General features: G+C 74.1%; 52 protein-coding genes and 1 riboswitch (2 of these 53 only partly in view). Of the genes, 37 read left to right on the plus strand and 15 right to left on the minus strand.

The features are described 5' to 3' along the window. The 5 genes in view from O7604_RS22305 to O7604_RS22325 are tightly spaced (each overlapping or abutting the next) and all read left to right on the plus strand, a layout consistent with a single transcriptional unit that may run on beyond the window. On the plus strand, positions 1-842 hold the 3' portion of the coding sequence (locus tag O7604_RS22305; RefSeq protein WP_281577652.1) for an acetyl-CoA carboxylase biotin carboxylase subunit. The gene continues 676 nt to the left of window position 1, outside the view; 842 of the gene's 1,518 nt are visible here — the last part of the coding sequence; its start codon lies beyond the left edge, outside the window; the stop codon is at positions 840-842. Then, positions 839-1,546 carry an SRPBCC family protein gene (locus tag O7604_RS22310; RefSeq protein ID WP_269705710.1) on the plus strand — a complete coding sequence of 236 codons (708 nt, stop codon included), beginning with the start codon at positions 839-841 and terminating at the stop codon, positions 1,544-1,546. Before O7604_RS22305 ends, O7604_RS22310 begins: the two co-directional genes overlap by 4 nt. Next, positions 1,543-1,953: a cupin domain-containing protein gene (locus tag O7604_RS22315; RefSeq protein WP_018784080.1), complete on the plus strand. Its 411-nt coding sequence runs from the start codon at positions 1,543-1,545 to the stop codon at positions 1,951-1,953. The genes O7604_RS22310 and O7604_RS22315 overlap by 4 nt, the downstream gene beginning before the upstream one ends. Next, positions 1,950-3,221, plus strand: coding sequence for a beta-ketoacyl-[acyl-carrier-protein] synthase family protein (locus O7604_RS22320; RefSeq protein ID WP_281577653.1), 1,272 nt, complete (start codon positions 1,950-1,952; stop codon positions 3,219-3,221). The genes O7604_RS22315 and O7604_RS22320 overlap by 4 nt, the downstream gene beginning before the upstream one ends. Then, entirely contained in the window at positions 3,218-4,462 is a 1,245-nt protein-coding gene (locus O7604_RS22325; RefSeq protein WP_281577654.1) for a beta-ketoacyl synthase N-terminal-like domain-containing protein, read from the plus strand. Before O7604_RS22320 ends, O7604_RS22325 begins: the two co-directional genes overlap by 4 nt. Positions 4,463-4,465: 3 nt before the next feature. Here O7604_RS22325 and O7604_RS22330 read toward each other — a convergent pair whose 3' ends face one another. Further along, positions 4,466-4,903 carry a GNAT family N-acetyltransferase gene (locus O7604_RS22330; protein ID WP_269705713.1) on the minus strand — a complete coding sequence of 146 codons (438 nt, stop codon included), beginning with the start codon at positions 4,901-4,903 and terminating at the stop codon, positions 4,466-4,468. A gap of 307 nt (positions 4,904-5,210) precedes the next feature. On the opposite strand from O7604_RS22330, the gene O7604_RS22335 reads away from it, so the two are divergent. The 13 genes from O7604_RS22335 (at position 5,211) to O7604_RS22395 (ending at position 17,993) form a co-directional block, all read left to right on the plus strand. Next, the gene (locus O7604_RS22335; protein WP_281577655.1) at positions 5,211-6,557 is read left to right on the plus strand and encodes a fatty acid--CoA ligase family protein; all 1,347 of its coding nucleotides are present in this window, start codon (positions 5,211-5,213) and stop codon (positions 6,555-6,557) included. A gap of 180 nt (positions 6,558-6,737) precedes the next feature. Beyond that, entirely contained in the window at positions 6,738-7,001 is a 264-nt protein-coding gene (locus tag O7604_RS22340; protein ID WP_104115204.1) for an acyl carrier protein, read from the plus strand. Continuing rightward, positions 7,001-7,246 (plus strand): acyl carrier protein, encoded by a 246-nt coding sequence (locus O7604_RS22345; RefSeq protein ID WP_281577656.1) that lies wholly within the window; start codon positions 7,001-7,003, stop codon positions 7,244-7,246. Before O7604_RS22340 ends, O7604_RS22345 begins: the two co-directional genes overlap by 1 nt. After that, positions 7,239-8,369: a beta-ketoacyl synthase N-terminal-like domain-containing protein gene (locus O7604_RS22350; protein WP_281577657.1), complete on the plus strand. Its 1,131-nt coding sequence runs from the start codon at positions 7,239-7,241 to the stop codon at positions 8,367-8,369. The genes O7604_RS22345 and O7604_RS22350 overlap by 8 nt, the downstream gene beginning before the upstream one ends. Positions 8,370-8,473: 104 nt before the next feature. Then, positions 8,474-8,974, plus strand: a complete 501-nt coding sequence (locus O7604_RS22355) for a beta-ketoacyl synthase chain length factor (RefSeq protein ID WP_281577658.1) — start codon at positions 8,474-8,476, stop codon at positions 8,972-8,974. Beyond that, positions 8,971-10,590 (plus strand): class I adenylate-forming enzyme family protein, encoded by a 1,620-nt coding sequence (locus O7604_RS22360; protein ID WP_281577659.1) that lies wholly within the window; start codon positions 8,971-8,973, stop codon positions 10,588-10,590. The genes O7604_RS22355 and O7604_RS22360 overlap by 4 nt, the downstream gene beginning before the upstream one ends. Beyond that, positions 10,587-11,849, plus strand: a complete 1,263-nt coding sequence (locus O7604_RS22365; protein WP_281577660.1) for a beta-ketoacyl-[acyl-carrier-protein] synthase family protein — start codon at positions 10,587-10,589, stop codon at positions 11,847-11,849. The genes O7604_RS22360 and O7604_RS22365 overlap by 4 nt, the downstream gene beginning before the upstream one ends. Before the next feature lie 60 nt (positions 11,850-11,909). After that, entirely contained in the window at positions 11,910-12,986 is a 1,077-nt protein-coding gene (gene hppD / locus O7604_RS22370) for a 4-hydroxyphenylpyruvate dioxygenase (RefSeq protein ID WP_281577661.1), read from the plus strand. After that, positions 12,983-13,906, plus strand: a complete 924-nt coding sequence (locus O7604_RS22375) for a phytanoyl-CoA dioxygenase family protein (protein ID WP_269707076.1) — start codon at positions 12,983-12,985, stop codon at positions 13,904-13,906. The genes hppD and O7604_RS22375 overlap by 4 nt, the downstream gene beginning before the upstream one ends. A gap of 2 nt (positions 13,907-13,908) precedes the next feature. Next, positions 13,909-14,706: a DUF3050 domain-containing protein gene (locus O7604_RS22380; protein WP_281577662.1), complete on the plus strand. Its 798-nt coding sequence runs from the start codon at positions 13,909-13,911 to the stop codon at positions 14,704-14,706. After that, positions 14,703-15,674 carry a thiamine pyrophosphate-dependent dehydrogenase E1 component subunit alpha gene (locus tag O7604_RS22385; protein ID WP_281577663.1) on the plus strand — a complete coding sequence of 324 codons (972 nt, stop codon included), beginning with the start codon at positions 14,703-14,705 and terminating at the stop codon, positions 15,672-15,674. The genes O7604_RS22380 and O7604_RS22385 overlap by 4 nt, the downstream gene beginning before the upstream one ends. Then, entirely contained in the window at positions 15,675-16,640 is a 966-nt protein-coding gene (locus tag O7604_RS22390; RefSeq protein WP_281577664.1) for a transketolase C-terminal domain-containing protein, read from the plus strand. A gap of 3 nt (positions 16,641-16,643) precedes the next feature. Next, complete coding sequence (locus O7604_RS22395; RefSeq protein WP_281577665.1) at positions 16,644-17,993, plus strand: hypothetical protein; 1,350 nt, start codon at positions 16,644-16,646, stop codon at positions 17,991-17,993. A 270-nt stretch (positions 17,994-18,263) separates the two neighbouring features. Here O7604_RS22395 and O7604_RS22400 read toward each other — a convergent pair whose 3' ends face one another. Genes O7604_RS22400 through O7604_RS22420 form a run of 5 tightly spaced genes read right to left on the minus strand, consistent with a single transcriptional unit; the run spans position 18,264 to position 22,838 of the window. After that, complete coding sequence (locus O7604_RS22400) at positions 18,264-18,944, minus strand: SGNH/GDSL hydrolase family protein (protein ID WP_281577666.1); 681 nt, start codon at positions 18,942-18,944, stop codon at positions 18,264-18,266. Positions 18,945-18,986: 42 nt separating this feature from the next. After that, complete coding sequence (locus O7604_RS22405; protein WP_281577667.1) at positions 18,987-19,619, minus strand: HAD family hydrolase; 633 nt, start codon at positions 19,617-19,619, stop codon at positions 18,987-18,989. Further along, positions 19,616-20,008, minus strand: a complete 393-nt coding sequence (locus O7604_RS22410) for an MmcQ/YjbR family DNA-binding protein (protein ID WP_269705726.1) — start codon at positions 20,006-20,008, stop codon at positions 19,616-19,618. The genes O7604_RS22405 and O7604_RS22410 overlap by 4 nt, the downstream gene beginning before the upstream one ends. A gap of 50 nt (positions 20,009-20,058) precedes the next feature. Continuing rightward, positions 20,059-21,279, minus strand: coding sequence for an MFS transporter (locus O7604_RS22415; protein WP_281577668.1), 1,221 nt, complete (start codon positions 21,277-21,279; stop codon positions 20,059-20,061). Further along, positions 21,276-22,838 carry an AMP-binding protein gene (locus O7604_RS22420; protein WP_281577669.1) on the minus strand — a complete coding sequence of 521 codons (1,563 nt, stop codon included), beginning with the start codon at positions 22,836-22,838 and terminating at the stop codon, positions 21,276-21,278. The genes O7604_RS22415 and O7604_RS22420 overlap by 4 nt, the downstream gene beginning before the upstream one ends. A gap of 312 nt (positions 22,839-23,150) precedes the next feature. Between O7604_RS22420 and O7604_RS22425 the strand changes: the two genes are divergently transcribed. The 6 genes from O7604_RS22425 to O7604_RS22450 all read left to right on the plus strand — a co-directional run bounded on the left by O7604_RS22425 (position 23,151) and on the right by O7604_RS22450 (position 29,416). Next, the gene (locus O7604_RS22425; protein WP_269707077.1) at positions 23,151-24,434 is read left to right on the plus strand and encodes an SGNH/GDSL hydrolase family protein; all 1,284 of its coding nucleotides are present in this window, start codon (positions 23,151-23,153) and stop codon (positions 24,432-24,434) included. Positions 24,435-24,501: 67 nt separating this feature from the next. Then, complete coding sequence (locus O7604_RS22430; protein WP_281577670.1) at positions 24,502-25,725, plus strand: cytochrome P450; 1,224 nt, start codon at positions 24,502-24,504, stop codon at positions 25,723-25,725. After that, positions 25,722-26,696, plus strand: a complete 975-nt coding sequence (locus O7604_RS22435) for an alpha/beta hydrolase (RefSeq protein WP_281577671.1) — start codon at positions 25,722-25,724, stop codon at positions 26,694-26,696. Before O7604_RS22430 ends, O7604_RS22435 begins: the two co-directional genes overlap by 4 nt. After that, positions 26,689-27,792 (plus strand): alpha-hydroxy acid oxidase, encoded by a 1,104-nt coding sequence (locus O7604_RS22440; RefSeq protein ID WP_281577672.1) that lies wholly within the window; start codon positions 26,689-26,691, stop codon positions 27,790-27,792. The genes O7604_RS22435 and O7604_RS22440 overlap by 8 nt, the downstream gene beginning before the upstream one ends. A 1-nt stretch (position 27,793) precedes the next feature. Continuing rightward, positions 27,794-29,137 (plus strand): PLP-dependent aminotransferase family protein, encoded by a 1,344-nt coding sequence (locus O7604_RS22445; RefSeq protein ID WP_281577673.1) that lies wholly within the window; start codon positions 27,794-27,796, stop codon positions 29,135-29,137. A gap of 27 nt (positions 29,138-29,164) precedes the next feature. Next, positions 29,165-29,416 carry a hypothetical protein gene (locus O7604_RS22450; RefSeq protein WP_269705733.1) on the plus strand — a complete coding sequence of 84 codons (252 nt, stop codon included), beginning with the start codon at positions 29,165-29,167 and terminating at the stop codon, positions 29,414-29,416. 67 nt (positions 29,417-29,483) lie between these two features. Here the strand turns inward: O7604_RS22450 and O7604_RS22455 are convergent, their stop codons facing one another. Continuing rightward, entirely contained in the window at positions 29,484-30,920 is a 1,437-nt protein-coding gene (locus O7604_RS22455) for a glycine hydroxymethyltransferase (RefSeq protein WP_116506178.1), read from the minus strand. An 18-nt stretch (positions 30,921-30,938) separates the two neighbouring features. Beyond that, positions 30,939-31,028: riboswitch (ZMP/ZTP riboswitch) on the minus strand. A 105-nt stretch (positions 31,029-31,133) separates the two neighbouring features. On the opposite strand from O7604_RS22455, the gene O7604_RS22460 reads away from it, so the two are divergent. Further along, on the plus strand, positions 31,134-31,940 hold the full coding sequence (locus O7604_RS22460) for an SDR family NAD(P)-dependent oxidoreductase (protein ID WP_281577674.1): 807 nt from the start codon (positions 31,134-31,136) through the stop codon (positions 31,938-31,940). Between the two features lie 65 nt (positions 31,941-32,005). Here the strand turns inward: O7604_RS22460 and O7604_RS22465 are convergent, their stop codons facing one another. The 4 genes from O7604_RS22465 to O7604_RS22480 form a co-directional block, all read right to left on the minus strand. Further along, complete coding sequence (locus O7604_RS22465; protein WP_269705735.1) at positions 32,006-32,506, minus strand: hemerythrin domain-containing protein; 501 nt, start codon at positions 32,504-32,506, stop codon at positions 32,006-32,008. 106 nt (positions 32,507-32,612) lie between these two features. Next, positions 32,613-34,097 carry a S8 family serine peptidase gene (locus tag O7604_RS22470; RefSeq protein WP_281577675.1) on the minus strand — a complete coding sequence of 495 codons (1,485 nt, stop codon included), beginning with the start codon at positions 34,095-34,097 and terminating at the stop codon, positions 32,613-32,615. 148 nt (positions 34,098-34,245) lie between these two features. Next, the gene (locus O7604_RS22475) at positions 34,246-35,109 is read right to left on the minus strand and encodes an NAD(P)H-hydrate dehydratase (protein ID WP_269705737.1); all 864 of its coding nucleotides are present in this window, start codon (positions 35,107-35,109) and stop codon (positions 34,246-34,248) included. Further along, positions 35,093-35,824: a histidine phosphatase family protein gene (locus tag O7604_RS22480; protein WP_269705738.1), complete on the minus strand. Its 732-nt coding sequence runs from the start codon at positions 35,822-35,824 to the stop codon at positions 35,093-35,095. The genes O7604_RS22475 and O7604_RS22480 overlap by 17 nt, the downstream gene beginning before the upstream one ends. A gap of 138 nt (positions 35,825-35,962) precedes the next feature. Between O7604_RS22480 and O7604_RS22485 the strand changes: the two genes are divergently transcribed. The 6 genes from O7604_RS22485 to O7604_RS22510 are packed head-to-tail and all read left to right on the plus strand — an operon-like array spanning position 35,963 to position 47,186. Then, complete coding sequence (locus O7604_RS22485; protein ID WP_281577676.1) at positions 35,963-39,637, plus strand: DUF4132 domain-containing protein; 3,675 nt, start codon at positions 35,963-35,965, stop codon at positions 39,635-39,637. Then, complete coding sequence (locus O7604_RS22490) at positions 39,634-40,737, plus strand: AAA family ATPase (RefSeq protein WP_281577677.1); 1,104 nt, start codon at positions 39,634-39,636, stop codon at positions 40,735-40,737. The genes O7604_RS22485 and O7604_RS22490 overlap by 4 nt, the downstream gene beginning before the upstream one ends. Beyond that, complete coding sequence (locus O7604_RS22495) at positions 40,734-43,034, plus strand: DUF5682 family protein (RefSeq protein WP_281577678.1); 2,301 nt, start codon at positions 40,734-40,736, stop codon at positions 43,032-43,034. The genes O7604_RS22490 and O7604_RS22495 overlap by 4 nt, the downstream gene beginning before the upstream one ends. Continuing rightward, complete coding sequence (locus O7604_RS22500; protein ID WP_269705743.1) at positions 43,031-44,143, plus strand: VWA domain-containing protein; 1,113 nt, start codon at positions 43,031-43,033, stop codon at positions 44,141-44,143. Before O7604_RS22495 ends, O7604_RS22500 begins: the two co-directional genes overlap by 4 nt. Positions 44,144-44,153: 10 nt before the next feature. After that, positions 44,154-46,172 (plus strand): hypothetical protein, encoded by a 2,019-nt coding sequence (locus tag O7604_RS22505; RefSeq protein ID WP_281577679.1) that lies wholly within the window; start codon positions 44,154-44,156, stop codon positions 46,170-46,172. A 33-nt stretch (positions 46,173-46,205) separates the two neighbouring features. After that, positions 46,206-47,186 (plus strand): DNA primase small subunit domain-containing protein, encoded by a 981-nt coding sequence (locus tag O7604_RS22510; RefSeq protein ID WP_281577680.1) that lies wholly within the window; start codon positions 46,206-46,208, stop codon positions 47,184-47,186. A 4-nt stretch (positions 47,187-47,190) separates the two neighbouring features. Here the strand turns inward: O7604_RS22510 and O7604_RS22515 are convergent, their stop codons facing one another. Further along, complete coding sequence (locus O7604_RS22515; RefSeq protein ID WP_030499924.1) at positions 47,191-47,697, minus strand: Lrp/AsnC family transcriptional regulator; 507 nt, start codon at positions 47,695-47,697, stop codon at positions 47,191-47,193. Between the two features lie 72 nt (positions 47,698-47,769). Between O7604_RS22515 and pdhA the strand changes: the two genes are divergently transcribed. The 4 genes from pdhA (at position 47,770) to O7604_RS22535 (ending at position 53,420) form a co-directional block, all read left to right on the plus strand. Beyond that, the gene (gene pdhA, locus O7604_RS22520; protein ID WP_269707078.1) at positions 47,770-48,969 is read left to right on the plus strand and encodes a pyruvate dehydrogenase (acetyl-transferring) E1 component subunit alpha; all 1,200 of its coding nucleotides are present in this window, start codon (positions 47,770-47,772) and stop codon (positions 48,967-48,969) included. After that, entirely contained in the window at positions 48,969-49,973 is a 1,005-nt protein-coding gene (locus O7604_RS22525) for an alpha-ketoacid dehydrogenase subunit beta (protein ID WP_269705746.1), read from the plus strand. Before pdhA ends, O7604_RS22525 begins: the two co-directional genes overlap by 1 nt. A gap of 53 nt (positions 49,974-50,026) precedes the next feature. Beyond that, on the plus strand, positions 50,027-51,535 hold the full coding sequence (locus O7604_RS22530; protein ID WP_281579994.1) for a dihydrolipoamide acetyltransferase family protein: 1,509 nt from the start codon (positions 50,027-50,029) through the stop codon (positions 51,533-51,535). A 613-nt stretch (positions 51,536-52,148) separates the two neighbouring features. Then, the gene (locus tag O7604_RS22535; protein ID WP_281577681.1) at positions 52,149-53,420 is read left to right on the plus strand and encodes an Ig-like domain-containing protein; all 1,272 of its coding nucleotides are present in this window, start codon (positions 52,149-52,151) and stop codon (positions 53,418-53,420) included. Between the two features lie 61 nt (positions 53,421-53,481). On the opposite strand, the gene O7604_RS22540 is transcribed toward O7604_RS22535, so the two are convergent. Continuing rightward, the gene (locus tag O7604_RS22540) at positions 53,482-54,501 is read right to left on the minus strand and encodes an SMP-30/gluconolactonase/LRE family protein (RefSeq protein WP_269705748.1); all 1,020 of its coding nucleotides are present in this window, start codon (positions 54,499-54,501) and stop codon (positions 53,482-53,484) included. Between the two features lie 175 nt (positions 54,502-54,676). Here O7604_RS22540 and O7604_RS22545 point away from each other — a divergent pair, with 175 nt between their 5' ends. After that, entirely contained in the window at positions 54,677-55,033 is a 357-nt protein-coding gene (locus O7604_RS22545) for an STAS domain-containing protein (protein ID WP_269705749.1), read from the plus strand. 104 nt (positions 55,034-55,137) lie between these two features. On the opposite strand, the gene O7604_RS22550 is transcribed toward O7604_RS22545, so the two are convergent. Both O7604_RS22550 and O7604_RS22555 read right to left on the minus strand, forming a co-directional pair. Beyond that, positions 55,138-55,506 (minus strand): FKBP-type peptidyl-prolyl cis-trans isomerase, encoded by a 369-nt coding sequence (locus O7604_RS22550; protein ID WP_018784126.1) that lies wholly within the window; start codon positions 55,504-55,506, stop codon positions 55,138-55,140. 152 nt (positions 55,507-55,658) lie between these two features. Further along, complete coding sequence (locus O7604_RS22555; protein WP_269705750.1) at positions 55,659-56,231, minus strand: DoxX family membrane protein; 573 nt, start codon at positions 56,229-56,231, stop codon at positions 55,659-55,661. A 226-nt stretch (positions 56,232-56,457) separates the two neighbouring features. Here O7604_RS22555 and O7604_RS22560 point away from each other — a divergent pair, with 226 nt between their 5' ends. Continuing rightward, positions 56,458-57,095, plus strand: partial view of a CBS domain-containing protein gene (locus O7604_RS22560; protein ID WP_269705751.1) — the 5' portion only. Its footprint extends 61 nt past the window's final position; only the first 638 of its 699 coding nucleotides appear in the window; the start codon lies at positions 56,458-56,460; the stop codon falls past the right edge of the window.

Consider the following 57,095-nt stretch of genomic DNA (forward strand, 5'->3'; position numbering starts at 1 on the left):
CCCGGGACTGCTCGGTGCAGCGCCGGCACCAGAAGCTGATCGAGGAGGCGCCCGCGCCCGCGCTGCGGCAGGCCACCCTGGACACCGTCGCCGAGGTGGCGCTGCGCGGCGCGCTGTCGGTCGGCTTCACCGGCGCCGGAACCGTGGAGTTCCTGGTCGACGAGGCCGAGCGCTGCCACTTCCTGGAGATCAACTGCCGGATCCAGGTGGAACACCCGGTCACCGAGATGATCTCCGGCATCGACCTCGTGCAGGAACAGCTGCACGTGGCGTTCGGCACGCCGCTGCGGCTGCGCCAGTCCGACGTACGCCTGGACGGCGTGGCGATCGAGTGCCGGGTCAACGTGGAGGACCCGGACCGCGACTTCGCGCCCGCACCGGGCCGGCTGGACCGGTTCCGGCCGCCGGGTGGCCCGTTCACCCGGGTCGACACCCACGGCCACGTCGGCTACCTGGTCAGCCCGCACTACGACTCGCTGCTGGCGAAGGTGGCCGTGTGGGCGCCGGACCGGGACGCCGCGCTGGACCGGCTCGACCGGGCGCTGGCCGAGTTCGACGTGGCCGGTCCCGGTGTGCGTACCACCATCCCGTTCGCCCGGCGGGTGCTGCGCGATCCCGCCTTCCGCGCCGCCCGGCACACCACCGCCCTGGTGGAACGCCTGCTCGCCCCGCCCGCCGACGACACCCCGCCGACCAGTGACGCCCTGCCGACCGGCGACGCCCCACCGGCCGAGGCGGCGCGGGCCGTCGTGCCCGATCCGCGCGCCGCTGCCGAGCCGGACAGCCGTACCCCCGTCAGCGCCGTGCCCGCCGCCGGCCCGACCACCTGGAGGAACCGATGACCGTCGCCCCCGACCGCCCGCTCGCCCGCGAGATCACCGACATCCTGGTCACGCACTGCGGCCTGGACCCGGACGCCGCCGCCGGCGCACCCGCCGCGAGCCTGGAGGAACTGGGCATGGACTCGCTGGCGCTGCTCGAGCTGTCCGCGGTGGTCGCCGACAGGTGGCGGGTGAAGATCCCCGAACAGGCCGGGCAGCTCAGCATCGCCGGCGTCGCCGACCTGGTGGCCCGCAAGGCGGACCCGCCCGGGCACACCGAGAACGCCGTGGAGATCGCCGCGCCGCTGCCGCTGGTCTGGGAGATCACCAACGACGTGGCCCGGTGGCCGGAGCTGTTCACCGAGTACGCGGTGGCGGAGATCCTGCACCGCGACGGCGACACGGTGCGTTTCCGGCTCACCATGCATCCCGACGAGAACGGCGTGTCGTGGAGCTGGGTCAGCGAACGCACCGCCGACCCGGCCACCCGGGAGGTGCACGCCCGGCGCGTCGAGACCGGCCCGTTCGAGTACATGCGCATCCACTGGCGCTACGACGAGACGCCCGGCGGCACCCGGATGACGTGGACGCAGGACTTCGCGATGAAGCCCGACGCACCGGTCGACAACGCCGGCATGACCAACCGGATCAACACCAACAGCACGATCCAGCTCGCCGTGATCAAGGAGAAGATCGAGCGGGCACACGCGGGAGGCGCGCGATGACCGACACCACCACCGCCCGGGTCTCCGTCCACGACGTACCCGCCGACCGCCGCCGCGGCGGGGAACTGCGGGTGCTGCTCGGCCCGAAGACTGTGGGCAGCACCTCCGGATTCATGGGCGTCGCCACGCTCGCGCCGGGGGAGCGGATCGCCGAGCACTACCACCCGTACAGCGAGGAGTTCCTCTACGTCGCCCGCGGCGCGATCACCGTCGACCTGGACGACGTGCCGGTCCCGGTCGCCGCCGGGGAGGCGCTCTACGTGCCCAAGGACGTGCGGCACCGGCTGCGCAACACCGGCGACGAGCCCGCCGAGGTGGTGTTCCACCTCGGACCGCTCGCCCCGCGCCCGGAACTCGGCCACGTGGACACCGAGAGCGCCGCACCGCCGCCACGGGAGCCGTCGTGACCGGCCGGCGCACCGTGGTCACCGGGATCGGCGTCGTCGCACCCGGCGGCGCCACCCGGGACCGCTTCTGGAAGACGATCACCGAGGGACGCACCGCGACCCGGCGGATCAGCTTCTTCGACCCGTCGCCGTTCCGCTCGCAGATCGCCGCCGAGTGCGACTTCGACCCGGACGCCGCCGGGATCACGCTCGCCGAACGGCAGCGCGCCGACCGATACGTGCAGTTCGCGCTCGCCTGCTCCGCCGAGGCGCTCGCGGACAGCGGCCTCACCCTCACCGACGCGCAACGGGAACGCGCCGGGGTGGTGCTCGGCACCGCCGTCGGCGGAACCATGGCGCTGGAGCAGGAGTACGTGCGGGTCAGCGACTCCGGCCGGCAGTGGCTGGTCGACCACGCGCTCGGCGGGCCGTACCTCTACCAGGCGCTGGTGCCCAGCAGCCTGGCCGCCGACGTGGCCTGCCGGCACGGCCTGCACGGCCCGGCGCAGGTGATCTCCACCGGTTGCACCTCCGGCATCGACGCCATCGGGTACGCCCACCAGCTCGTCGCCGACGGCGAGGCCGACGTGGTGCTCGCGGGTGCCGCCGACTCACCGATCTCCCCGGTCACCGTCGCCTCGTTCGACGCGATCGGCGCGACCAGCCCGGACAACGACGACCCGGAGCACGCCTCCCGGCCGTTCGACGCCGACCGGCACGGGTTCGTCCTCGCCGAGGGGGCGGCGGTCCTGGTGCTGGAGGAGGCCGAGCACGCCCGCCGCCGGGGCGCGCACGTCTACTGCGAGGTCGCCGGGTACGCCAGCCGCAGCAACGGCTTCCACATGACCGGGCTGCGCCCGGACGGCGCGGAGATGGCGGTGGCGATCAGCGACGCCCTGCGGCAGGCCCGGCTCGCCCCGACGGCCGTGTCGTACGTCAGCGCGCACGGCTCCGGCACCCGGCAGAACGACAGGCACGAGACGGCCGCGTTCAAGCGGGCGCTGGGGGAGACGGCGTACCGGGTGCCGATCAGCTCGATCAAGTCGATGGTCGGCCACTCGCTGGGCGCCATCGGCTCGATCGAGATGGCCGCCTGCGCCCTGGCCATCGAGTACGGCGTGGTCCCGCCGACGGCGAACTGGACCACCCGCGACCCGGAGTGCGATCTGGACTACGTACCGAACGAGGCCCGGGAGGTGCCGGTGGACGTGGCGTTGTCGGTGGGCAGCGGGTTCGGCGGATTCCAGTCCGCGATGGTGTTCCGCCGGCTGGCGGCGGTGCCGACATGACCGCGCGTGCGGTGGTGACGGGCATCGGCGTGGTCGCGCCCAGCGGGATCGGCGCCGAGGCGCACTGGGCCACGGTGCTCGCCGGAACCCGGCGCACCGGGCCGATCACGCTGTTCGACCCGGCGCGCTACCCGACCCGGGTGGCCGGCGAGGTGACCGATTTCGACCCGGCCGGGTTCAGCGACACCCGGCAGCGGGTGCAGACCGACAGGTGGACGCACCTCGGCTTCGCCGCCACCAAACTGGCGCTCGCCGACGCCGGGCTGCCCGAGGTGTCGCCCGACCCGTACCGGTGGGCGGTCACGCTAGCCAGTTCCTCCGGCGGCAACCTGTTCGGACAGCGGGAACTGCAACGGCTCTGGGGCGGGCCGAGCCGCACCGTCGGGGCGTACCAGTCGATCGCCTGGTTCTACGCGGCGAGCGTCGGGCAGTTGTCGATCCGCCACCAGTTCAAGGGACCGTCCGGGGTGACCGTGTCCGAGTCGGCCGGCGGGCTGGACAGCCTGGCGCACGCGGTGCGCACCATCCGCCGGGGCACGCCCGTGGTGATCGCCGGGGCGACCGAGTGCCCGCTGAGCCCGTACGCGCTCGCCTGCCAGCTCCGCTCCGGGCTGCTCAGCGACGTGTCCGACCCGGAGAAGGCGTACCGGCCGTTCGACGTCGCGGCCGCCGGATACGTGCCGGCCGAGGGCGGCGCGGTCTTCGTGGTGGAGGAACTGGGCCGCGCGCTGTCCCGGGGCGCCCGCGTCTACGGGGAGGTCACCGGCTGGGCGGCCACCCACGACGCCGCGCCCACCGACCCGGCCGGCGGCCCGGACCCGGCCCACTACGCCCGCGCGCTGCGACTGGCGCTGGAACGCGCCGGGGTACGCCCGCACGACGTGGACGTGATCTGGCCGGACGCGCTCGGCGTGCCCGCGTACGACCGGGCCGAGGCGGCGGCGCTGCGTGCCGTGTTCGGCGACCGGACCCCGCCGGTGACCACGCAGAAGCCGCTGACCGGGCGGGCGCACCAGGGCGGGTCCGCACTGGACGCGGCGACCGCGCTGCTGGCGTTCCGCCGCGGCATGCTGCCCGCCTCGGCCGGCCCGGACGAGCCCGCGCCCGGCTGCGAGCTGACGTTCCTGCGGCAGCCCCGCCCGCCGCGCAGCCGGATCGCGCTGGTCGGCGCGCGCGGCTTCGACGGGTTCAACAGCGCGCTGGTGCTGCGCGGCGCCGCGCCTCCGCCGGGCGAGCGCTGACCGTCACGACGGCCGGGCCAGGTACGCGGTCTTCGCGTCGCCGGAGAACCCGCAGGCCAGGTAGAAGGCGTGGGTCGCGGGCGAGCGCGATCCGGTCATCAGCATCGCCTTGTAGCAGCCCGCGTCCCAGGCGGCCCGGAGCGTGCCGGCCATGATCCGCCTGCCCAGGCCGGTGCCGCGCCGCGACTCGTCCACCACCACGTTCTCGACGACCGCGTAGGGCGACGCCGACCGGCTCAGGTTGGGGATCACGTTGAGGTACGTGGTGGCGACGACCGCGCCGTCCACCTCGAGCACGAACAGGTGCAACCCCTCGGTGGCCAGGATCCGCGCGAAGGCCCGCTCGTCGGAGCCGTCGCTCAGGTGCGGGTCGTCCGGGTTCAGCTGCCGGTAGAGGCGCATCACCTGCGCGAAGTCGTCGGGCCGGGCCGCACGGAACATATCGGGAGCGTAGCCGCACCCGCCGTCCGCGCGAGGGCGCACGCGCACAGCATCCGGCGGCCGGCGGACTACCTTGCCGGCGTGGCCCCGATCCTGCCCGTCCGATCGAGCCTGAGCAATCCACCCAGCCGCCGTTTTGGATCTAGCCATTTGCATCTGGCGATGCGGAAGGGCCCGTCGTAGGGTTCCGCCATACCCCGAACGACGTACCCGCTGGGCGGATCCGCCCAGTTCCTCAGTGGAACGGTGGCTGGTCGTGACTGCACATCCCGTGGCGGAAGATCCTGCCTCGACAACGGTGGACTGGGTGGACGACATCCTGTTCACCGGCCGCGACACCGACGTCTGCCTGCGCCTGCCGGAACCGGTGGACAAGGGCACGCTGCGTCGGCTCGTCGGCGAGGCGCAGGACCGGCTCGCCGAGGCCGGACTCCGTGCCGGAGGCGCGGCCGCGCTGCGCCTGCCGCCCTCGCCGGCGTACGTGGCGCACCTGCTCGCCACCTGGCGTACCGGCGCCCAGGCGGTGCTGCTCGACCACCGGCTCACCGACCACGAGGTCGACCAGGCGCTGCGCCGGCTCAGCCCGCAGGTCGTGGTCGCCCCGACCCGGACCGGTGGCGGCGCGCTGCGGATCTTCGTCGACGTCACCGCCGGGGTCAGCGCGTACTCCGACCGCCCGGCGGGCAGCCCGCACGCGGTGATCCAGCTCAGCTCCGGCTCCACCGGTCCGTCCAAGGTGATCGGCCGCACCGCCGCCGACCTGGTCGCCGAGGTGCACCGCTACACCCGCATCGACGGTGTCGCGCTGCCCGGCGAACGGATCATTCTGCTGCCCAGCATGGTGCACGTGCTCGGCCTGGTCGGCGGCCTGCTCTACGGGCTGCACGCCGGCGTCGAGCTGTGCCCGCCGGAGCGGCTCAGCGGCGACGCGATCCTCGCCGCCGTCGCCGCCCAGGACACCCCGGCCACGGTGCTCGGCGTGCCGTTCCACATCGGCCTGCTCGCCTCCACCACACCGTCCGGGCCGCTGCCCCAGCTCAAGCGCATGACCACCGGCGGCGAGCTGGTGCCCGCCGCCGTGGCGAACGCGTTCACCGACCGCTACGGCGTGCCGCTGGGCAACATGTACGGGATGACCGAGGTCGGCGTCATCGGCACCGACCTGTACGGGCGGCACCGCCCCGCCATCGCGCCCGCCCCCGGCATCGAGGTACGCGAGCGCGACGGCGAGCTGTGGGTCAGCTGCCCGGCCAACCCGTACGTCGGACCGGCCGACCCGACCCGGTGGGCCGACGGCTGGCTGCACACCCGCGACGCCGGCGTGGTCGACCCGGACGCCGGCCTGGTCACCATCAAGGGCCGGCTGGACTCGCAGGTGTCGGTGGGCGGCCTGAAGGTCGACCTGACCGAGGTGGAGGCCACAGTCGCCGGGCTGCCCGGCGTCATCGCGGCGGTGGTGGTCTGGGACGACGGCATCACCGCGTACGTCCAGTCCGACGGCTCGCTGACCGAGGAGACGCTCGACAAGCTGATCGCCGAACGGCTGGCCGGCTTCAAGCGGCCCCGCACGCTGCGCCTGCTCGACCAGATGCCCCGCACCACCACCGGAAAGCTGGTCCGGTCCGTCGCGGCACTGCGGGACGCGGCGTCGTGACCGGCCCCCTGTACGAGCCGCACGCCCGCCGGACGCCCGCCGGACGTCCGGTCCATCCCGAATCCCGACCCCGACCGGCGGAGCAGCGCGCCACCCGCGCGCCCGACCCGGCCGGTTCACACGCACGCGGCGTCCCGACCGGGCACCGTCAGCCGGTACACGGAGAAGAGGTCTGAACCCATGCGAGACCAGGTCCGCACTTTCGTCGTCGAACAGCTCGCCGACATGAACTACGACGTGGACGAGCTCGACGACGACACCACCCTCGGCCCCTCCGGCGTCGACCTGGAGTCGCTGGCCCTGGCCGACCTCGCGGTCCGCGTCGAGGACCGCTACGGCCTCAAGTTCGCCGACGACGAGTCGGAGAAGCTGGCGTTGATGACGGTCGGCGAGTTCACCACGATGGTCGCCGACCGGGTGGCCGCGAACAGCGACAAGTCCTGATGTCCGGTCAGCCCGACCTGGGGCGAGCTGACCTGGTGAGCATGCTCGCCGAACTGACCGCGAAGCCCGCCGACCAGGTGCCGGACCGGCTCGGCTCGATGGAGCTGGCCTGGCTGGTGCACATGGTCGAGCAGCGCTACGACCGCCGGCTGGACCTGAGCGACGACCAGCTCGCCGGCATCCGCACCGTCGACGACGCGCTCGCGGTGTTCCGCGGGTTGCTGACCGCTCCCGCAGATGGCTGAGCGGGAGACCGTACGGATCACCGGCACGCACGCGCTCAGCGCCCTCGGCAGGGGCGCCGACGCGCTGCTGGCCGGGGTGCTCACCGGCACCCCGGCGTTCGGGCCGGTGCGCCGTTTCGACACCACCGGCCGCCGCGTCACGGTGGCGGCCACCCTGCCGGACGTCGGCACGCTCGCCGCCGAACTGGCCGACGCGATCGACACCGCTGCCCGGGCCGCCGGGCTGGACCGGGCCGGCCGTGCCGACTCGGCGCTGTTCCTGGCCACCCACGGCGGGCCGCACTCGCTGCCCGTACCGGAGGGGCCGGACGAGCCGACGGTGCCGGCGCTGGCCGGTCACCTGGCCGCGCGGTGCGGCCTGGGCGGGCGCACCCGGATCTACACCACCGCCTGCGTGTCGGCGAGCAGCGCGGTCGCCGACGCGGCGGCGCTGATCCGCCGGGGGGACCTGGAGCGGGTCGTGGTGGCGGCCGGGTACCTGGTCGAACCGGACCAGTACGCGCTGTTCGACGCCGGGCGGGCGCTCGCCGCCGACGGCGCGGTACGCCCGTTCAGCGCCGGCCGCAAGGGCCTGCTGCTGGGCGACGGGGTGGCCGCCGTGGTGCTGGAGTCGGCGGGCGCCGCCGCCCGGCGGGGCGCCGAGTCGCTGGCGAGCGTGACCGGATGGGGCCGGGCGGGGGACGCGTACCACCCGTGTCAGCCGCACCCGGACGGGCTCGGGCTGGCCCGGGCGGTCGAGGCGGCGCTGCGCCGCGGCGGGCTGCCTCCGGACGCGGTCGGCTACGTCAACGCCAACGCCACCGGCACCCCGTTCAGCGACGCCTCCGAGGCGGCGGCGCTGACCCGGGTGTTCGGCGAGGACGCCAGGCGGCTGCCGGTCAGCTCCACCAAGTCGGTGCACGGGCACGCGCTGGAGGCGTCCGGGTTGCTGGAACTGCTGGTCACCGTGCTGGCGTTGCGGCACGGCAAGCTGCCGGTCACCGCCGGCTGGCTCGGTCCCGACCCGCAGTGCCCGCTGGACGTCATCCGCGACGCCCCGCGCCCCGCGCGTACCGGGCACGCCCTGACCCTCAACGCCGCCTTCGGCGGCGCCAACACGGCCCTCCTGGTGAGCACCGCATGACCGCCTCCGTGCCCAGCCCCCCGCGATCTTGCACTTCCGGCCCCGGCGAAACGGGCACAACGCCCGCCGAGGGGGCACCAACCGCAAGATCGCGCGCAGGGGTGGTGGTGCTCGCGGAGGCGCGGTGGCCCGAGGCGGGGGATGAGGGTGCTGCGCCGGCGGGGGTGCCGGGGTTCGTGCACTCGCCGTTCCATCCGCTGGTGGCGGCGGTGGCGCAGCGGTGCCTCGCGCGGCGGTACGGCGACGGACCGCTGCCGCCCGGCAACCGGACGGCTGTGGTGCTGGTCAGCGCGGGCGGGGACACCGCCGGTGCGGCGCACGTCCGCGCCACGGTGGCCGCGGGCGGGCGGATCGGGCCGCTGTTCTTCTTCCAGTCGGTGCCGAACAGCGTGGCCGGGCACGTCGCGGCGCGCTGGGGACTGGACGGGCCGGTGGTGTGCCTGAGCCCGACCGGCGACGCGCGGGCCGACGGGGAGGCGGAGGCGGACCTGCTGCTGTACGACGGCGACGCCGCACAGGCGTTGCTGATCCTGATCGAACTGGCACCGGACGGTACGCCGGGCGAGGCGACCGCGGTGCTGCTGGGGGAGGGAACACGTCAATGAGGACGAAGGGACTGCGCGGCGCGCTCGCGGCCGACGCGGAACTGGGCGCGGGCAACGTGCTCGCCCGGGTGCTGGCGCACGGCGCCGACCCGGACGGGCCGGGGCTCACGTTCGACACCGAGATCGACGGCCACCCGGCCGAGACCCCGCTGACCCTGGGCCGGCTCGACCGGATGGTCGCCGCCCGGGCGGCGTGGCTGCACGAACGCGGGGTGAAGCCCCGCGACCCGGTCGCCGTCTGGGCCGGTACGGCCGCCGACATGGTGCTGTCGTTCCTGGCGCTGACCCGCCTGGGTGCCATCCCGGCGCTGATGAACGGCAGGCTGCGCCCCGAGATCGCCGCCGAGTACATCCGCCGGCTGCGCGCCGCCGGGGTGCTCGCCGACGCCGCACACGCGCAGGCGCTGGCCGGGCACGACCTGGGCGCCCCGATGATCGGCGAACCCGCGCAGGCAGGCACCGGCGACCCGGACGCCGCGCCCGCCCACTACCGGCACCACCAGGACGACCCGATCGTCATCACCCACACCTCCGGCACCACGGGCGTGCCGAAGGCGGTGCTGCACTCGCACGCCAGCCTGTTCGTCGCCACCCGCCACCTGCTGTCCATGCCGCAGGCGCAGGGGACCACGCGCATCCTCAACGCGCTGCCCGCCCCGCACACCGCCACGGTGCTCATGGTCAACCAGGCGCTCGGCAACCGGGCCGAGATGTTCCTGCTCTCCGAGCAGGGCGGCGAGCGGGTGCTCGACGCGATCCAGCGGTGGCGCCCGGACGGCGTGTTCGGCTTCTCGGTCACCTGGGCCGAGCTGGCCCGCTTCGACCTGTCCGGTTACGACCTGGACTCGGTTCGGCTGTGGTTCAACACCGGCGACTGCTCGCACGAGCCGCACGTCCGGCGGCTGGTCGCGGTCGGCTCCCGGGACGTGGTGACCCGTCAGGGCGTCACCCGGGTACCCGGGTCGGTGTTCATCGACGGGCTCGGCTCCAGCGAGATGGGCCACTCGATGTTCCACATCACCCACACCACCGACACCGACAGGTACGGCCGCTGCGTCGGCCGCCCGTACCGGTTCACCAAGGTCGCGGTGCTCGACGCCGACGGCAACGAGCTGCCGGCCGGGCAGGTGGGCTGGCTCGGCATCGACTCGCCGTCGCTGTTCCGCGGCTACTGGAACGACTCGGTCACCACGTACCGGTTCCGGCTGCGCGGCTGGTACCTCACCGGCGACCTGGTGTACGCCGACGAGGACGGTCGCTACTACCACCTGGACCGGGCGGTCGACTCGGTCGAGGCCGGCGACGGGAAGCGTTTCTTCACCGCGCTGTCCGAGGAACGCATCCTCGCCGCCAGCCCCGACGTCACCGACTGCACAGTGGTGATCGTCAAGGCCGACGACGGCACCGTCACCACCGACGTGCTGCTGGAACTGGCCGCCGGCGCCGACCCGGACGCGGACCGCACCGAGCGCATCCGTACCGCGCTCGGCCCGGACGTGGCCGCCACGCTGCGCCGGATCGTGCCGGTACGCGCCGACGACATCCCGGTCACCGTCACCGGCAAGGTCCGCAAGGTGGCGCTGCGCGAGCGCTACCTGACCGAGGCGCCGTCGTGACCGCCGTCATCACCGGCATGGGCCTGTTCACCCCGGCCGGGCGCGGCGCGGCGGACACGTTCGACGCGCTCGTCTCCGGCCGCTCCGGGCTGCGCCGCCCGCCCGAGGGACACCCGGCGGCCGACAGCCTGGAGGCGGCCGGGCTGCTGCCGGACATCGACCCGCGCAGCGTCGCCTCCGGACCGGAGACGAAGGTGCTCGACCGGGTGGTGCTGCTCGCCCTGATCACCGCCGCCGAGGCGCTCGCCGACGCCGGCATCGAGGTGGGGCGCGACGTCGACCCGGAGCGGATCGCGGTGATCGTCGGCGGTGTCGGCGGAATGTCCACGCTGGAGGGCCAGGTGCTCGCCCGGGCCGCCCGGGGCCGGGCGGCGGTCAGCCCGTACCTGCTCACCGGCATCCTGCCGAACATGCCGTCGGCGCGGATCGCCATCGCGCACGGCATCCGCGGTTACAGCTCGTCGGTCGGCACCGCCTGCGCCTCCGGCGCCCAGGCCGTCGCCGACGGTGTGCGCCTCATCCGCTCCGGCGAGGCCGACGTGGTGGTGTGCGGGGCGAGCGAGGCGCCGCTGTTCGGCACGTTCGCCGACACGTTCGGCAACGCCCGGGCGCTGGCCCGGGGCTGGGACGAACCAACCGAGGCGAGCCGTCCGTTCGACAAGCGGCGCAACGGCTTCGTGCTGTCCGAGGGCGCGGCGCTGCTGGTGCTGGAGCGCGCCGGCCACGCCGACGGACGGGGTGTGCGCGGCTACGCCGAGGTCGCCGGTTTCGGGGCGAACACCGACGCGTACCACCCGACCGCGCCACGGCCGGACGGCGCGGGCGCGGCGGCGTGCATGCGCCGGGCGCTCGCGGCGGGCGGGGTCGAGCCCGCCGACGTCGGGTACGTCAACGCGCACGGCACCGGCACCAAGCTCGGTGACGTCGCCGAGACGGTCGCGCTCGCCGAGGTGTTCGGCGCCGGTGGCGTGCCGGTCAGCTCCACCAAGGCGCTCACCGGGCACCTGCTCGGCGCATCGGGGGTGCTGGAGGCCGCCGCCACCGCGCTGGCGCTCGACAGTGGCCTGCTGCCACCCACCTACCACCTGGACGACCCGGACCCGGAGTGCGAGGCGGACCACGTCCGCGCCGTGCCCCGGCCCACCCGGGCCGGCCATGCGCTGACGAACTCGTTCGGGTTCGGCGGCCAGAACGTCAGCCTGCTCCTGCGCCGGCTCTCCGGGCCGGCCCGCCGGGCCGCCACCCCGGCCGCGGGCTGACCGGACTCCAGTCCCGGGCGTCCGTCCGGGTCGCGATCACGGGGGGAACAGGGGAAGCCCATGACCATCAACGGGATAGATCATCTGGAACTGTACGTGGGGGACGCCCGGCAGGCGGCCTTCTACTTCGACAACGCCGTCGGTTTCCGGCTGTGCGGGCAGGGCGGTCCGGAGACCGGGCTGGACGGTCAGCGGTCGCTGCTGCTGGCCCAGGCCGGCATCCGGCTGCTGCTGACCACCGGACTGTCCGCCGAGCACCCGGCCGCCACGTACGTTCACCGGCACGGCGACGGCATCGCCGTGGTGGCGCTCGCCGTCGACGACGCCGCCGGGGCGTACACGGAACTGGTCGACCGGGGCGCGACGGCGCTGAGCCCGCCGCGCACCTTCACCGGCGCGGACGCCGAGGTGGTGGTCGCCGAGGTCGGCGGCTTCGGCGACGTGGTGCACCGCCTGGTCGAGCGGCGCGGCGCCCCGGGCGTGTTCCTGCCCGGGGCGATCGAGCCGGTGACCGCGCCGGACGGGGAGGACACGCTGCTGGCCGAGGTCGACCACCTCGCGATCTGCGTGCCGCCGGGGCAGCTCGACGAGATCGTCGCGCACTACGAGAAGGTGTTCGGCTTCGCCGACATCTTCACCGAGCACATCGAGGTCGCCGGCCAGGCGATGAACTCCAAGGTGGTGCAGAGCCCGTCCGGGACTGTCACGTTCGTGCTGCTGGAGCCGGACACCAGCGCCCGGCCGGGGCAGATCGAGGACTTCCTGCGCTGGCACGCCGGTGCCGGGGTGCAGCACCTGGGCCTGCGTACCGACGACATCGTCACCGCCGTCGGCGCGCTCGCCGGGCGGGGGGTGCGCTTCGCCAGCACCCCGGGCGCCTACTACGACGGGCTGGAGCAGCGGGTCGGCCGGTTGGACGCGCCGGTGGACCGGCTGCGCGACCTGAGCATCCTGGTCGACTCCGACCACGACGGCCAGCTGCTGCAGATCTTCACCGAGTCGATGCACGTGCGTCGCACCCTCTTCCTCGAACTCATCGAGCGGCGCGGGGCGCGCACCTTCGGCAGCGGCAACATCAAGGCGCTCTACGAAGCGAAGGAACGCGAGCTGGCCGCGGCGGAAGGGGTTACGGCATGACCACCATCGATCCCGGGCTGACCGCCGAGGAGGAGGCGCTGCTCCCCTCCGACGAGGACGTCCGGCACTACGCCGAGCACGGCTGGTACCTGTCGAAGAAGCTGCTCACCGACGACGAGGTGGACGAGCTGGTCGCCGCCACCGACAGCTACTACGCCGGGGAACGCGACCGGCGCCTGCCGGTACGGCCGCCGAAGCTGGCCTACTGGGAACCGTCGAAGGGTGACGTGCAGCGGCACAACGACTACGTCCACCACGAGCACGACGGCATCGCCCGCATTCTGCGCAAGCCGCTGATCGGCGCGGTCGCCGCCCGGCTGGCCCGGGCCGCCGAGATCCGCATCTTCCAGTCCACGCTGATCTGGAAGCCGCCGATCGCCGGTGAGCCGTCGAACATCGTGCCCTGGCACTTCGACAAGCACTACTGGGCGTCCTCGTCGTCGGAGAACATGCTCACCGCGTTCATCCCGTTCCACGACTGCGGCGAGGAGATGGGCACCATCACCATGGTCGACGGCTCCCACCGCTGGCGGGAGATCGGCGCCGACGACACGGTGGTGCGGCACTTCGCCGACCGGGACCGCGACCAGCTCGAGGCGATGCTCGCCGAGAACGCCGCGTACAACGGGGCGACGATCCGCAAGATCCCCATGGTGATCCCCAAGGGACACATGAGTTTCCACCACTGCCGCACCTACCACGGCAGCGGTGCGAACGTCAGCGGGCGGCCCCGCCGGGCCGTCTCGCTGCACCTGCAGGACGGCGACAACGCCTGGCGGGAGTACCCGCTCTCCGACGGCACGCTCGCCGCGTACAACCACGACGTGCTGGTCCGCCGCACCCACGAGGGCCGGCCGGACTACGCGGACCCCGATTACTGCCCGGTCATCTGGCGCGACCGCGCCCAGCAGGGAGGCTGACAATGTCACGGTACGACTGGGGTAAGACGCACCCGGGCATCGAGCGGCTGGAGCGGGCGGTGACCGAGCGCCGCGACGTGGTGGTCAAGCACCCCCTCTACGCCAACCTCGACACCCACGACGCGCTCGTCACGTTCATGGAGCACCACGTCTTCGCCGTCTGGGACTTCATGTCCCTGCTGAAGTCGCTGCAGCGGCAGCTCACCTGCGTCACGGTGCCGTGGATCCCGACCGGGCCGACCGGCAGCCGCCGCCTGATCAACGACATCGTCATGGTCGAGGAGAGCGACGAGCTGGGCGACGGCTACATCAGCCACTTCGAGCTGTACGTGCAGGGCATGACCGAGGCCGGCGCCGACACCACCGCCGTGAACAAGCTCGTCGACCTGCTGCGCGACGGCAGCCCGGTCACCGAGGCGCTCGGCGCCGCCGGCGTCCCCGCGGCGTCGGCCGCGTTCGCCGGCACCACCTGGCGGATCATCGAGACCACCCCGGTGCACTGCCAGGCCGCGGCGTTCGCGTTCGGCCGCGAGGACCTCATCCCGGAGATGTTCACCCAGGTCGTCGCCGTCAACGAACGCAGCAACCGGCTCAACAAGTTCGTCGACTACCTGGAGCGGCACATCGAGGTCGACGGCGAGCAGCACACCCCGATGGCCATGCAGATGCTGGCCGACCTGTGCGGCGACGACGACACCAAGTGGCAGGAGTGCGCCGACACGGTGAACGCCGCGCTGACCGCCCGCGCCCGCCTCTGGGACGACATCCTCGCCGCCGTCAAGGAGGGCCGTCCGGCGTGACCGGCTCCGACCCGCTCCGGCTCTACCGGACGGTCCGGCTGATCCGCCGCTTCGAGGAACGCGCGATCGAGCTGGTCCGCGCCGGGGAGATCGTCGGCGGCATCCACCCGTACCTCGGTCAGGAGGGGATCGCCGCCGGTGTCTGCGCGGCGCTGTCCGCCGCGGACCTGGTCACCGGCACCCACCGCGGGCACGGGCACGTGCTGGCGAAGGGCGCCGACCCGGCCCGGATGCTGGCCGAGCTGTGCGGCCGGGTCACCGGGCTCAACCGGGGCCGGGGCGGGTCGATGCACGCCGCCGACTTCGGCGTCGGCGTCCTCGGCGCCAACGCCATCGTCGGAGCCGCCGGCGCGATCCTCACCGGAGCGGTGTGGGAGCGCCGGCGGCGCGGCGCCGACATCGTCGGCGCCACCTTCTTCGGCGACGGCGCGGTGAACGAGGGCATGCTCCTGGAGGCGTTCAACCTGGCCGCGCTCTGGCGGGTACCGGTGCTGTTCGTCTGCGAGAACAACGGCTACGCCACCACCATGCCCGTCGAGGGCGCGGTCGCCGGCACCATCGCCGGGCGGGCCGCCGCCTTCGGCATGCCGGCCGTCGTCGTCGACGGGCAGGACCCGGAGGCGGTACGCGAGGTCACCGCCGCCGCCGTCGCGCGGATGCGCGCCGGCGGCGGACCCGAGCTGGTCGAGGCCCGCACCTACCGCTTCGACGCCCACCACACCTTCGAACATCAGGTACGCCTCGACTACCGGCCGCCGGAGGAGGTGGCCGAGGGCCGGTCCCGCGATCCGGTCGACATCGCCGGCGCGCGGCTCGACCCGGCGGTACGCGCCGAGGTGGACGCCGCCGTCGAGGCGGAACTGGACGCCGCCGTCGCCTACGCGCTCGCCGGACCGCACCCCGACCCGGCCACCGCACTGGACCACCTGTACGCCAGCGGGCTCACCGCCCGGACCGGAGGTGGCTGAATGCCCCGGCTCTCCTACCGCAGGGCGCTCACCCGGGCCCTCGCCGACGAGATGGCCCGCGACGAGTCGGTCGTGGTGCTCGGCGAGGACATCCGGGTGGCCGCCGCGAACGTCACCACCGGACTGCTGAAGAAGTTCGGCCCGGAACGGGTCCGCGACACGCCCCTGTCCGAGCAGGCCTTCACCAGCTTCGCCACCGGCGCGGCGCTGGCCGGTGCCCGCCCGGTGGTGGAGTTCCAGATCCCGTCGCTGCTGTTCCTGGTCTTCGAGCAGATCGTCAACCACGCGCACAAGTTCCCGCTGATGACCGGCGGCCAGTGCGCGGTGCCGGTCACGTACGTGGTGCCCGGCTCCGGCTCCCGCACCGGCTGGGCCGGGCAGCACTCCGACCACCCGTACGCGTTGTTCGCCCACGTCGGGGTGACCACTGTCGTACCGGCCACCCCGGCCGACGCGTACGGGCTGCTGGTCTCCGCGATCCGCTGCGACGACCCGGTGGTGGTCTTCGCCCCGGCCGGCGCCCTCGACCTGCGCGCCGACGTCACCGACCCGGCGCCGGTGCCGCTGGGCCGCGGGATCGTCCGCCGCGGCGGCACCGACGTGACGGTGGTGGCGGTCGGGCACCTCGTGCACGACGCGCTCGCCGTCGCCGAGGAACTCGCCGGCCAGGCGTCGGTGGAGGTGTTCGACCCCCGCACGCTCTACCCGTTCGACTGGGACGGCCTCGTCGAGTCGGTGAGCCGCACCGGGCGGCTGGTCGTCGTCGACGACGGCAACCGCTCCTGCGGCATCGCCGGGGAGATCATCGCCACGGTGGTCGAGCGGGTCCGGCTGACCGCCCCACCCCGGCGCGTGACCCGGCCCGACGGCGCGGTGCTGCCCTTCGCGCCCGCCCTGGACCGCGCCGTGCAACCCGGCCGCGACCAGCTCACCGCCGCCATCCAACTGACCCTCAAGGACGGATGAACGATGGACCCGAACTACACGTGGCCGCCGCTCGGCCAGGCGTGGACCGACCTGCCCGAGTCCACCCGTACCGCGATGGTGACCACCGGCGCCGCGGCGTGGGAGAAGATCTTCCACGGCCGGGCCACGTACAACAAGCAGTGGCGGCTGGCCCGCCCGCCCGTGTTCACCGCCGACGCGTTCCGCGAGCTGAACGAGGTGTGCGACCGTATCGCCCAGCTCATCCTGGAGGCCTGCCGGCGTCGCGCCCGTACCGCCGGTGAGCTGCGCCTGCTGCTCGACGTGCCGGACGGCGAGACCCGGCTGCTCGACCCGGACGAGGAACTGCACGAAGGGCTGCTCGCCGCGTACCGGCCGGACGTGCTGTTCTCCGGCGGCGTGCCGTGCATCGTGGAGTACAACATCGACAGCAGCCTCGGCGGCGGCTTCGACGCCGACACCGTCATCCAGCGGTACGCCGAGCTGTACGGCACGCACGGCCTGCTCGACGGCGCGCGGCCCGCGCCGTCCCTGCTGGAGCAGCGGTTCGTGGCCATCCGGGACACGCTCGGCCTGGCCGACGGCGCCCGGGTGGCGCTGCTGATGGACTTCGAGGCCGACTATCCGGGGCTGGACGACCCGGAGACGTTCATCCGGATCCTGTCCCCGCTGATCGACCAGGCCCGCCCGTTCGGCATCGACCTGGTCATCGCCCCGGTCGCCACCGCAGCCCTCGACGAGCAGAACCGGCTGGTCGTCGGCGGGGCCCCGGTGGACGCCCTGTTCCGGCTGTTCGTGCCCAACCGCGTCACGCCCAGCCCCGGCCTGGACGCGGTGGCCGGCGCGCTCGCCGCCGGCACGCTCCCGATGTTCGTCAGCAGCGCCGCCTGGCTGCTCAGCAACAAGCTGAACTACGCCTGGCTCTGGGCCGACCTGGACCTGCTGGCGGAGGACGACCGGTCGCTGATCCGCCGGTACGTGCCGCACACCGTCGCGCTCACCGCCGACCAGCTCGACCGGGCGCTCGCCGAACAGGCCGACCTGGTCGCCAAGCCGGCCGGCGGCTCGGCCGGGCACGGGGTGCTGATCGGCCGGGAGATGACAGCTGTGGCGTGGGCGGACGGGGTACGCGCGGCCATCGCCGAGGGCGGCAACATCCTGCAGCGCTACCACGAGGCGGATCGGGTGGCGATGGACTTCGTGCAGATCGAGACCGGTGAGACGGTCACCGCCGACGTCCCGTACAGCCTCGCCCCGTACCTGTTCGACCGCACCGAATCGGGCGCGCTGGCGCGAGTCGGCTACCCGGGTTGCGACGAGGTCCTCAACCTGGCGAGAGGCGTCCTCCTGACCGGCATCCTCCTGACCGACTGACCCCGGTCCCTCCCCGTCCCCCCGTCTCCCCGTTCCCGTTCCCCCCTCCTCCCTCCCAGCGTTGATCAAGGAGTTTGTGTCCTCGCGGGGGCGTGTGACCGACCCAAACTCCTTGGTCAACAACGTGGATCCGGCCCGGCGATTGGCCTCGGCCCCTGACTCCGTTGATCATGAAGTTGGCGGGGACAAAATGGACGCAGAGCGCCGTCAACTTCATGATCAACGGGGGCGGAGGCGGAGGCGGGGGCGGGGCGGAGGCGCCGGGCGCGGTCAGGGGTGGGGGAGGTGGGTGGAGAGGACCTTCAGGGTTTCGGCGGTGGCTATCGCGTCGCTGCGGGCGCTGCCGTGCCGGCCGTCGCTGCTGTACAGCGACGGGTCGGCCACCAGCGGATGGTCGGTCAGGTGGACGTGCAGCGTGCCCAGCCGTTCGGCCACGCCCCGGGTGTGCCGGGACAGCAGGCGCATCCGCTCGCCGAGCGCCGCGCGCAACGTCTCCGGCACCGCCGGGCTGTGCGACACGTCGAACATGCCCACGGTGATCACGTCCGCCCCGGCCTCCCGCAGCGCGGTGATCATGGCGGTCAGCTCGGCGTCGACCGCTTCGGCGTCGTAGGCGGACCGGAACGCGTCGTTGCCGCCGCACACCACGAGGGCCAGGTCCGGTTCGAAGGCCAGCGCGTCGGCGAGCTGGGTGGCCCGGACCTCGTGCGCGCGCAGTCCGCGCCGGCCCAGGTTCCGGTAGGCCAGTTCCGGGCGTATCGCGCGCAGCTCGGCGGCGATCCGGTCGGCCCACTGGAGGTCGGGGTAGCCGTCGGCCGGCTCGCACAGCCCTTCCGCGACGCTGTCACCCAGCACCACGAACCGGCGCCACGGGTGCCCGCGCAGCAGGTCGGCGGCCTCTCCCGGCCGCAGGCACCACGGGTCGGTTGCCTCGGTCAACGTCGATGGCATGACCGGCAGGCTAGCCGAGCGCCCGGCGCGGCAAAAGAGGGCTCAGGGCAGCAGGGCCAGCAGTTCCGCGGGCCGGGTCAGGCTGAGGTCGGCCGGCTCGTCGGGGTCGTACTGGTGACCCCACGCGGCTGCCACCGCGACCGCGCCGCTGCGCCGCGCGGCGCGTACGTCCAGTGGCGAGTCACCCACGTACGCGGCACGGCCGGGCGGCACGCCGAGCCGCCGGCAGGCCCCGTCCACACCGTCGGGCGCCGGTTTGGGGCGCTCGACCTGGTCTCCACCGAGGACGACCTCGAAGTGACCGAGCAGTCCCGCCCGGTTGAGCAGGATCTCGGCGGCCCGGTGGCTCGCGCCGGTGAACACGCCCACCGGCACCCGGGCAGCGATCCGGGCGAGCGCGTCCGCGACGCCGGGGTAGACGCGTACCCGCCCGGCGAGCGCATGCAGCTCGGTGTGGTAGCGGTCCAGGTCAGCGCCGGAGGCGGGCCGGCGCAGCAGGTGGGTCAGCAGGTCGATCGGGGAGCCGATCGAGTAGCCGGCGATCACCTCGGCGTCGGTGTACGACGGCCCGCCGCCGGCGCGAACCGCCGCCCGGTACGCCGCCGGCACCACCGCGTGCGACTCGACGAGCGTGCCGTCCATGTCGAACACGATCGCGTCCACCGGGCCGGTCACGCGCCCTCAGCCCGGTGTGCGGCGGCGAGCCGCTTCGGGGCGCGGGCGTGCCACGCCTCGGTGACCAGCTCGGTCAGCTCGTCCACGTCGATCCGGTCGAGCCGGACCAGCACGGCCGGGTATCCGTCGAGGTGCGGCGTGGTGAAGTAGACCGCCGGGTCGTCGGCGAGCAGCGCCTCCTTGGCGCCCAGGTCGGGCACCCGGACGCCGAGGATCGGGCCGTCGGGTGCGGCGTCGCCGAGCGCATCGAGGTCGCTGCGGCGCAGCGGCCGTTCCCAGACGAACATCTTGTCGCGCACCCGCCAGGCGGGCAGGTCGTCGTACGAGCCGCGCTCGGTGGTCTCCGGCAGCGCAAGCGCGATGCGCCGCACGTCGTCCCAGGTCGCCATGGCCCGACCCTACCGCCGACCCCCGACACGGTGGCCCGGACCGGGTGGGCTCAGACCGGCGTGGGCGTGGCCGGTTCCGCCGCCGCCCGCCGGGACGCGCGGGTCAGCAGCAGCGGCGCCACGGTCAGCACCAGGCAGACCACCGACATCACCAGCAGTGCCGGGGTCAGGTCGAGCAGTGCCACCGACCACCCGCCGAGCAGCGCGCCGACGGGCAGGCCGAGGAACGCCACCGAGCCGGAGATGCCCAGCACCCGGGTCTGCAGCTCGCCCGGCACCCGCTGGTAGAGCGTGGCGCCGAGCAGCGGGTTCACCGCCGCGATGCCGATGCCGGACAGGAACGTCACCACGAGCACCACGACCAGGTCGTCGCTGAGCGCCAGCGCGAGCAGCCGGGGCGCGCCGCTGAGCGTCAGCCCCAGCGCGAACGTCGTGCCGGCGGGCAGCCGGGTGCCGAACATCGTGAACAGCACGTTGCCCAGCAGCGCGCCGCCCGAGAACACGCCGAGCAGCAGACCGAACCCGGCCGGGTCGCCGAGCACCTGGTTGACCCACAGCGGGATCCAGACCGCGACGCTGGCGTTGGCGAACATGTTCGACACCGACACCACGATCAGCATGATCATCAGCGTCCGGTCGGTGCGCAGGTACGCGAACCCGCCGCGCAGCGCCCGCAGATAGGGCTCCCGGGGCGCGGGCTGCGCCGGCGCCGGCGGCCGGACCAGCACGCCGATCAGCAGCGCGCAGACCGCGAACGTGGCCGCGTCGATCCAGATGGCCCGGGTCAGCCCCACCCAGTCGATGAGCAGCCCGCCGAGCACCGCGCCGAACAGCGTCATGCCCCGGGCCAGGCCGTCGTAGGCGCTGGTGAGCCGGATCAGCGGCACCCCGGCCCGCTCGGCCGCCGGTTTGAACAGCACGTGCTTGACCCGGTCGCCGATGCCGCGCAACCCGCCGGCGATCGCCACCAGCACCAGCAGCGTGCCGAAGCCGAGCCAGGGCGCCAGCGCCACCACGGCCATCGCGACCGCGCTCGCCGCGTCCACGAACACCGAGGTACGGCGTACCCCGAACCGGTCCGCCCAGGGGGTCGCGAGCGCGCTGGAGAGCATGTACGGAAGCGTCTCCGCCGCCGCGACCAGTCCCATCTTGGTGGGGCTGCCGGTGGTCTCCAGCACCAGCCAGGGGATGGCGACCACCGAAATCCGGGTGCCGAGGTTGGACAGCAGGTCGGCGCCGACCAGGGTGTACAACTCCCGGCGCGGGTTCACGCCGGACTGCCGATCGGGTCGGCGCCGGCCGGATGGGCGGCGGCGTACCGGGCGCGCAACGCGCGCTTGTCCACCTTCGCGGACCGGTTCAGCGGCAGCGCGTCGACGAACTCGACAGCGCCGGGCGCCCACGTCTCACTCAGCTCCCGGACCACGAGCGCGATCAGCTCCTCGCCGGTCACGGACGCGTCCGGCGCGGGCACCACGTACGCGTGCGGCAGTTCCCCGGCCACCGGGTCCGGTACGCCGATGACGGCGGCGGCGCGTACCTCGGGGTGGCCGGCGAGCACGTCCTCGATGGGGCGGGAGTAGATCGGCCAGCTGCGCTGCCGGGTGAGGATGCGGTCCTGTAACCGGTCGACCAGGTAGAGGTAGCCGTCGGCGTCGAGGTGCCCGATGTCGCGGGTGCGGACCCAGCCGTCGACGAGCGTGTCGGCGGTCAGCTCCGGCTGGCCGTGGTAGCCGGCGAAGCTCAGCTTGGTGCGCACCCACACCTCGCCGTCGGTGCCGGCGGGCAGCACCCGGCCGTCGGCGTCGCGGATCTCGACAGTCACGTCGCCGTACGGGCGGCCGCAGGAGCGCAGTCGCTCCGGGTGCTCCGGGTCCTCGGTGAGTCCGGGCAGCGCGCAGATGACGACCGCCTCGCTGAGCCCGTACACGATGCGCAGGCACGGGCCGAAGCGGGCGATGGCCTGGCGCAGCCGGGCCGGCGCGGCGGGCCCGGCGCCCACGTTGAACATGAACATCGCGGAGAAGTCGGCGCCCGGCAGGTCGGGGTGGTCGAGCACCTCGTAGAGCATCGGCGGGGTGACGAACGTGGAGGTGAGCCGCTCGGCGTCCACGGTGGCGATGAACACCGCCGGGTCCCACTGCTCGCGGAGGAACAGCACGCCGCCGGTGAACAGGTTGAACAACGTGGTGATTTGGCCGCTCGCGAGCCACATCGGGGAGTGCGACAGGTGCCGCAGCAGCGGGAAACCGGCGCCCCGGAAGTCGGCGGCCAGGGCCAGCACCTGCCGGTAGAAGCTCTCCCGGTGGTGCACCAGCTTCGGCGTGCCGGTGGTGCCGCTGGTCTGCAGGAACGACTCCGGCGCGGGCACCGCGGCGGGCAGCTGGACCGCCGGCCCGGCGGCCTCGGCGGTCAGGTCCGGCCCGGCGCCGCCGGGGCCGAGGCAGAGCACCGGTACGCCGGACAGGCCCGCCGCCACCTCCACCGCCTGGGCGTCGCGCGGGTCGTGGACGAACGCCTCCGGCGCGGACAGCGCGACGAACTCGTCGACCTCCCGCCGCGAGGTCACCGGCGCGACCCACATGCTCCGGCAGCCGAGCAGGTGCAGGGCCAGTTGCAGCAGCGGGCCCTCGACCGTGTTGCCGAGCATCACCAGCACCGCCGCGCCGGGGCGTACCCCGTGGTGGTGCAACGCGGCGGCGAGGCCGCGCACCTGCGCGGCGACCTGGGGGTAGGTGAGGCGGCGCCCGCCGCCGACGAGCGCCTCCCGGTCGCCGAACCCGGCGAACAGCTCCAGCGCCTCGTGCACGTAGTTCGGCCGGTCGGTCATCGGGCAGCCCCCATCATGGTCCGCGAGCGGCGTCCGGCCAGGTCAGGGCCGGGACAGGACGGCAGGTGCCAGGGTCGGCGACCGCACCGCCGCCAGTCCCGAGCCTAGGCAGCCGTGGTCCACGGCGGACAGAGCCGATCGTCGCTGCGTCACGCCCCCCGGGCATTTGATCATGTCGATCAGGTTGATTGACGCTCGTCACAGCCGGAAGCTAGTTTCCGGTCCATCGCCCGGGCCGGTGCCGCCGACCGCGTCACGCCCGGGGCTGCCGACCATGGAGGATCGATGCCGACCCCGAAGAGATGGCACGTCATAGCTTCCGCCGTAACGCTGCTGATCGCCGCAACCCCCGCGGTCACCGCCAGCGCCGGCCCGACCGACACCGACCGCGCCGGGCACGCGCGCGCCGAGTGGGCCGGAACCTGGGCCGCGGCGGTGACCCGCGGGAACACCGTGGGCCTGACCGAGACCGGCCTGAACAACCAGAGCATCCGGATGACCGTGCAGACCACTGTCGGCGGGCCGCGCCTGCGGGTGCGGCTGACCAACCTCTACGGCCAGCAGGCCATCCAGGTGGGCCGCGCCACCATCGCCCGGCCGAACACCGCCACCCCCGACGACCTGTCGGACATCGTCCCGGCCAGCGTCCGCCAGCTGACGTTCTCCGGCGCCGGCTCGGCCACCATCAACAAGGGCGCCGAGCTGCTCAGCGACCCGGTGGCTTTCCCGGTGACCGAGCAGGAGGACCTGGTGGTCACCCTGTACTTCCCGGTGCTCACCGGTCCGGTCACGTTCCACGGCCAGTCCCGGGTCACCAACTTCATCGGTGCCACCGACCTCACCTCGGCGGCCGACGGCGCCGGCTTCACCATCCGGCCCAACTGCTGCTGGATGTTCCTGTCCGGCATCGACGTGGAGCGCAAGGTCACGCCCGGCTCCGTGGTGGTGCTGGGTGACTCCATCAGCGACGGCAATGGCAGCACCGTCAACGCCGACCGCCGCTGGCCGGACTACCTGGCCAAGCGGCTGATCGACGCCCGGCCGGACCCGCGTACGCCGGGTGTGCTCAACCTCAGCCTGGCCGGCAACCGGCTCAACCACGAGGGCACCGAGCCCGGCGCGGGCGACTTCCCCGGCTACTACGAACTCGGCCCGAACGCGCTCGCCCGGCTCAACGAGGACGTCTTCCCGCAGACCGGGGTGCGTACCGTCATCACCCACCTGGGCATCAACGACATCTGGATGAACGGCGACAGCCCCGAGGCGATCATCGCCACGCTGCGCCAGCTCAACCGGCAGGTCCAGGCGCGTGGCCTGACCAGCATCGCGGGCACGCTCATGCCGTACGAGGGCAACGGCGGGCCGGGCGTGTGGACGCCGGAGAAGGACGCCACCCGCCAGGCCGTCAACACCTGGCTGCGCGGGCCGGGCCGGGCCGAGTTCGACGGCATCGTCGACTTCGACGCGGTGATGCGGGATCCGGCCCAGCCGAGCCGGCTGTTGCCGGCGTACGACTCGGGTGACCACATCCACCCGAACGACACGGGCGCTGCGGTGATGGCGAACGCCGTACCACTGAAGCTGCTCGGACTGTGACACCGGGCGGGGGCGGCGGTCGACACGACGCCGCCCCCGCCGCCGTTTTCCTGGGGAGGAAAAGACAGTGGACGTCAGCGAGATCCTGACCGGCCTCTACAGCGAACAGGGCCGGCAGAACCCCTATCCCTTCTACGCGGCCCTGCACGAGCACGGGCCGATCAACGCCGTTCCGGCCCGGGCCGAGCACAGCACCGTCAGCGCGGTGGCCGGCGGGTACGACGTGGTGGACCAGATCCTGCGCGATCCCAGCTGGTACAAGGGTTTCCCGCCCGGCTGGGAGGAGCAGGAGATCCTGCGTACGTTCCTGACCTCGATGATGTTCGTGAACCCGCCGGACCACACCCGGATGCGCGCGGTGTTCGCCAAGACGTTCACCCCGCGCCGGCTGGGCGCGCTGGAGCCAGTGATCGAGCGGATCGTCGCCGAACGCCTGGACCACCTGGCCGAGGCGGGCGCGGACGGCCACGAGGTGGACTTCGTGGCCGATTTCGCCTACCCGGTCCCGGCGCTGGTGATGGCCGAGTTCATCGGCCTGCCGGCGGCCGACCTGTCCTGGTACCGGCAGCGGGTCGACTGGATCGACGAGTACATGGACGTGTCCGGCAAGACGCCGGAGCGGCTGGCCCGGGCCAACCAGGCCGCCGACGAACTGCGCGTCTACTACCGGGACCTGATCGCCCACCGGCGCCGCGCGCCCGGCCACGACCTGATCAGCGGCCTGGTCGAGGTGCTCGACGCGGGCGGCGTCGACCTCACCGAGGAGGAGTTGATCAGCAACCTGATCGTGCTGTTCAACGCCAGCTTCGTCACCACCGTCTACATGTTCAGCAACGGCTTGCCGCTGCTGCTGGACCACCCGGACGTGACCGCCGCGCTGCCGGGCGACGACGAACTGGCCCGCGGCTGCGTGGAGGAGGTGCTGCGGATGGAGAGCCCGGTGCACTTCCTGGCCCGCTCCGCGCCCGCCGGCGTCGACCTCGGCGGCGTACCGATCGGCCGCGACGACAACGTGCTGCTGCTGATCGCCGCCGCCAACCGCGACCCGGCCCGGTTCCCCGACCCGGACCGCTTCGACCCGCACCGCGACGGCCCGCCGTCGCTCGCCTTCGGTGTCGGGCTGCACTTCTGCCTCGGCTCGGCGGTGTCCCGGCTGGAGGGCCGGCTGGCGCTGCCGCGCCTGTTCGCGCGCTTCCCCCGGCTCGCCATAACCCAGCCCTACACGTACAGCGGGAGCCTGTTCCTGCGCGGAATCGACAAACTCTTCGTCACCACAGGGGAGGCCGGATGACACTCGATCCGCAGGTGGTCGCGTGGCGGGCCGCACGGGCCGCCGCCGGCACCGCGCCGCTCTACACCCAGACCCTCGCGCAGGCCCGCGCCGCCGACCTCGCCGCGATCCGCGCCGGCTCCGGCGTGGTCGAGCCGGTCGCCGAGGTACGCGACACGACGGTGCCCGGCCCGGCCGGGCCGCTGCCGGTGCGGATCCACCGGCCGGACGGCGACGGCCCGCTGCCCACGCTCGTCTACTTCTTCGGGGGCGGCTGGACGCTCGGCAGTGTCGACACCGCCGACGGGATCTGCCGGCGGCTGGTCAACCTCACCGGCGCGCAGACCGTGACGGTCGGCTACCGGCTCGCCCCGGAGCACCCGTTCCCGGCCGCGGTGGAGGACTGCCACGCCGCGCTGCGGCACCTCGCCGCGCACGCCGCCGAGTTCCGCGTCGACCCGGACCGGCTCGCGGTGGGCGGCGACAGCGCGGGCGGGAACCTGGCCGCCGCGGTGACGCTGCTGGCGCGCGCCGACGGCGGTCCCCGGCTCGCCGCCCAGTTGCTGGTCTACCCGAACACCGACCAGCGGCCCGGGCACCGCCCGGCCGACGACGAGGATCCGCTGCTGTTCAACAGGCACTCGGTCGGCTGGTACCGGAGCCACTACCTCGCCGACCCGGGCGACGCGGCGCACCCGCTGGCGTCACCGCTGCTCGCCGAGGACCTGAGCGGCCTGCCCCCGGCGCTGGTGATCACCGCCGGGCACGATCCGCTGCGCGACGAGGGACTGCGGTACGCCGAGCGGCTGCGCGAGGCCGGTGTGCCCACCGAGACGGACGACCACCCGGGGATGGTGCACGGGTTCTTCGCCATGCCCGGCGTGTTCGACGCCGGACGGGAGGCCCAGGAGCGCGCCGCCGCCTTCCTGCGCCGCGCGTTCGGGCTCGACCCGGCGCACGCGCGGGCGGCGACGGGTGCCGACCATGGCTGACCCGGCCGACGGGTTCGTGCCGCCGGCCAGCCTGGCCGACTTCGCCGCGCCGGCCCGGGCCGTGCTTCCCGCCGACGTGTGGGACTTCGTCGACGGCGGGAGCGGCACCGAGACCGCCCTGGCCGCGAACCGGGCCGCGCTGGACCGGGTGGCGGTGCTGCCCCGGATGCTGGCCGGTGTGGACGACCCGTCCACCGAGGCGACGCTGCCCGGCGGCCGGGCCGCGATGCCGGTGGCTGTCGCGCCGATGGCGTACCAGCGGCTGCTGCACCCCGGCGGCGAGCCGGCGCTCGCGGCGGCGGCCCGCGCGGCGGGCGTGCCCTACGTGGCCAGCACGCTGGCGAGCACCCCGATCGAGGAGATCGCGGCGACCGGCGCGACGGTGTGGTTCCAGCTCTACTGGCTGCGCGACCGGGCGCTGGTGGCCGACCTGCTCGACCGGGCGTCGGCGGCCGGCTGCGCGGCGGTGATGGTGACCGTGGACGTGCCGGTGCTCGGGCGGCGCCTGCGCGACGCGCGCAACGGCTTCGCGCTACCGCCGCACGTCACCGCCGCGATCCTGCCCGGCGGCCGGGACGACCTGGCGCACCAGGGCACCCCCGGCGTCTCGGCGGTGGCCGTACACACCGGCGCGGTCTTCGCTCCGGCGCTGAGCTGGGCGGACCTCGACTGGCTGCGCGCGCGTACCCCGGTGCCGTTGCTCGTCAAGGGCATCCTGGACCCGCGCGACGCGGTCCGCGCGGCGGACGCCGGCGTCGACGCCGTGGTGGTCTCCAACCACGGCGGACGGCAACTCGACGCCGCCCCGGCCAGCGCGGCCGTGCTGCCGGAGGTGGTCGAGGCGGTCGACCAGCGGTGCGCGGTGCTGCTGGACAGCGGCATCCGCGGCGGTGTCGACGTGCTGCGCGCGCTGGCGCTCGGCGCGGACGGCGTGCTGCTGGGCCGGCCGCTGCTCTGGGCCCTGGCCGCCGGTGGCCGGGCCGGCGCCGAGGCGGCACTGGCGCTGCTCGCGGCGGAACTGCGCGACGCGCTCATCCTCAGCGGCTGCTCCGACCCGGCCTCGGCCCGGCGGCTGCGTACCCGGATCGGAGGCTGACGTGGAACCGGTCGACCTGGCCGTCACGGCGCTGCACGGCAGCGTCGGCGACCCGGCGCTGAACTCGATGAACTTCCTCAACGAGGTGGCGCAGCACTACCCGGACGCGGTGTCGCTGGCGGCCGGACGGCCGTACGAGGAGTTCTTCGACTCGGCGGTGCTGCACACGCACCTGGACCGCTTCCGCCGCTACCTCGCCGAGGACGTCGGACTGGACCGGGCCGGCGTGGACCGGACGCTGCTGCAGTACGGCCGCACCAAGGGCGTCGTGCACCACCTGATCGCCCGGCACCTCGCCGTGGACGAGGGGCTCACCGTCGACCCGGAGTCGGTGGTGGTGACCGTCGGCTGCCAGGAGGCCATGTTCCTGGTGCTGCGCGCGTTGCGGGCCGGCCCGGCCGACGTGCTGTTCGCGGTCGCGCCCACGTACGTCGGCCTCACCGGCGCGGCCCGCCTGGTCGACCTGCCGGTGCGCCCGGTGGCCGGTGGTCCCGGCGGCGTCGACCTGGCCGACCTGCGCGCCGGGGTGCGCCGGGCCCGCGCGGAGGGGCTGCGCCCCCGGGGCTGCTACGTGATGCCGGACTTCGCCAACCCGTCGGGCGTCAGCATGGACACCGCGCAGCGGCGGCGGCTGCTGGACCTGGCCGCCGAGGAGGACCTGCTGCTGATCGAGGACAACCCGTACGGCCTGTTCCCGGCCGACGGCACCGACCGGCGGCCCACCCTGAAGGCGCTGGACACCGCGCGCCGGGTGGTCTACCTCGGCTCGTTCGCCAAGACCGTGCTACCCGGCGCCCGGGTCGGCTACGTGGTGGCCGACCAGCGGGTGGGGGAGGCGGACGGCGCCGTGGTCCCGCTCGCCGACCACCTCGCGAAGATCAAGAGCATGGTCACCGTGAACACGTCGCCGATCAGCCAGGCGGTGATCGGCGGCGCGTTGCTGGCACACGACTGCTCGCTGGTGGCCGCGAACGTGCGGGAGCGGGCCGCGTACGCCCGTAACCTGCGCCACCTGGTCGACGGCCTGGCCCGGCGCTTCCCGGCCGGCGGGCCGGTCTCCTGGACCGTCCCGGCGGGCGGGTTCTTCGTGGTGGTGAGCGTGCCGTTCGCGGTGGACGACGCGCTGCTGCACCGTTCGGCGCGCGAGTACGGTGTGCTCTGGACCCCGATGGCGCACTTCTACGACGCGGGCACGCCGGTGAACGCGCTGCGGCTGTCGGTGAGCGCCGTCACACCCGAGTCGATCGATGTCGGCCTGGACGGGCTGGCCGCGCTGGTCACGGACACCATGACGGCCGAGGTGACGCCACAGTGTCAGGGTTCCGCCACAGTGCGTGTTTCCTGAGGCCGTTCGTCTGTTGATAATGGACGAATGGTTGCCTGGGAGTACGCGTTGCTCGTTCGTCGGTATCAGGGTCAGGGTCGCAATTTCCACGTCTCGTTCGTGTGGTACGGCCCGGACGGGTCACGCACCGACGTGACCGCGTACGGCGACACCGCGATCGCGCACCTCAACCGGGTCGGCCGGGAGGGCTGGGAACTGGTGTCCGCCGCCGAGGACGTGAACAACGTGCAGGGCAGCACCGAGGTCCACCGCTACCACCTGAAGCGCCCGCTGAACTGACCCCGTGAACCGCCGGCGCCCCGCGAGACCGTTCTCCCGGGGCGCCGCTTCGTGTTCCGTCGGGCGCTCAGCCCAGGTCGACCGCCGGGTAGAGCGGGAACGGCGTGAGCAGGTCGGCGGCCTGCTTGCCGACCGACTCGGCGACCGCCGGGTCCAGCACGTACTTCGCCTTCGACGGCGCGCCGTCCGGGCCGGTGCCGGGCGTGGTCTGGCTGAGCACGGTGTGGATCAGCTCAGCCGTGGCGTCCATCTCGGCGGCGCCGAGGCCCCGGGTGGTCAGCGCCGGGGTGCCGATGCGGATGCCGGAGGTGTACCAGGCGCCGTTCGGGTCCTGCGGCACCGAGTTGCGGTTGGTCACGATGCCCGAGTCCAGCAGCGCCTGCTCGGCCTGCCGGCCGGTCAGGCCGTAGCCGGACACGTCGATGAGCACCAGGTGGTTGTCGGTGCCGCCGGTGACCAGCGTCGCGCCCCGGCGCAGCAGCCCGTCGGCCAGCGCCTGCGCGTTGTCGACGATCCGCTGGGCGTAGTCGGCGAAGTCGGGGCGGCGCGCCTCGGCCAGCGCGACCGCCTTGGCGGCCATCACGTGCGGCAGCGGCCCGCCGAGCACCATCGGGCAGCCCCGGTCGACCTGGTCGGCCAGCTCCGGCCCGCAGAGCACCATGCCGCCGCGCGGGCCGCGCAGCGACTTGTGCGTGGTGGTGGTGACGATGTGGGCGTGCGGCACCGGGTCGAAGTCGCCGGTGAAGACCTTGCCGGCGACCAGCCCGGCGAAGTGGGCCATGTCGACCATGAAGGTGGCGCCGACCGAGTCGGCGATCTCCCGCATGATCCGGAAGTTGACCTTCCGGGGGTACGCGGAGTAGCCGGCGACCAGGATCAGCGGCTTGAACTCGCGGGCCGCCTCGGCCACCCGGTCGTAGTCGATCAGGCCGGTGGCCGGGTCGGTGCCGTAGCTGCGCTGGTCGAACATCTTGCCGGAGATGTTCGGCCGGAAGCCGTGGGTGAGGTGGCCGCCCGCGTCCAGCGACATGCCGAGCATCCGCTGGTTGCCCAGCTCGCGGCGCAGCGCGAACCAGTCGGCCTCGGTGAGGTCGTTGACCTGCCGGGCCTGCGCCTTCTTCAGCGCGGGCGACTCGACCCGGTCGGCCAGGATCGCCCAGAACGCGACCAGGTTGGCGTCGATGCCCGAGTGCGGCTGCACGTACGCGTGGGACGCGCCGAACAGTTCCCGGGCGTGCTCGGCGGCGAGCGCCTCGACGGTGTCGACGTTCTGGCAGCCGGCGTAGAACCGGCGTCCGACGGTGCCCTCGGCGTACTTGTCGCTGAACCAGTTGCCCATCGCCAGCAGCGTCGCCGGGGAGGCGTAGTTCTCGCTGGCGATGAGCTTGAGCGACTCGCGCTGGTCGGCCAGTTCCGCGGCGATGGCGTCGGCGACCCGCGGCTCGACGCCGCGGACGACCTCCAGCGCGCTGCGGAAGGCGGTGGACTCGGCGTTGCGCGACATGCGACCTCCAGGTGACGTGCGGAAGGCCCAGGCGCTCGGCATGCGTCCTCATGACGAGGCCGCTCCCCGATGGTGCTCCATCTCCACGCGCCAGTCACGGCCTGTGCCGATCCTACCGGCCCGGCCCGGACCTGCGGGGTTGGGCCGCCCGTCCCGGGGCACACCGTGGGGAGGGCCGGCCCCGACCCGGCCCGGGGGAGAGGAGGCACGACCATGACCACACCGAGCACCGGACGGCCGCTCGCCGTGGTGACCGGCGCGTCCAGCGGCATCGGGTACGAGCTGGCGGTCCAGTTCGTCGAGCACGGGTACGACGTGGTGGTCGCCGCCGAGGACGCGGCGATCGAGCGGGCGGCCGGCGACCTGCGGCGCGACGGCGGCCCGGAGGTGTACCCGGTCCGGGTGGACCTGGCCACGCCCGAGGGCGTACGGCGGCTGGCCGGGGAGGTGACCGGCCGGGGGCGCCCGGTCGACGCGCTGGCGCTCAACGCCGGGCGCGGCGCGGGCGGGGACTTCGTCGGTGGCACCGACCTGGACGACGAGCTGACCGTGATCGACCTGAACGTCCGCTCGACCGTGCACCTGGCCAAGCTGCTGCTGCCGGACATGATCCGCCGGGGCGCCGGGCGGGTGCTGTTCACCTCGTCGATCGCCGCCACCATGCCCGGGGCGTACCAGGCGGTCTACAACGCCTCGAAGTCGTTCGTGCAGTCCTTCGCCGAGGGGGTGCGCAACGAGCTGAAGGACAGCGGCGTCACTGTCACCTCGCTGATGCCGGGCCCGACCGACACCGAGTTCTTCGACCGGGCCGACATGGAGGACACCCGGGTCGGCAAGGGGCCCAAGGACGACCCCCGCACGGTGGCCGAGGACGCGTTCGAGGCGCTGATGAAGGGGGAGCACAAGGTCGCCGCCGGCTCGCTGGTCAACAAGATCCAGGTGGCCGCCGGGAAGATCATCCCGGATCGGCTGAAGGCCGAGCAGCACCGCAAGATGGCCGAGCCCGGCTCGGGCGACTGAACCCCGAACGCGAGCGGGACCGCCCCGAGGGAAGGGGTGGTCCCGCTCGCGTTCCGGGGCCGGTGTCAGGCCACCACGGCGTCCATCGACTTCTTCAGCGCCTTCGGGGCGGTCGGCGTCTTCGGCGCCTTCGGCCGCAGGTCGAGCATCCGCTGGCCGATCTCCTGGAGCTGGTTACGGCCGAGCGCCTCGCGGACCTTCGGGAACCACTCCTGCTCCTCCTCCTCGATGTGGTGCGACACGTTCTCGATCAGCACCGTCGTCTTGGCGTTGAAGCGTTCGTCGTCGGCGTCCATGGTGAACAGCTCGAAGCAGAGCACGTCCGCGACGTGGTGCTCCTCGTACGACTCCAGGACGTCGTCCTCGACGTCGGGCACCAGCTTGCGGACCTCCGGGTACATCACCTCGTTCTCCAGGTAGGTGTGCACCGTGAGAGCTTCGAGGATCTGCCCGACGATCTTCCCGCGCTTGCTCGCCGGTCCCTCCTCGGCCTCCTGGAAGGCCTTGAACAGGCGGCGGATCTCTTTGTGGTCCTCCTTGAGCAGGACGATCGCGTCGGTGGACACCGTTACCTCCTAAGTCGGCTGACGAATGGCCCCCTACCCGGCGCCCGACCAGGACAAACAGACCGGGCCCGGCAATCGCTGCCGGGCCCGGTCCACGCGGGTCGGGTTACTTGACCGCGTTGTACGCGTCCACGACGCCGGCGCCGTAGAACCCGTTGCGCATCCCGCCGGAGCAGGTCGCGTCGTACGCGTTCGGGCCCGCCGGGATCAGCGGCACCGGGTTGTAGACGCCCGACGGGCAGGACTTCGCCACCGCGGTGCGCTCGAGGAACGAGGAGAGCTGACCCGGCGTCATGCCCGGGTGCGCGGACAGCGCCAGCGCCGCGACGCCGGTGGCGTGCGGGCCGGACATCGACGTGCCCTGCTTGTAGCCCCACCCGTTGGTGCGGGTGGCGGTGTTGAAGGTGGTGGACAGGATGCCGTCGGTCGACGTCGAGCGGGCGCCCTGGGTACGGAACCGGGTGTCGCCACCCGGCGCGGTCACGTCGATGACGCCCTGGCCGTACGAGGAGTAGTAGCTCTTGTCACCGGTCGGGCCGACGGCGGCGACGGTCACCACGCCCGGCGCCTCGGCCGGCAGGTCGAGGCAGGCGTTGGTGAGGTTCTCCCGCTCCTCCGGCGTGCCGTTGTTCGGGCTGCCGGTGTCGGTGATCTTGTGGGCCAGGTCGTAGTTCGAGTTGCCGGCCGACGCGACGTGCAGCACGCCCTGGGACTGCGAGTAGCGCAGGGCCCGCTGCACGGCCTGCCACACCGGGCGCTGACGCGCGTCGTTGCGGCAGTTCAGCTCCCACGGGTCGATGTAGTAGCTGTTGTTGGTGAGCTGCATGCCGTGCTCGGCGGCCCACATGAACCCGCAGACGGCGGCCTCCGGGAAGATGTAGCCGTCGTCGTTGACGACCTTGACGGCGGCGACCTTCACGCCCGGCGCCACACCGGTGACGCCGACGCCGTTCACCGCGGCGGCGATGGTGCCTGCCACGTGGGTGCCGTGGTCGCTGGTGGTCGGGTTCCAGGAGGCCTCGGTGGTGTCCGGCGCGCCGCCCACACAGGAGGCGCTCTTGTCCTTGGCGATCTGGGTCGCCAGGTCCGGGTGGCTGCTGGAGATGCCGCTGTCCAGCACACCCACCACTACCGACGGGCTGCCGCCGGTCACCGCGTGCGCCTGCGGGACGCGGATCATGTCCATGTCCCACTGCTGGCCGTAGAGCGGCTCGGCGGTCGGGTCGCCGGCGGCCGCGGCGACGGCGGCGGCCGGGACCTCGACCGTCTCGCCCTCGTCCAGGGCGGTGCCCAGGCCGCCGGTGGAGGCGACCGACTCGACACCGGCGCCCGCCACCCGGGTGGCGAAGTCCGGGGCGGTCGAGCGCACGACCAGTACGCCGATCTTGTCGTACGCGGCCACCACGGTGCCGTCGGCGGCGGCCACCCGGGCGGCGGCCTTGGCGGTGCTGTTGCCCTGCGGGGCGAGCACGATGTAAGAGGTTTCCGGTCCGACGGCCGCGGCCGGCGCCGTGCCGCCGACGAGGGCGAGCCCGGCGCCGAGCGTCACTGCCGACGCCGCGGCGAGTGTCTTGCGACGGAGGTTGTTCACACAGACTCCCAGGGGTTCGTGCGGGTGGACCGCACCCCTGGTGCGGGCTGCGGTCCGGGCGGAGGCACGGCGAAGTACCGGCCTCGCCCGGACCAGCGCCACCGCCCTGCGGGGTGTTACACGTGCCGCCGGGCGGGAGAGTGGACCGTCAGACAGTGGCGATCGTGTAGGGGATCTCGTCGAGCAGTTCCCGGGCGAGGAAACCGATCCGCCCGTACCGGGGGACCAGCCGCTGCCCGCTCACCGCGTGCGCGAACGCCGCCCAGCAGGCCGCCTGCGCCGGGTCGGCGCCCCGGGAGAGCAGGCCCGCGAGCAGCCCGGCCCGTACGTCGCCGCTGCCCGAGGTGCCCAGCCCGGCGTCCCCGCTCTCCTCGCGCCAGGCCCGGCCGTCCGGTGTCGCGATGTGCCCGTACAGCGACACGACGGCGTCGTACCGGCCGGCCAGTTCGACCGCCTCGGCGTCCAGGTCGTCGCCCGGGTCGCGGCCCAGCAGGTGCCGGGCCTCGGTCAGGTTGGGGGTGAGCACCACCTTGCGGCCGGACCCGGCCAGCAGGTCCGGGGCGTGGCTGAGCGCGCCGAGCGCGTACGCGTCGAGCACCAGCGCGGTCTGGCGGCCGGCCGCGTCCAGGACCAGGCGCAGCAGCTCCCCGGTGGCCTCGATGTCGGTCAGGCCGGGCCCGACCGCCACCACGTCCGCGTCGGCGACCAGGCCGCGGAGCAGGTCTCCCGGGTCGCCGCGGACCGCGCCGTCGGCGGTCTCCGGCAGCCCGACCACGAGTGCCTCGGGCACCTGGATGCTCAGCGACGGCGCTGTCGACTCGGCGGCGGCGAGCTGGAGCACGCCGGCCCCGGCCCGCAGCGCGGCCACCCCGGCGAGCAGCACCGCGCCGGGGGTGAACCGGGAACCGCCGACCACCAGCACGGTGCCGCGCGCCTCCTTGCCGCCGGTGGGCACCGGCAGCGCCCAGTCCCGCAGCAGCGCGGGGGTGATCACGTCAGACCGGCTCGGCATTGACCTCGTCCTCCCTGGTGGGCGTCGCCCCCTGCCGGTGCAGGTGGGTGACGTCGTTGAACACCTCCGGCGTGAGCCGTCCCGCGTCGTCGGCGTGCCAGCCGGTGACCGAGCAGTTGGCGATCACGTGTTCGCGGGTCAGCGCCATCAGCTCCGCCTCGGTGAGCCCCTCCACCAGGTAGCGCAGCAGGAAGACCAGCGCGTCGTGGCCGAACAGCAGCACCCGGCCCCCGTCGTGGTCGCGGCGCAGGTCGCCGAGCAGCGCCCGCAGCCGCAGCGCCACGTCGGTCCAGGACTCGCCGCCGGGCGGGCGGTAGTAGAACTTGCCGAGCCGGGTACGCCGGTCGGCCTCGTCCGGGTAGCGCCGCCGTACGCCGTGGCCGGTGAGCCCGTCGAGGATGCCCAGTTCCCGGTCGCGCAGCCGCTCGTCGACGCTCATCGGGATCCCGGTTCCGTCCAGCGCCAGCTCGGCCGTCCGGACCGCCCGCAGGTACGGCGACACCACAGCCACCTCCGGGCGGCGCGAGCCGGGCAGCTCGGCCAGCCAGCGGCCGGTCGCCCGCGCCTGCTCCTCGCCGGTCGGTGACAGCGGCACGTCGGCGTCCCGGTGGGTGAGGTCGATCAGCTCGGCGCCGGACGTCTCGGCCGCCGTGGCCGCGACGTTCGCCGTGCTCTCGCCGTGCCGGACGATCCAGAGCGATGCCAACTCCGCCATGCGGCTCCCGGTACCCGGGCTCGACCGCTGATAACCGTGCGACCTGCGGATGTGGGCTGCTGATCACCTGAGCGGTTCTCACGCTGTCGGTGCCGCCGGTTATGGTCCCCGCACACTGCGGGCGATCAAGGAGACGGTGTGCGCAGATTCGAGTTCGTGGGCGGCGGTTCGGCCAAGTTCTGGGAGGTCGGGCAGAGCGACACGACGGTGACGGTCCGCTATGGATCGATCGGCGCGCAGGGCCGCACCCAGGTCAAGGAACTGGGCTCGCCGGCCGAGGCCGCCGCGCACGCCGACCGGCTGGTCGCGGAGAAACTGCGCAAGGGGTACGCCGAGACGACAGTCGCGCCCTCGGCCGGGCACACCGGAGCGCCCGCCGTCGAGCCGACTGCGCCGGGTCACGACCCGGAAGCGGCCGGTGCCGATCCGGCCGGCACCGGTTCGGCCGGTAGCGACCCGGCCGGGGCGCTGTCGCCTGCCGGCGAGCTGCCGGACGAGGACGCGTTCGAGGTCCCGGGCGGCTGGCGACGGATGCTGATCCCGCGCCGGGACGGCACACCCGGCCCGGCCCTGCCGTCCGCCGCGAAAAGCCGCGCCGCCGGGCGGAAACTGCTGGACTCGCTGGCCGACCAGCTCGCCTCCACCGCACGGCTCTCCGTAGATCCGGAGCTGGGCCCGGCGCTGCGTGGCTACCTCGACGGCCGGCCCGGTCCGCTGGGCGGGGCGGCGCTGGTGGCGGCGGTGGGCATGGCGCTGGACTACCGGGTGCGCGACCAGCAGGGGCACGCCCTCGCCGACCTGCTGGTCGCCGACCTCGGCCCGGCCGGTGCTGCGGTCGCCGCGACCGAGCAGATCACCGTGGCGGCCGCCGGACACTCGTCCTCGTTTCCGCTGCGCCGCACCGAGGCGACGAACGCACACGGCTACAGTCACTGGCGACTGCGCCGGTCGGTGATGCGCCGGGTCCGCGCGCACCTCGCGGCAGCCGGTGACGGCGACTACGCCGCGGCCCACGCCGCACTGGTCCCGTACCGGTCCGGGCCGCTTCCGGTGCGGGCGGCCACCTCGTTCCTGCTGCCGACCGAGCGGGAGTGGGTGGCCCGGGACGTGGCCGACGTGGCGCGCGAGGGGGGCCCGCTGCTCGCGGAGCTGCTGCTCTGCGCGGTCGACGACGTGGACGCCGTCCACGCCCTTGAGGGGCAGCAGACGGTCTACCGGCTGATGTACGACCTGGCGCCGATCGTCACCGCCACCGCGGCGGTCGGGTCACCGATCGCGCCGGTGCTGATCGGCTGGTTCGACCACGAGCACGCCGGCGCGGACGCCCGGCAGCGGCTGGTGTCACTGCTGGCGGCCCTGCCCGGTGACGAGCCGATGGCGGCGCTGCTCGACCGGCTGGACCGCAGGTACGTCCCGCCCGCGCTGACGGAGATGCTGCGCCGTTTCCCGGTGCGCGGCGTGCGCCTGCTGTCCGCCGCCGCCGAGGGGCGCAGCCCGGCCGCGCGGGAGGCCGCCACCCTGCTGCGCGCGCACGTGCTGGCCAACCCGGCCGCTGTCGAGGCCGCGCTGCCGGCGCTGCGCCCGGCGCAGCGGGAACGGATCGAGCGGATCCACGCCGACACCTCCGCGCTGCCGGTCGCCGGGCCGGACCGCCTGCCGCCGGTGCTGGTGAGCCCGCCGTGGTCGGTCCGGCGCCCGCGAATCGATCCGCCGGTGGTCGGCGAGCTGGAGCGGCCCGCCGGGTCCGCCATGGACTGGCTGCCGGGCGAGCGGGAACGGTGGGCGGCGGTCGTGCCCCGCTGGTCCGGCTACTGGAACGGGAACGACCTGAGCGTGCTGGCCGCGAAGATCGCTGCCGGGCGGGCCGACTCGCGTGAACAGATCTACTTCTTCGTCCGGGCGACCGGGGAACTGGCCCGGCCGCTGCTGCCGGCCTGGCGGCCCGACGAGTCCTGGGGCGCCGACGAGTGGATGTGCCGCCTCGTCGGCCGGTACGAGTTGGACGCGTTGCCTACCGCGCTGCACCTGGCTCGCACCGCGCCGAAGAGCGTCGGCGAGGTGCTGCTGCCGTATGCCGACGGGGAGGTCGCCGACCTGATGGCCGACTGGCTCGACCGGCTCAAGACGGCCCGCCCGGTCGCCCGGGCCTGGCTGCGGCGGCACCCGGAGTACGCCGTGCGGGCGCTGCTGCCCGCCGCCCTGGGCGCGCCCGGCCCGCGCCGCCGGGCCGCCGAGCGGGCGCTGCGCCTGGTCGCCGCGGAGCACCGCGAGGTGCTCCTCGGCGTGGCCCGGGAGCACGGCGAGGAGGCGCTCGCCGCGGCCACCGCCATGCTCGACGCCGACCCGCTGGCCCAGCTTCCGGCCCGGATGCCGAGCCTGCCGGTGTGGCTGGACCCGGCGGTGCTGCCGCACGTGCTGCTGCGGGACCGCTCGGCGGCGCTGCCCGCCGATGCCGTCCGCCACCTCTGCACCATGCTCGCCATCTCCCCGCCCGGCGAGCCGTACCCGGGGGTGGAGATCGTCCGCGCGGCCTGTGACACCGACTCGCTGGCGGAGTTCGCCTGGGCGCTGTTCGAGTGCTGGCAGGGCGCCGGCGCGCCGTCGAAGGACGGCTGGGCGTTCACCGGGCTGGGCCTGCTCGGCGACGACTCGACCGCGCGGCGGCTCGCGCCGCTGGTGCGGGCCTGGCCGGGCGAGAGCCAGCACGCGCGGGCGGTGACCGGCCTGGAGGTGCTGGCGCAGATCGGCACCGACGTGGCGCTGATGCACCTCTACGGCATCTCCCAGAAGGTGAAGTTCCGGGGTCTGCGGGAGCAGGCCGCGCGCAAGGTCGGCGAGGTCGCCGACGTGCTGGGCCTGACGCCCGAGCAGCTCGGTGACCGGCTGGTCCCCGACCTCGGGCTGGACGCCGACGGCAGCCTGGTCCTCGACTACGGGCCGCGCCGGTTCACCGTCGGCTTCGACGAGCAGCTCAAGCCGTACGTGGTGGACGGCGCCGGTGCACGCCGCAAGGACCTGCCCAAGCCCGGCGCCCGGGACGACGCCACGCTGGCGCCCGCCGCGCACAAGCGCTTCGCCGGCCTGAAGAAGGACGTCCGTACGCTTGCCGCCGACCAGATCCGCCGCTTCGAGACGGCGATGGTGACCGGGCGGCGCTGGCCGGCCGCGGACTTCCGCCGCTACTTCCTGTCCCACCCGTTGCTCTGGCACGTCGTCCGCCGGCTGGTCTGGGCCACAGTGGACGACAGCGGCCAGGTGGGCGCCGCGTTCCGGGTGGCCGAGGACCGCACGCTCGCCGACGTCGACGACGAGACGTACGCGCTGCCTGATGACGCCACCGTCACCATCGCGCACCCGCTGCACCTCGGCGCGGCGGTGCCGGCCTGGGCGGAGGTCTTCGCCGACTACGAGATCCTCCAGCCGTTCCCGCAACTCGGCCGCGAGGTCTTCCACCTGGACGAGGCCGAGCGCACGGAGAAACTGCTGCACCGGCACATGGGCGTCACGGTCCCGGCCGGGCGGCTGCTCAGCCTGGAACGGCGGGGCTGGCGGCGCGGCACACCGCAGGACGCCGGCATCCAGAGCTGGCTGGAGCGCGAGGTCCCCGGCGGCCGGGCCGTGGTGATCGACCTCGACCCCGGCATCGCGGTCGGAATCGTCGACATGTTCCCCGACCAGAAGATCGAGGCGGTCTGGGTCAACGACGTGCCGTACGGCGACTGGTTCCAGCGCGGCGGCAAGGTCCGCCTGCGCGACCTGGACGACGTCACCGTCTCCGAGGTGCTGCGCGACCTGGCGGAGGTGACCCGGTGACCGCGCTCGACCCGGCCGTCGAGCGGGCCCAGCGTCCCCCGGCCGAGGTGCGGTACGCCGACGAGCTGGCCGCGCTGGCCGCGAACGACAACGACCCACGCCCGCCGGGCTGGCGGCTGAGCCTGCGCGCCGCGCGCCGGTTCATCCTCGGTGACCCGGCGGCCGGGATCCGGCGCAAGTTCGTCGGCGACCCGTCGCTGATCGACCGGGCACTGGTGGCGCTGGCGACCAGCCGCGGCCTGATGCTCGTGGGCGAGCCCGGCACCGCCAAGTCGTTGCTGTCCGAACTGCTCGCCGCCGCGGTCAGCGGCGACTCCACGCTCACCATCCAGGGCGGCGCGGCCACCACCGAGGACCAGATCCGCTACTCGTGGAACTACGCGCTGCTGGTCGCCGACGGCCCGTCGCCGCGTGCGCTGGTGCCGGCGCCGCTGCTGCGCGGCATGGCCGAGGGGCGGGTGGTCCGCTTCGAGGAGATCACCCGCTGCCCGCTGGAGGTGCAGGACTGCCTGCTGTCCCCGCTGTCGGACCGGGTCCTCGCCATTCCGGAGCTGCCGGGCGCCGACGCCATGGTGTTCGCCCGCGAGGGCTTCAACGTGATCGCCACCGCGAACACCCGGGACCGGGGCGTCAACGAGATGAGCGCCGCGATGAAGCGGCGGTTCAACTTCGAGACCGTCTTCCCGATTCCCGACCTCGGCACCGAGCTGGAACTGGTCGAGGCCGAGGCGGGCGAGCTGCTGCGGCGCTCCGGCGTGACCGCGCCACCCCGGCGGGACCTGCTGGAGGTGCTGGTCACCACGTTCCGGGAGCTGCGGACCGGGATCACCGAACGCGGCGACGCGATGGAGCGGCTGTCGGCGGTGATGAGCACCGCCGAGGCGGTCTCGGTGGCGCACGCGGTCGGGCTGCGCGGCTGGTTCCTGCGCGGTGAGCCCGGCGACGCCGCCGACCTGGTGGCCTGCCTGGCCGGCACCGCCGCGAAGGACGACGCGGAGGACCTGGCCCGGCTGCGGCGATACCTGGAGCAGCAGGTGTCGCGACGCTCCGGCGCGCAGTGGCGGGCGGTGCACGACGCCCGGCACCTGCTGCCCGGGTGAGCGCCGTCGAGGCGCCCGGCGGCGTCACGTTCCTCGGCGTCCGGCACCACAGCCCGGCCTGCGCCCGGCTGGTCGCCGCCACGGTGGCGCGGCTGCGCCCGGCGTACGTGCTGGTGGAGGGGCCGGCGGACCTGAACGGGCGGATGGACGAGCTGCTGCTCGACCACCAGCTGCCGATCGCCGTGTTCACCGCGCACCGCGACGGCATGCGGCGGCACGCCTCTTGGAGCCCCTTCTGCGCGTACTCGCCGGAGTGGGTGGCGCTGACCGCCGGGCGGGAGGTGGGCGCGCAGCTGCGCTTCATCGACCTGCCCGCGTGGCATCCCGCGCTGTCCGACCGCGCCAACCGGTACGCCGACGCCGACGAGCGGTACGCCGAGGCGGTCCGCCGGCTGTGCGCCACCCTCGCCGTGGACAACGTGGACGCGCTCTGGGACCACCTGTTCGAGATCGGTCCGGACGACGGGCTGGCCGAGCGCCTCGACACGTACTTCGACCTGCTGCGCGGCGAGTCGGCGGCGGGGGATGACGACACCGCCCGGGAGGCGTACATGGCCCGCTGGGTACGCGCCGCCCGGCGCCGGGCCGCCGGCCGGCCGGTGCTGGTGGTGACCGGCGGTTTCCACCGTCCCGCCCTGGTCCGGCTCACCGCCGGCGACGACGCAGCGGACGACGACTGGCCGGAGGTCCCCGCCCCCGCACCGGACGCGGTGGCGGGCAGCTACCTCGTGCCGTACTCGTTCCGGCGCCTCGACGCCTTCGTCGGCTACCAGTCCGGCATGCCCTCCCCGGCGTACTACCAGCGGGTCTGGGAGGACGGCCCGCGCCGGGCCGCGGAGGCGCTCACCGAGGCGGTGGCGGCCCGGCTGCGCGCCCGGCGGCAGCCGGTCTCCACCGCCGACCTGATCGCCGCCCGGAGCATGGCCGGCGGCTTGGCCCGGCTGCGCGGCCACGCCCACCCGGGCCGGGTCGACGTGCTCGACGCTCTGGTGTCCGCGCTGGTCACCGACGCGCTCGACCAGCCGCTGCCGTGGGCGACCCGGGGCACCCTGGCACCCGGCGCCCACCCGGTGGTGGTGGAGATGGTCGCAGCGCTCAGCGGTGACCGGGTCGGTCGGCTGCACCCGGACACGCCGCTGCCGCCGCTCGTGCACGACGTCGACGCCGAGCTGGCACGGCACCGGATCGATCCGCACGAGACGGTCGAGCTGGACCTGACCGACGCCGCCGACCTGGCCCGCAGCCGCCTGCTGCACCGGCTGCGGCTGCTCGACGTGCCCGGCCACACCCGCGACAGCGGCCCGCGCGTGGGCGCGGACGCGCTGCTCACCGAACGCTGGTCGCCCGCGCCGTCGGCGGACCGGCTCGCCCGGGTGATCGAGGCCGGTGGGTACGGGCCGACCGTCACCGACGCCGTCACCGCCCGGATCGAGGAACGGGTGACGCTGCTCGGCGCGGACGTCGACGCGCTCGCCACGACGCTGTTCGACACCGCGCTGGCCGGGCTGCCCGAGCACTCCACCCGCACGCTCACCGCGATCGCCCGCGCCACCGGCGGGGTCACCGACCTGCGGGCGCTGGGCCGGGCGCTCGCAGTGGCGCTGGCGCTGTGGCGGCACGACCGGCTGCTCGGCAGCGCCGGGACGGCCCCGCTGGGCGCGCTGATCACCGCCGCCGTACGCCGGGCGCTCTGGCTCGTCGAGGGCGTGCGCGCCGCTGCCGCCCCGGCCGACCCGGGACGGCTCACCGTGCTCGTCGCGGTCCGGGACGCGGTCCGCCACGCCGGCCCGGCGCTCGGGCTCGACCGGGACGGCGTGCTGGCAGTGGCCGGGCGGGTGGCGGCCGACGCGGCGGCCCCGCCGGACCTGCGCGGCGCGGCGCTGGGCCTGACCTGGTCGCTGGGGGACGTGCCGGACGTCGCCCGCGCGGTCCGGGCGGTGGCCGCGCCGGACATGCTCGGCGACTGGCTGGGCGGGCTGTTCGCACTGGCCCGGGAGGAGGTGGTGGCGGGCGACGCGGCACTGCTGACCGTGGTGGACGAGCTGCTCGCCTCGATGGGCGCGCACGACTTCCTGGTGGCGCTGCCGGCGTTGCGGCAGGCGTTCGGCTGGTTCCCGCCCCGGGAACGGGCCGAGGTGGCCCGGCACGTGCAGACGCTGCGCGGCGGCGACGCGCCCCCCGGTGACCTGCTGCGGCTGGACGCCGACCCGCTGCTGGTGGCCGCCGCCCGCGCGGTGGAGGAGCGGGTCGACGCGGTGCTGACCCGGGAAGGGCTGTGGGAGGGTGACGGAACGTGAGCGACCCGATGCGGGAACGCTGGCGGCTGGTGCTCGGCGACGCCGCGCAGGACAGCCTGGGCGGTCTGTCGGCCGACGCGGCCGGCCGGGACGCGGCGCTGGACTGGCTCTACGGCCGCGACGCCGAACTGGGTCGCCGCGACGTGCGGCGCGGCGGGTCCGGCCCGTCGGTGCTGACCACAGTGGACTGGCTCGACGGGATCACCCGGCTGTTCCCGAAGGAGACGGTGCAACGGCTGGAGCGCGACGCGGTCGAGCGGTACGGCATCCACGACGTCGTCACCGACCCGGCGGTGCTGGCCCGGGTCGAGCCGAACCCGGCGCTGCTGCGCGCGGTGCTGCGCACCAAGCACCTGATGAACCCGGACGTGCTGCGGCTGGCCCGCAAGCTGGTCGAGGCGGTGGTGCGGCAACTTGTCGAACGGCTGGCCGCGGAGGTGCGGCAGTCGTTCTCCGGGCCCCGGGCGCGCCGCCCCAGCCGCTTCCGGCAGGCCCGTAACTTCGACGTCCGGCGTACCATCCGGGCGAACCTGGCGCACTGGCGGCCGGACGAGCGCCGCCTGCACGTACGGCAGCCGCACTTCTTCTCCCGCACCCGCCGCCACCTCGACCGCTGGCAGGTGATCCTGCTGGTGGACCAGTCCGGTTCGATGCTCGGCTCGGTGATCCACGCCGCGGTGACCGCCGCCTGCCTGTGGGGGCTGCCGGGCGTCCGCACCCACCTGGTCGCCTTCGACACCGACGTGGTCGACCTGACCTCCGACGTGGACGACCCGGTGGAGCTGCTGATGAAGGTGCAGCTCGGCGGCGGCACCGACATCGCCCGCGCGGTCGCGTACGGCGCGCAGCTGGTGGAGAACCCGCGCCGGACCATCGTCGCGCTGGTGTCCGACTTCTACGAGGGCGGCGACGCCGGGCGGCTGGTCCGGTCGGTGCGGCAGCTCGTGGAGCAGGGCACGCACGTGCTGGCCCTCGCGGCGCTGGACGAGGAGGCCGACCCGGCGTACGACAGGGCCACCGCCCAGCGGCTCGCGGACGTGGGCGCGGCGGTAGGCGCGATGACGCCCGGCGAGCTGGCCGCGTTCGTGGCCGAGCACGTGGGCCGGTAGGGGGACCGCCATGACCCGAGACGACCTGATCGCGCTCACCCCGGACGTGCTCGCCGCGCTGAGCAACAGGGGCCTGGTGAAGCGGGCCACCAGGGAGGTCGACGCCGGTGAGCGTCCCGCGCTCACCGTGGACGCCGACGGGGCGGTGCGTGCCGCGTACCCGGACGGGGTGACGGCGACGCTTCCCGCGGGTGCCGGCCTGGCAGCCGGGATCTGCTCCTGCCCGGCACCCGGCGTCTGCCGGCACCTGCTCGCCGTCGTGCTGACGTACCAGCGCACGCACGGCGACGCCCCGGGCCGCGAGGCCGCGCCCGACCGGAACGCCGGGCCGGGCCACGACGCCCCGCCCGGCCGGGAGGATGCCGGAGGCGAGCCGTGGCGGTGGTCGCCGGGCGATGTCACCGACGAGGAACTGGCCGCCGCGATCGGTGCCCCCGCGCTCGCCGCCGCGCAGCGGCGCCGTCGGCGCGGCTACACCGCCGTGGTCCACCGGCCCGACGCCGCCGACCCGGTCCCGCGCGTGGAGCTGCCCACCGGCACGGTCCGCTTCCTGGTGCCGCGCCAGGTCGGGTACGCGCGCGGCGACGCGGCCGACGACGGCGGCGAGGCGATCGCCCTCGCGGTGTGGGCGTGCCGGACGGCCGACCGGGAGCAGCCGGACCGCCCCGAGGCGCAGGTACGCGTCGGCGGCGCGGCCACCGTGACGGACCATCCGGCGCTGAACGCGGCGGTGGCGCTGGCCGCCGACGTGCTGCTGACCGGGGCCGCGCACCTGGGCTCCGGCGTGGACGCCCGGCTGGCGGCGGCCCGGCGCGACCTCGACGCGGCAGGTCTGCGCTGGCCGCTGCTGGCGGTGGAGGACCTGACCGGGCAGCTGGAGGCGTACGCGGCGCGCGGCGCCCGCTACCGGCCGGAGACCCTCGCCGACCTGCTCGCCGAACTGCCCGCCCGGCGGCGCGCGGTCGTCAACGCCGGCGCCACCCCACCGGAGCGGGTGCTCGGCACCCACGAGCCGGCGGAGACGCCGCTACGGCGGGTGCGCCTGACCGGCCTCGGCGCCCGGGTCCGTGAGAGCGGCGGCGAGGTGGGTGTGGACGTGGTGCTCGCCCACCCGGCGGCCGTCTCCGTGCTGGTGCTGCGCCGCGCCTACTCCGTCACCGACGACGGCACGCCGCCCGGCCACGAGCTGGCCGGGCGGCGGGTCACCGGCACCACGCTCGGCGCGCTGGCCACCGGCAACGTGGTCTCCGAGTCGGCGGTGCGCAGCGCCGCGCATCAGCTCCGGTTCGCCGCCGGGCGGCTGGCCCGCACCACAGTCACCCCCGGCACCGGGTCGTGGTCCGAGCTGCCGCCCGGCCTGCTCACCGGCGACCCGGACGCGCTCGCCGCCGAGATGGCCGGTCGGCCACCCCGGCTATTGCGCCCCCGCACCGCCGCCGAGTCGGTGCGGGTCCTGGCGCTCGGCGAGGTGCGCGCCATCGGGTACGCGGCCGGCGAGCAGCGCCTGCACGCCACGGTGACCGGGGCCGACGGCGGCACGGCGACGATCACCGCCACCCACCACGCCGCCGCCCCGGGCGCACTCGACGCGCTCGCGGCGGCGCTGGACGGCACGCACGGGCCGCCGCGCTTCGTCAGCGGGACGGTCCGCCGGGGTGCCGACGGGCTGGTCGTCGAGCCGCTGGCGGTGGTCGCCGACGTTGTGGTCGTACCCGATCTGGCGCCCGGGGTGGGCGACGGGCGGCTGGCCGGCGCGGTCGAAGCCCGACCTGACCCGGTCGCGGCTGTCCTCGGTACGGCGTCGGCGCTGCTCGCCCAGGCCGCGCACACCGGCCTGCGGAACCTGCCGGCGAGCTTCCCGGACCGGCTGCGCGCGACGGCCGCCGCGCTCGGCGGAGCCGGCCTGGAGCGCTGCGGCGCGACGCTGGCCGGGCTGGCGGCAGCGCTCGGCGCCGACCCCGGCGAACCGGCGGTACGGGCCTGGGTGGACGCCTGGATCCGGTTGTCCGTCACGGCGGAGTCCCGGTGAGCCGGTCCCCACCGCGGAAAGGATCGCTACGGTGTGACGGTGGCGACCACGGCGGCGCAGGAGATCCAGGTGGGGGAGCGGCTGGTCCGCGTCTCCAGCCCCGACAAGCCCTACTTCCCGGAGCGCGGGCTGACCAAGCTGGACGTGATCAGCTACTTCCTGTCCGTCGGCGACGGCATCCTGCGCGCGCTGCGGGACCGGCCGACCATGCTGGAACGCTGGCCGCGCGGCGTGTTCGAGGGCGCCAAGGTGGCCACCCGGCAGACCAACAAGGGCGACGCGTTCTACCAGAAGCGGCTCCCGGCCGGCGCGCCCGACTGGGTGCGTACCGCCCACATCACGTTCCCGAGCGGCCGTACCGCCGACGAGGTGGCCCCGAGCGAACTGGCCGTGGTGATCTGGGCGGCCAACCTCGGCACGCTGCGGTTCCACCCGTGGCCGGTGTCGAAGGACGACGTGGAGCACCCCGACCAGCTGCGCATCGACCTCGACCCGATGCCGGGCGTCGACTTCGCGCAGGTGGTGCCGGTGGCACACGAGGTACGAGCGTTCCTGGCCGAGCTGGGCCTGGAGGGCTTCCCGAAGACCACCGGCGGGCGCGGCATCCACGTGTACGTCTCGATCGAGCCGCGCTGGAGCTTCGGCGAGTGCCGGCGGGCGGTGCTCGCGCTCGGCCTGGAGATGCAGCGCCGCCTGCCCGACCTGGTCACCACCACCTGGTGGCGCGACCAGCGGGACCGGCCGGTCTTCGTCGACTACAACCAGATGGCCCGCGACCACACCATGACCTCGGCGTACTCGATCCGGCCGACGCCCGCCGCGCTGGTCTCCGCGCCGCTGGACTGGTCCGAACTGGACGACGCGCGCCCGGAGGACTTCGACGTGCTGAGCATGCCCGAGCGGTTCGCCGGGCGCGGCGACCCGCACGCCGGGCTGGACGGGCGGCGGTACTCGCTGGAACCCCTGCTGGAGCGGGCCGACGCCGAAGGGCTGGAGCCGCCGCCGGAACGCTGACCGGTCAGTCCCAGGGGCTCTGCGTGCCGTCGAACTCCTCGAACACCAGCCAGGTACGTGTGGACAGCACCCCGGCGATGCTCTGCACCCGGTCCAGCACCACGTCCCGCAGCGTCGCGTTGTCCGGCGCCCGGACCAGCGCGAGGACGTCGTGCTCTCCGCTGAGCAGCGCCGCGTGCTCGATGTAGCGCACCCGGGCCAGCTCGGCGGAGACCTCCCGCCAGGTGTTCTGCTCGATGGTCAGCGCGATGTACGCCGACGTGCCCAGCCCGGCCGGCTCCGGCGCCACCCGCGCGGTGAACCCGGTCAGCACCCCGTCGCGCAGCAGCCGCTCCACCCGGGCGTACGCGTTGGTGCGCGAGACGTGCACCCGTTCGGCGAGCGTACGGATCGACGTGCGGGCGTCGCGGACCAGTTCGCGCAGGATCCGCCGGTCCACCTCGTCCAGCGGCCCGGCCGAACGTCCCGTTCCGCCCGCCGCGCCCGGTGTGGTGCCGGTCTCCTGGCTCACCTCAGCCGCCCTCCCGTGCCATTCGTCCCGCGTTCATCCCGCATGTTGAGTCAATCATCCACGACCGGGAGCATAGGGCCACCACACGTCCAGGAGGTCCCCGCCGTGACGACCACACCCCAGGCGGTCCGCAGGGCATCCCCGCGCACCCGCCGGAAGACCACCCCGGCCGCACCCGACCCGTCCGCCGGCTTCATGCCGCAGGCCGAACCGGTCCGGCTGCTCGAACCCGACGGGACCCCGCTGCCGGCCCGCGACGACTACCCGGAGCCGCCGGTCGAGACGCTGCGCGAGATGTACCGGCGCATGGTCGTCGGCCGCCGCTTCGACGTGCAGGCCACCGCGCTCACCAAGCAGGGCCGCCTCGCCGTCTACCCGTCCGCGCGCGGCCAGGAGGCGTGCCAGATCGGCGGCGTCCTCGCACTGCGCGACACCGACTGGGTGTTCCCCACCTACCGCGAGTCGATGGCGCTGACCGCACGCGGCCTCGACCCGGTCGAGGTGCTCACGCTGCTGCGCGGCGACTGGCACTGCGGGTACGACCCGGCCGTCACCCGCACCGCGCCGCAGTGCACCCCGCTCGCCACCCAGTGCGTGCACGCCGCCGGGCTGGCCTACGGCGAGTCGTACCAGGGGCGCGACACCGTGGCGCTGGCGTTCATCGGCGACGGCGCCACCAGCGAGGGCGACTTCCACGAGGGCATCAACTTCGCCGCCGTGTTCAAGGCGCCCGTCGTCTACCTGGTGCAGAACAACAAGTACGCGATCAGCGTGCCGCTGTCCCGGCAGACCGCCGCGCCGAGCCTTGCGTACAAGGGCGTCGGCTACGGCGTACCCAGCGAGCAGGTCGACGGCAACGACCCGGTGGCCGTCCTCGCGGTGCTGGAGCGCGCCGTCGCGCACGCCCGCGCCGGCAAGGGCCCCTACCTGGTCGAGGCCCACACCTACCGGATGGAGCCGCACACCAACGCCGACGACCAGACCCGCTACCGCGACGCCGACGAGGTCGAGGCGTGGCGCGACCGCGACCCGATCGCCCGGCTCGAGGCGTACCTGCGGGCCAAGGGTGTGCTCGACGACGCCGCCGTCGCGGCGATCGCCGACGAGGCCGAGGAGTACGCCGCCGCGCTGCGCCGCCGGATGGACGCCCACCCGACCGTGGACCCGCTGAGCCTGTTCGACCACGTGTACGCCGAGCCGACGCCGCAACTCGTCGAGCAGCGCGAGATGGTCCGGGCCGAGCTGGCCGCCGACGCGGAGGGGGACGCCTGATGGCCACCATGACCATGGCGAAGGCACTCAACGCCGCGCTCGCCGACGCGATGCTCGACGACGAGCGGGTCGTCGTCTTCGGTGAGGACGTCGGCCAGCTCGGCGGCGTTTTCCGGATCACCGACGGGTTGCAGGCCCGCTTCGGCGACAAGCGCTGCTTCGACACCCCGCTCGCGGAGGCCGGCATCGTCGGGTTCGCCGTCGGCCTGGCCATGTCCGGGCTGCGGCCGGTGGTCGAGATGCAGTTCGACGCGTTCGCGTACCCGGCGTTCGAACAGATCGCCTCGCACGTGGCGAAGCTGCGCAACCGCACCCGTGGCGCGCTGAGCGTGCCGATCGTCATCCGCGTGCCGTACGCCGGTGGCATCGGCGGCGTCGAGCACCACTGCGACTCGTCCGAGGCGTACTACGCGCACACCCCCGGCCTGAAGGTGGTCACCCCCGCGACCGTGGACGACGCGTACTCGCTGCTGCGCGCCGCCATCGACGACCCGGACCCGGTGGTGTTCCTGGAGCCCAAGAAGCTCTACTTCACCAGCGCCGAGGCGGACCTTCCGGCCCGTACCGCGCCGATCGGCAGCGCCGTGGTGCGCCGCCCCGGCACCGACGCCACCCTGATCGCGTACGGCCCGGCGGTGCCGGTCGCGCTGGCCGCCGCCGAGGCCGCCCGCGAGGAGGGCTGGGACCTCGAGGTCGTCGACGTACGCAGCATCGTGCCGTTCGACGACGCCACAGTCACCGCCTCGGTCCGCCGTACCGGCCGGTGCGTGGTGATCCAGGAGGCGCAGGGCTTCGCCGGTGTCGGCGCAGAGATCGCCGCCCGGGTGCAGGAACGCTGCTTCCACGCGCTGCACGCCCCGGTGCTGCGGGTGTCCGGGCTGGACATCCCGTACCCGGCGCCGATGCTGGAGCACACCCACCTGCCCTCGGTCGACCGGGTGCTGGACACCGTGGCCCGCCTGCAGTGGGACGACCAGCCCGACATGCGGTGGGTGGCGGCATGAGCGAACGCACCGAGCGGAGCGAGGGCCGTGAGTCCATGCCCGGCCGGCACGGCATGAGCGCGGTTCTTGGGACCCGCGACTTCCTTCTCCCCGACCTCGGGGAAGGGCTCAGCGAGGCGGAGATCGTCGAGTGGCGGGTCGCCGTCGGCGACGTGGTCACCGTGGACCAGAGCGTGGTCGAGGTGGAGACCGCCAAGGCCGTCGTCGACGTGCCCTGCCCGTACGCCGGACGGGTCGTGGCCCTGCACGGCGCGGCCGGTGAGGTCCGCCCGGTGGGTCAGCCGCTGATCACCATCGCCCCGCTCGACGACGCACCCGACCCGCACGCCACCTACCGCGAGGAGGAGCGGGCCGGGTCCGGCAACGTCCTGATCGGCTACGGCACCGGCCATGGCGGCACGGGCCGGCGGAGGCGCCGGCCGCGGCTGGCGCTCGCGCCCGAGCCCGGCCCGCCCGCCTCGGCGGACGCCTCGGCCGTGACCGGCTCCGCGTCCAGCCCGGTGGCCGTGACTGGCTCTTCGGTTTCGGCGGGTCCGGCTCCGGCTGGCTCGTCGGTTCCGGCGGGTGCTCCCGCCCTGGCGGGACCGCCGGCCCCGGGCGGCCTGTCCGCGTCGGCGGGCCGGGCGGCCGCTGCGGAGGCGGCCGGCGGATCGGCGGCGCCGCTGGTCATCTCGCCGATCGTGCGGCGGCTGGCGAAGGAGCACGGCATCGACCTGGCGTCGCTGCGCGGCACCGGGCCGGGCGGCGTGATCCGCCGGGCCGACCTGGACGCCGCCGTGGCCGCTCCCACCACCGCCGCCTCGGCGGCCCGGCTGGCAGCGGTGCCGGACGCCCCGGCCGCCCACGTCGGGCTCGCCCCGACCGGCGACGGTGACACGGTCATCCCGCTCACCGGCATCCGCAAGGTGATCGCAGACAAGCTCTCCCGCAGCCGCCGGGAGATCCCCGAGGTGACCATCTGGGTCGACGTGGACGCCACCGGCCTGCTGGAGACGCGCGCCGCGATCAACGCCGCCACGCCGGAGGCACCGGTGAGCATTCTGGCCCTGCTGGCTCGGATCTGCCTCAGCGGCCTGCGGAAGTTCCCGCAGCTCAACGCGCACGTCGACACCGAGGGGCAGCGGATCATGCAGTCTGCGGGCGTGCACCTGGGCATCGCCGCGCAGACCGACAGGGGCCTGGTCGTCCCGGTGCTGCGCGACGCGCAGCGGCTCACCACCCGGGAACTGGCCGCCGCGCTCGCCGAGACCACGGCGGCAGCCCGGGCCGGCACGCTGCCGCCGGCGCGGCTGACCGGCGGGACGTTCACCCTCAACAACTACGGCGTGTTCGGCGTGGACGGCTCCACGCCGATCATCAACCACCCGGAGGCGGCGCTGCTCGGCGTCGGCCGGATCGTCGACAAGCCGTGGGTGGTGGACGGGCAGCTCGCCGTCCGCAAGGTGACCCAGATCAGCCTCACCTTCGACCACCGCGTCTGCGACGGTGGCGTGGCGGGCGGCTTCCTGCGCCACGTGGCCGACTGCGTCGAGCAACCCGCCCTCCTGGTCGCCAACGTCTGACCCCCGCCCTCCCGGCACCCGGCCCCGGCCCTCCCCACAGAGGACCGGGGCCGCGCCCGTCCTCCTCCTCCTCCTCCTCCTCCGCCTGCCCGCCCGCGATCTTGCACTTGCGGCCCGCGATGTGCCCGATTTGCACCCTTCTCCAGGGCCGCAAATGCAAGATCGCGGCGGCGGTGCGGCTCGCGGGGGTGATGGCGTCCAGCGCTGTCCGCCTTGCGAGACCGTTGTTCCGGCGGGTGGGATCGCTCGAGATCTTGGTAGGAAAGCGCCCCCATTAGGGCCGTTTCGTACCAAGATCTCGCACTGCCCCCTCGCCTTCATCCGTCGATCATGAGGTTGACCGGGGCAAAACGGACACCGCGTGCCGTCAACTTCATGATCGACGGGCCGGGGGCGGGCCGGGGGCGTGCCGGGGGCGTGCCGGGGGGCGGGGGCGGGGGCGGGGGGGCGACAGGAACCGGGCGGAGGGCGCGTGGGGCGCAAGCGGGGACGGGAATTACCTGTCCGGCACGATTCTCCGCAGCTGTTTCCGAGCAATTCCGCCGAAGGTGCCACGGCGCGATCCCAGGCCTACAGAATGTGGGCGAGAGGGTTCGGAAATGGGGGGCGAAATATGTTTGCGAGGCGCCGACTGACGCTTTTCGCGATGACCGTCGCAGCCGCGCCGCTGGCGGTCGGCGCGTGTACCGCCGGCCCGAAGTCGTTGGCGAAGCGGGCCGAGGCGGCGCCGCCGTCGGTCACCGTGTCGCCGGCCGACCGCACCCGGGACGTGCCGATCAGTGCGGAGGTGGGAACGAAGGTCAGCAACGGCAAGGTCACCGCCGTCAAGCTGACCGACGACAAGGGGAACGCGGTGCCGGCCCAGCCGCGTGAGGACGGCTCCAGCTGGGTGCCGGACCGGCCGCTCGTCAATTCCCGGACGTACACGGCGGAGGTGACCGCGACCGGCGATTCCGGTAAGACCGCCACGCAGAAGACGACGTTCACGACGATGGCCAAATCCACCAAACCGGCAGTCACCAGCGAATTGTATTTCCGGCCGAATCAGACGTACGGGACGGCGATGCCGGTCGTGCTCGGATTCGACCCGCCGATTCCGAAGGAGGCGCGTGCGGACGTCCAGCGCCGGCTGTTCGTGAAGACCGATCCGCCGCAGCCGGGCACGTGGTCCTGGGTGGCCGACGGCAAGCAGGCCGAGTACCGGGCGCCGGACCGCTGGAAGCCGGGCACGAAGATCAGCGTGCGCAGCGCGTTGCAGGGTCTGCCCATCGGCAAGGACGCGGTCGGCGACTCCGACCGGGTGGCGAGCGCCAAGGTCGGCCGGCAGGTGACGCTGGACATCGACAACGAGACCAAGCAGATGACCGTCTACCAGGACGGCAAGGTGCTCAAGAAGATCCCGGTCAGCCTCGGCAAGCCGAGCACGCCGACGTCGAGCGGCGCCATGGTGATCATGGAGAAGCACGAGCACACCACGTTCGACACCCGCGGTGAGCCCAACGGTGGCTACGTGGTCGACGTGGACGACGCCCAGCGGCTGACCTGGGGCGGCGAGTTCATCCACTCGGCGCCGTGGTCGGAGGGCGACCAGGGGAGCACGAACGTCTCGCACGGCTGCACCAACGTCTCGGCGACCGCCGCGGACTGGCTGATGGGCTTCACGCAGGTCGGCGACCTGGTGACGGTCAAGGGCACCGAGGTGAAGCTCGACCAGGGCAACGGCTTCACCGCCTGGAACGTCGGCTGGGACGAGTTCGCCAAGGGCAGCGCGCTGCCCGTACCGGCGGGGCTGAAGCCCACGCAGAGCCCCACGCCGCACCCGGGCGCGGTGGCCGGCGGGTCGTCACCGGCCCCGGCCCCCTCGCGGAGCAACAGCGGCGGCTGAACCTGGGGAGGAACGGCCACGGGGCCGGCCCGCGTCCGCGCGGGCCGGCCCCGCGCCGTGCTCAGTCGAGGTCGACGCGGGCCACCCCGGTCGCGGTCAGGCTGCCCAGCCAGAGGTGGCGGCCGTGCTGCCGCACGCCGGTGACCATCGGGTACGCCCCGCTCGGGCCGTGCAGCGTGCGCAGCACCCGGCCGGTGCCGTCGACCAGCGCGACCAGCCCGTAGCGGCGTGGCTGCGGCTGCACCGCGCCGGGTAGCAGGGCCACGATCTGCCGGACCCGGGGATGCGGCAGCAACCGTTCCATCGCCCGCAGCCGAGGGCTGGGCAGCGCGACCCAGTACGTGCCGTCGCCGACCGCCGAGACGTTGTCCGGGTACGCGGGCAGGTCGGTGAGCACCGTGGCCCGCCCGCCGGGCAGGTCCACCCGGAGCAGCCGGTGGGTGGCGGTCTCGGCGAGCATCAGCGCCGACTCGTCCGGGGTGAGCGCGAGCCCGTTGGGGAAGTAGAGCCCGTCGGCCACCACGTCGGTGCGCCCGGTGCGCCTGTCGTAGGCGAGGACGCGTCCGTTGGGCCGGTGCTCCAGCAGGTCGCGTTTCCAGTGCGACAGCGGGAACCGGTCGGAGGAGTCGGTGAAGTAGACGGTGCCGTCGCGGGCGACCGCCGCGTTGTCGGCCAGGTGCACCGGCGGCGCGGTGCCGGTCAGCTCGTGCACCCGGCCGGCCGGGTCGACCCGAAGCAGCCCCCGGTACGCGTCGCAGACCAGCAGTCCGCCGTCGACCGGATCGCGCTCGATGCCCAGCGGTCGTCCGCCCGTCTCGGCCAGCAGGGTGGGCGGCGTGCCGGGCGGGGAGTCGGCCGGCCACCACCAGAGGCGGCCGTCCTCGTCACCGCTGACCACCCGGCCGTCCCCGTCGACCACCACGTCCTCCGGGCCGTGCCCGCCGGCCGGCAGCGGCAGCAGGTCGGCCCGGTCGAGCCGGGTGTCAGCGGGCGCCCAGGGGCCGGTGAGCGGCGGCGGTACGGTCGCCGGCTCGCGGACCGGCCGGATCAGCAGTGGGGCACGCGGGCGGGGGACGGCCATCGGCTCATTGTGGCCCGGCGGCGTCGCGAAGGGCAGTGCCCGACGGCGTTTCGTGCGCGTGGCGTGGCGGCTGCGGGATGACCCTGAGACGGCTCGGGGTCGGGTCCCGGACAGTACCCGGAACCCCCCGCCGCGAGGCCCGGAAATGTCGGTGGGCCCGGGTAGGTTTGGCCGCATGGTACACAGCGTTGAGCGCTTCCACGTGGCGATGGACGTGCGCGATCACGTGGTCGAGCTGCGCCCGGTCGGCGAGATCGACATCGCTTCCGTGACGGCGTTCCGGGCCGCGCTCTGGGCGGCGCCGGCCCGGCCGGTGCTGCGGGTCGACCTGTCCGGTGTGCGGCTGCTCTCCGCCGCCGGCGTCCGCGCGCTCGTCGCCACCCACCTGCGGGTCCGGGCCCGCGGTGGCGAGCTGGTGCTCACCGACCCCGACCCGGTCGTGGCCCGCGTGCTGCGGGTGACCGGCCTGCACCGGGTGCTCCCGGTGCGCTGTTCGGATCGCGAGCACGAGCTGGTGGCCTGCGCGGCCTGAGCACCGAACCGGCCTGGCGGCCGCGACCGAGGCGCCGCGATCGAGCGGGACATGCGCCGGGCCGCCGGCGTGAGTGCCGGCGGCCCGATGTGAACGCGTTGCGCTCAGCGCACGCCGAGCAGGTCCACCACGAACACGAGCGTCTCGTTGGGCTTGATGACGCCGCCCGCGCCCCGGGCGCCGTAGCCCAGGTGCGGCGGGATGGTGAGCTTGCGCCGGCCGCCGACCTTCATGCCCACGACGCCCTGGTCCCAGCCGGCGATGACCTGGCCGCCGCCGAGCGGGAACTCGAACGTCTCACCCCGGTTCCACGAGGCGTCGAACTCGCGGCCGTTCGAGTGGGCCACGCCCACATAGTGCACGCTCACCAGTTGGCCCGGGCGGGCCTCCGGGCCGTCGCCGACGGTGATGTCCTCGACCACCAGATCGGCGGGCGGCGCGCCCTCGATCGGGCCGACCTCGGGCTTGTCCATGAACGGTCTCCTCGGGTGCTGACGGTGTGGTCACCGTCGATCCTGCCGGATCGCGACCGGCCGATACGCGCCGGTCCCCGCACACCGGCGTGGCGGGGACACGAAAGAGGCGGGCGTCGCCTGTCGGCGACGCCCGCCTCCGGGCGAGCTGGTCACTTCAGCCAGGGGAGACGCTGGACCAGGGGGAGCTTCGCCCAGACTCGGCCGAGGCCGAGGGTGTTGCCGGCGCCCACCAGGGCCAGACCGGCCAGCAGACCCGCGTAGATGAGGTGGTCGTCCATGAAGGGGTTGTTCGCCGGGGGCAGCACGGCCGTCCACATCAGGACCAGGAGCAGCCCGCCGGCGACGGCGGCGATCCGGATGCCGATGCCGAGCATGAGCGCGACACCGATGCCGAGCAGGCCGAGCATGAACAGCCAGTCCGCCCAGGCCGCGCCGGCCAGGTTCTGGTAGAAGCCCGCGAACGGTCCCTCGACGGCGTTGCCGAGGAAGCCCTTGGTCGGGCTGCCGCCGTTGATCCAGGCGTTCTTCGCCGGGGTCTCGTGGCCGAGGCCGAACATCTTGTCGAGGAAGGCCCAGAGGAACACCCAGCCCAGGGCGAGCCGCAGACCGGCCCAGACGTACCGGGTGGCCTTCTGGCGGGTGGTCTCGGTGTGCGCCGCCGGAGCGGTGGTGACGGCGGGGGTCCGCTTGACGGCGGGGGTCCGCTCGATTGTCGCGGTCATTGTCTCCACGTCCCTTCCTTGCCTCGCACCGCGCTTCCCGGTGGCACATTCATTCCACCGCCGCGCCGTCTCCCGGAGCAGGGCCGAGCGGTGCCCTCCTGACCGGGTCCTTGGTCCCGTCCGGACCCGGTCCGGTCGGCCCGTCGCGGCCGGTCCGCCGCCCCTGACCAGGGCGTACGCCGGCGGCCTACCGTCGCAGGTGAAGACCCGGCACGAGGAGGTCGTGATGAGGACGTGGCAGGTGGCAGACGTGATGACCAGGGACGTCGCCACGGTGACGGCGGAGACGCCGTACCGCGAGATCGTCGACGTGCTGGTGCGGCAGCGGATCAGCGGCGTGCCGGTGGTGGACTCGTTCCGCCGGGTGCTCGGGGTGATCTCCGAGGCGGACCTGCTGCACAAGGTGGAGCGGACCGGCCACCCGGACGAGCGGCGGGTCTTCGAGGGACGGCGTCGCCGTACCGCGCGGGAGAAGGCGGGCGCGCTCGTCGCGCGGGACCTGATGACCGCCCCGGCGGTCACCACCCACGAGCGGGCCACGCTCGCGGCGACCGCCCGGATGATGGACCACGAGGCGGTCAAGCGGCTGCCCGTGCTGGACGACCTGGGCCGCCTGGCCGGCATCGTCACCCGCGGTGACCTGCTGCGCGTGCACCTGCGTACCGACGCGGAGATCCGCGAGGAGGTCGTGCGCGAGGTGCTTCGCCGGGTGCTGTCCGTACGCGACGGTCTGGTCACGGTCCAGGTCCGCGGCGGCGAGGTCACCATGGACGGGCGGCTGGACCGGCGCAGCGCCGTCGACCTGGCCGGCCGCCTCGCCGCCCAGGTGGCGGGCGTGGTCGCGGTGCACAACGCCATCGGGTA

The sequence above is a fragment of the Micromonospora sp. WMMA1947 genome, assembly GCF_027497355.1.
Lineage (GTDB): Bacteria > Actinomycetota > Actinomycetes > Mycobacteriales > Micromonosporaceae > Micromonospora.

Excerpts from the sequence above, each read along its gene's own strand:
- O7604_RS22310 (WP_269705710.1), top strand. The coding sequence starts at position 839 with ATGACCGTCGCCCCCGACCGCCCGCTCGCCCGCGAGATCACCGACATC.
- O7604_RS22315 (WP_018784080.1), top strand. The coding sequence starts at position 1,543 with ATGACCGACACCACCACCGCCCGGGTCTCCGTCCACGACGTACCCGCC.
- O7604_RS22325 (WP_281577654.1), top strand. The coding sequence starts at position 3,218 with ATGACCGCGCGTGCGGTGGTGACGGGCATCGGCGTGGTCGCGCCCAGC.
- O7604_RS22330 (WP_269705713.1), bottom strand. The coding sequence starts at position 4,903 with ATGTTCCGTGCGGCCCGGCCCGACGACTTCGCGCAGGTGATGCGCCTC.
- O7604_RS22340 (WP_104115204.1), top strand. The coding sequence starts at position 6,738 with ATGCGAGACCAGGTCCGCACTTTCGTCGTCGAACAGCTCGCCGACATG.
- O7604_RS22345 (WP_281577656.1), top strand. The coding sequence starts at position 7,001 with ATGTCCGGTCAGCCCGACCTGGGGCGAGCTGACCTGGTGAGCATGCTC.
- O7604_RS22350 (WP_281577657.1), top strand. The coding sequence starts at position 7,239 with ATGGCTGAGCGGGAGACCGTACGGATCACCGGCACGCACGCGCTCAGC.
- O7604_RS22360 (WP_281577659.1), top strand. The coding sequence starts at position 8,971 with ATGAGGACGAAGGGACTGCGCGGCGCGCTCGCGGCCGACGCGGAACTG.
- hppD (WP_281577661.1), top strand. The coding sequence starts at position 11,910 with ATGACCATCAACGGGATAGATCATCTGGAACTGTACGTGGGGGACGCC.
- O7604_RS22375 (WP_269707076.1), top strand. The coding sequence starts at position 12,983 with ATGACCACCATCGATCCCGGGCTGACCGCCGAGGAGGAGGCGCTGCTC.
- O7604_RS22380 (WP_281577662.1), top strand. The coding sequence starts at position 13,909 with ATGTCACGGTACGACTGGGGTAAGACGCACCCGGGCATCGAGCGGCTG.
- O7604_RS22390 (WP_281577664.1), top strand. The coding sequence starts at position 15,675 with ATGCCCCGGCTCTCCTACCGCAGGGCGCTCACCCGGGCCCTCGCCGAC.
- O7604_RS22395 (WP_281577665.1), top strand. The coding sequence starts at position 16,644 with ATGGACCCGAACTACACGTGGCCGCCGCTCGGCCAGGCGTGGACCGAC.
- O7604_RS22400 (WP_281577666.1), bottom strand. The coding sequence starts at position 18,944 with ATGCCATCGACGTTGACCGAGGCAACCGACCCGTGGTGCCTGCGGCCG.
- O7604_RS22410 (WP_269705726.1), bottom strand. The coding sequence starts at position 20,008 with ATGGCGACCTGGGACGACGTGCGGCGCATCGCGCTTGCGCTGCCGGAG.
- O7604_RS22420 (WP_281577669.1), bottom strand. The coding sequence starts at position 22,838 with ATGACCGACCGGCCGAACTACGTGCACGAGGCGCTGGAGCTGTTCGCC.
- O7604_RS22435 (WP_281577671.1), top strand. The coding sequence starts at position 25,722 with ATGACACTCGATCCGCAGGTGGTCGCGTGGCGGGCCGCACGGGCCGCC.
- O7604_RS22440 (WP_281577672.1), top strand. The coding sequence starts at position 26,689 with ATGGCTGACCCGGCCGACGGGTTCGTGCCGCCGGCCAGCCTGGCCGAC.
- O7604_RS22450 (WP_269705733.1), top strand. The coding sequence starts at position 29,165 with ATGGTTGCCTGGGAGTACGCGTTGCTCGTTCGTCGGTATCAGGGTCAG.
- O7604_RS22455 (WP_116506178.1), bottom strand. The coding sequence starts at position 30,920 with ATGTCGCGCAACGCCGAGTCCACCGCCTTCCGCAGCGCGCTGGAGGTC.
- O7604_RS22460 (WP_281577674.1), top strand. The coding sequence starts at position 31,134 with ATGACCACACCGAGCACCGGACGGCCGCTCGCCGTGGTGACCGGCGCG.
- O7604_RS22475 (WP_269705737.1), bottom strand. The coding sequence starts at position 35,109 with ATGCCGAGCCGGTCTGACGTGATCACCCCCGCGCTGCTGCGGGACTGG.
- O7604_RS22480 (WP_269705738.1), bottom strand. The coding sequence starts at position 35,824 with ATGGCGGAGTTGGCATCGCTCTGGATCGTCCGGCACGGCGAGAGCACG.
- O7604_RS22505 (WP_281577679.1), top strand. The coding sequence starts at position 44,154 with ATGACCCGAGACGACCTGATCGCGCTCACCCCGGACGTGCTCGCCGCG.
- O7604_RS22525 (WP_269705746.1), top strand. The coding sequence starts at position 48,969 with ATGGCCACCATGACCATGGCGAAGGCACTCAACGCCGCGCTCGCCGAC.
- O7604_RS22530 (WP_281579994.1), top strand. The coding sequence starts at position 50,027 with ATGAGCGCGGTTCTTGGGACCCGCGACTTCCTTCTCCCCGACCTCGGG.
- O7604_RS22535 (WP_281577681.1), top strand. The coding sequence starts at position 52,149 with ATGTTTGCGAGGCGCCGACTGACGCTTTTCGCGATGACCGTCGCAGCC.
- O7604_RS22540 (WP_269705748.1), bottom strand. The coding sequence starts at position 54,501 with ATGGCCGTCCCCCGCCCGCGTGCCCCACTGCTGATCCGGCCGGTCCGC.
- O7604_RS22545 (WP_269705749.1), top strand. The coding sequence starts at position 54,677 with ATGGTACACAGCGTTGAGCGCTTCCACGTGGCGATGGACGTGCGCGAT.
- O7604_RS22550 (WP_018784126.1), bottom strand. The coding sequence starts at position 55,506 with ATGGACAAGCCCGAGGTCGGCCCGATCGAGGGCGCGCCGCCCGCCGAT.
- O7604_RS22555 (WP_269705750.1), bottom strand. The coding sequence starts at position 56,231 with ATGACCGCGACAATCGAGCGGACCCCCGCCGTCAAGCGGACCCCCGCC.